General features: G+C 43.6%; 44 protein-coding genes, 1 pseudogene and 1 riboswitch (1 of these 46 cut by a window edge). Of the genes and pseudogenes, 13 read left to right on the top strand and 32 right to left on the bottom strand.

Features of this window, described 5'->3' with window-relative positions:
* Window positions 1–240: 240 nt before the first annotated feature.
* From CST_RS01450 to CST_RS01430, 5 genes are all read right to left on the bottom strand, one after another.
* Window positions 241–2,601 (bottom strand): glycoside hydrolase family 3 C-terminal domain-containing protein, encoded by a 2,361-nt coding sequence (locus CST_RS01450; protein ID WP_479694035.1) that lies wholly within the window; start codon window positions 2,599–2,601, stop codon window positions 241–243.
* Between the two features lie 493 nt (window positions 2,602–3,094).
* Window positions 3,095–3,604, bottom strand: a complete 510-nt coding sequence (locus CST_RS01445) for an AAA family ATPase (protein WP_015358032.1) — start codon at window positions 3,602–3,604, stop codon at window positions 3,095–3,097.
* 233 nt (window positions 3,605–3,837) lie between these two features.
* A complete protein-coding gene (recR, locus tag CST_RS01440) occupies window positions 3,838–4,437 on the bottom strand; it encodes a recombination mediator RecR (protein WP_015358031.1) in 600 nt (199 codons plus the stop codon).
* 11 nt (window positions 4,438–4,448) lie between these two features.
* Window positions 4,449–4,799 (bottom strand): YbaB/EbfC family nucleoid-associated protein, encoded by a 351-nt coding sequence (locus tag CST_RS01435; RefSeq protein ID WP_015358030.1) that lies wholly within the window; start codon window positions 4,797–4,799, stop codon window positions 4,449–4,451.
* Window positions 4,800–4,873: 74 nt separating this feature from the next.
* Window positions 4,874–5,764: an AraC family transcriptional regulator gene (locus CST_RS01430; RefSeq protein WP_015358029.1), complete on the bottom strand. Its 891-nt coding sequence runs from the start codon at window positions 5,762–5,764 to the stop codon at window positions 4,874–4,876.
* A gap of 279 nt (window positions 5,765–6,043) precedes the next feature.
* Between CST_RS01430 and CST_RS01425 the strand changes: the two genes are divergently transcribed.
* Both CST_RS01425 and CST_RS01420 read left to right on the top strand, forming a co-directional pair.
* On the top strand, window positions 6,044–7,798 hold the full coding sequence (locus CST_RS01425) for an ABC transporter ATP-binding protein (protein WP_015358028.1): 1,755 nt from the start codon (window positions 6,044–6,046) through the stop codon (window positions 7,796–7,798).
* Complete coding sequence (locus CST_RS01420) at window positions 7,799–9,595, top strand: ABC transporter ATP-binding protein (protein ID WP_015358027.1); 1,797 nt, start codon at window positions 7,799–7,801, stop codon at window positions 9,593–9,595.
* 10 nt (window positions 9,596–9,605) lie between these two features.
* Here the strand turns inward: CST_RS01420 and CST_RS01415 are convergent, their stop codons facing one another.
* A complete protein-coding gene (locus CST_RS01415) occupies window positions 9,606–10,877 on the bottom strand; it encodes a homoserine dehydrogenase (protein ID WP_015358026.1) in 1,272 nt (423 codons plus the stop codon).
* A 323-nt stretch (window positions 10,878–11,200) separates the two neighbouring features.
* Between CST_RS01415 and CST_RS01410 the strand changes: the two genes are divergently transcribed.
* From CST_RS01410 to CST_RS01400, 3 genes are all read left to right on the top strand, one after another.
* Entirely contained in the window at window positions 11,201–12,493 is a 1,293-nt protein-coding gene (locus CST_RS01410; RefSeq protein WP_015358025.1) for a hypothetical protein, read from the top strand.
* 17 nt (window positions 12,494–12,510) lie between these two features.
* Window positions 12,511–13,389 (top strand): DUF6320 domain-containing protein, encoded by an 879-nt coding sequence (locus CST_RS01405; protein WP_015358024.1) that lies wholly within the window; start codon window positions 12,511–12,513, stop codon window positions 13,387–13,389.
* 83 nt (window positions 13,390–13,472) lie between these two features.
* Window positions 13,473–14,060, top strand: coding sequence for a metallophosphoesterase family protein (locus tag CST_RS01400; RefSeq protein ID WP_015358023.1), 588 nt, complete (start codon window positions 13,473–13,475; stop codon window positions 14,058–14,060).
* Here the strand turns inward: CST_RS01400 and CST_RS01395 are convergent.
* Together CST_RS01395 and CST_RS01390 are read right to left on the bottom strand one after the other, a co-directional pair.
* Complete coding sequence (locus tag CST_RS01395) at window positions 14,057–16,018, bottom strand: BMP family ABC transporter substrate-binding protein (RefSeq protein ID WP_015358022.1); 1,962 nt, start codon at window positions 16,016–16,018, stop codon at window positions 14,057–14,059. The genes CST_RS01400 and CST_RS01395 overlap by 4 nt on opposite strands.
* A 140-nt stretch (window positions 16,019–16,158) precedes the next feature.
* Entirely contained in the window at window positions 16,159–16,881 is a 723-nt protein-coding gene (locus tag CST_RS01390) for a TraX family protein (RefSeq protein WP_015358021.1), read from the bottom strand.
* A gap of 226 nt (window positions 16,882–17,107) precedes the next feature.
* On the opposite strand from CST_RS01390, the gene CST_RS01385 reads away from it, so the two are divergent.
* A complete protein-coding gene (locus CST_RS01385; protein WP_034840716.1) occupies window positions 17,108–17,428 on the top strand; it encodes a hypothetical protein in 321 nt (106 codons plus the stop codon).
* Between the two features lie 35 nt (window positions 17,429–17,463).
* Here the strand turns inward: CST_RS01385 and rpoC are convergent, their stop codons facing one another.
* From rpoC to CST_RS01360, 5 genes and pseudogenes are all read right to left on the bottom strand, one after another.
* The gene (rpoC, locus tag CST_RS01380; RefSeq protein WP_015358019.1) at window positions 17,464–21,003 is read right to left on the bottom strand and encodes a DNA-directed RNA polymerase subunit beta'; all 3,540 of its coding nucleotides are present in this window, start codon (window positions 21,001–21,003) and stop codon (window positions 17,464–17,466) included.
* 241 nt (window positions 21,004–21,244) lie between these two features.
* Window positions 21,245–24,800 (bottom strand): annotated as a pseudogene (gene rpoB, locus CST_RS01375) (DNA-directed RNA polymerase subunit beta); the annotation flags it as partial.
* A gap of 818 nt (window positions 24,801–25,618) precedes the next feature.
* Window positions 25,619–25,879, bottom strand: coding sequence for a hypothetical protein (locus tag CST_RS01370; RefSeq protein WP_015358017.1), 261 nt, complete (start codon window positions 25,877–25,879; stop codon window positions 25,619–25,621).
* Entirely contained in the window at window positions 25,876–26,676 is an 801-nt protein-coding gene (gene truA, locus CST_RS01365) for a tRNA pseudouridine(38-40) synthase TruA (RefSeq protein WP_015358016.1), read from the bottom strand. The genes CST_RS01370 and truA overlap by 4 nt, the downstream gene beginning before the upstream one ends.
* 13 nt (window positions 26,677–26,689) lie before the next feature.
* Entirely contained in the window at window positions 26,690–27,652 is a 963-nt protein-coding gene (locus tag CST_RS01360; RefSeq protein WP_015358015.1) for an ROK family protein, read from the bottom strand.
* A gap of 245 nt (window positions 27,653–27,897) precedes the next feature.
* Here CST_RS01360 and CST_RS01355 point away from each other — a divergent pair, with 245 nt between their 5' ends.
* Together CST_RS01355 and CST_RS01350 are read left to right on the top strand one after the other, a co-directional pair.
* A complete protein-coding gene (locus tag CST_RS01355; RefSeq protein ID WP_015358014.1) occupies window positions 27,898–28,446 on the top strand; it encodes a GNAT family N-acetyltransferase in 549 nt (182 codons plus the stop codon).
* An 83-nt stretch (window positions 28,447–28,529) separates the two neighbouring features.
* Window positions 28,530–29,237, top strand: a complete 708-nt coding sequence (locus CST_RS01350; protein ID WP_015358013.1) for a DUF421 domain-containing protein — start codon at window positions 28,530–28,532, stop codon at window positions 29,235–29,237.
* A 14-nt stretch (window positions 29,238–29,251) separates the two neighbouring features.
* Here CST_RS01350 and CST_RS01345 read toward each other — a convergent pair whose 3' ends face one another.
* The 13 genes from CST_RS01345 to fusA all read right to left on the bottom strand — a co-directional run bounded on the left by CST_RS01345 (window position 29,252) and on the right by fusA (window position 44,215).
* Window positions 29,252–29,524, bottom strand: coding sequence for a hypothetical protein (locus CST_RS01345; RefSeq protein ID WP_015358012.1), 273 nt, complete (start codon window positions 29,522–29,524; stop codon window positions 29,252–29,254).
* 100 nt (window positions 29,525–29,624) lie between these two features.
* The gene (locus tag CST_RS01340) at window positions 29,625–30,122 is read right to left on the bottom strand and encodes an acyl-CoA thioesterase (RefSeq protein WP_015358011.1); all 498 of its coding nucleotides are present in this window, start codon (window positions 30,120–30,122) and stop codon (window positions 29,625–29,627) included.
* Window positions 30,123–30,154: 32 nt separating this feature from the next.
* Window positions 30,155–30,787 (bottom strand): ECF transporter S component, encoded by a 633-nt coding sequence (locus CST_RS01335; protein ID WP_015358010.1) that lies wholly within the window; start codon window positions 30,785–30,787, stop codon window positions 30,155–30,157.
* A 91-nt stretch (window positions 30,788–30,878) separates the two neighbouring features.
* A riboswitch (FMN riboswitch) is annotated at window positions 30,879–30,997 on the bottom strand.
* 134 nt (window positions 30,998–31,131) lie between these two features.
* On the bottom strand, window positions 31,132–31,548 hold the full coding sequence (locus CST_RS01330) for a secondary thiamine-phosphate synthase enzyme YjbQ (protein WP_015358009.1): 417 nt from the start codon (window positions 31,546–31,548) through the stop codon (window positions 31,132–31,134).
* 14 nt (window positions 31,549–31,562) lie between these two features.
* Window positions 31,563–34,409 carry an excinuclease ABC subunit UvrA gene (gene uvrA, locus CST_RS01325; protein ID WP_015358008.1) on the bottom strand — a complete coding sequence of 949 codons (2,847 nt, stop codon included), beginning with the start codon at window positions 34,407–34,409 and terminating at the stop codon, window positions 31,563–31,565.
* Between the two features lie 271 nt (window positions 34,410–34,680).
* Entirely contained in the window at window positions 34,681–35,817 is a 1,137-nt protein-coding gene (locus tag CST_RS01320) for a glycerate kinase family protein (RefSeq protein WP_015358007.1), read from the bottom strand.
* Between the two features lie 438 nt (window positions 35,818–36,255).
* Window positions 36,256–36,648, bottom strand: coding sequence for a 30S ribosomal protein S9 (gene rpsI, locus CST_RS01315; RefSeq protein ID WP_015358004.1), 393 nt, complete (start codon window positions 36,646–36,648; stop codon window positions 36,256–36,258).
* A 21-nt stretch (window positions 36,649–36,669) separates the two neighbouring features.
* Window positions 36,670–37,104 carry a 50S ribosomal protein L13 gene (rplM, locus tag CST_RS01310; RefSeq protein WP_015358003.1) on the bottom strand — a complete coding sequence of 145 codons (435 nt, stop codon included), beginning with the start codon at window positions 37,102–37,104 and terminating at the stop codon, window positions 36,670–36,672.
* A 223-nt stretch (window positions 37,105–37,327) separates the two neighbouring features.
* Window positions 37,328–39,760 carry an ATP-dependent Clp protease ATP-binding subunit gene (locus CST_RS01305; RefSeq protein ID WP_015358002.1) on the bottom strand — a complete coding sequence of 811 codons (2,433 nt, stop codon included), beginning with the start codon at window positions 39,758–39,760 and terminating at the stop codon, window positions 37,328–37,330.
* Window positions 39,761–39,769: 9 nt separating this feature from the next.
* The gene (locus CST_RS01300) at window positions 39,770–40,810 is read right to left on the bottom strand and encodes a protein arginine kinase (protein WP_015358001.1); all 1,041 of its coding nucleotides are present in this window, start codon (window positions 40,808–40,810) and stop codon (window positions 39,770–39,772) included.
* 4 nt (window positions 40,811–40,814) lie between these two features.
* On the bottom strand, window positions 40,815–41,369 hold the full coding sequence (locus CST_RS01295; RefSeq protein WP_242823570.1) for a UvrB/UvrC motif-containing protein: 555 nt from the start codon (window positions 41,367–41,369) through the stop codon (window positions 40,815–40,817).
* Window positions 41,370–41,400: 31 nt separating this feature from the next.
* The gene (locus CST_RS01290; protein WP_015357999.1) at window positions 41,401–41,859 is read right to left on the bottom strand and encodes a CtsR family transcriptional regulator; all 459 of its coding nucleotides are present in this window, start codon (window positions 41,857–41,859) and stop codon (window positions 41,401–41,403) included.
* A 274-nt stretch (window positions 41,860–42,133) separates the two neighbouring features.
* A complete protein-coding gene (gene fusA, locus CST_RS01285) occupies window positions 42,134–44,215 on the bottom strand; it encodes an elongation factor G (protein ID WP_015357998.1) in 2,082 nt (693 codons plus the stop codon).
* A 421-nt stretch (window positions 44,216–44,636) separates the two neighbouring features.
* Here fusA and hisC point away from each other — a divergent pair, with 421 nt between their 5' ends.
* On the top strand, window positions 44,637–45,710 hold the full coding sequence (gene hisC, locus CST_RS01280; protein ID WP_015357997.1) for a histidinol-phosphate transaminase: 1,074 nt from the start codon (window positions 44,637–44,639) through the stop codon (window positions 45,708–45,710).
* Here the strand turns inward: hisC and ispD are convergent.
* On the bottom strand, window positions 45,681–46,394 hold the full coding sequence (gene ispD / locus CST_RS01275) for a 2-C-methyl-D-erythritol 4-phosphate cytidylyltransferase (protein WP_015357996.1): 714 nt from the start codon (window positions 46,392–46,394) through the stop codon (window positions 45,681–45,683). The genes hisC and ispD overlap by 30 nt on opposite strands.
* 18 nt (window positions 46,395–46,412) lie before the next feature.
* Complete coding sequence (locus CST_RS01270; RefSeq protein ID WP_242823569.1) at window positions 46,413–47,498, bottom strand: PIN/TRAM domain-containing protein; 1,086 nt, start codon at window positions 47,496–47,498, stop codon at window positions 46,413–46,415.
* 513 nt (window positions 47,499–48,011) lie between these two features.
* On the opposite strand from CST_RS01270, the gene CST_RS01265 reads away from it, so the two are divergent.
* Together CST_RS01265 and CST_RS01260 are read left to right on the top strand one after the other, a co-directional pair.
* Window positions 48,012–48,419 carry a hypothetical protein gene (locus CST_RS01265; protein WP_015357993.1) on the top strand — a complete coding sequence of 136 codons (408 nt, stop codon included), beginning with the start codon at window positions 48,012–48,014 and terminating at the stop codon, window positions 48,417–48,419.
* Window positions 48,420–48,431: 12 nt separating this feature from the next.
* Entirely contained in the window at window positions 48,432–49,208 is a 777-nt protein-coding gene (locus tag CST_RS01260; protein WP_015357992.1) for a hypothetical protein, read from the top strand.
* A 107-nt stretch (window positions 49,209–49,315) separates the two neighbouring features.
* Here CST_RS01260 and radA read toward each other — a convergent pair whose 3' ends face one another.
* The 3 genes from radA to CST_RS01245 form a co-directional block, all read right to left on the bottom strand.
* Window positions 49,316–50,671, bottom strand: a complete 1,356-nt coding sequence (gene radA / locus CST_RS01255; protein WP_015357991.1) for a DNA repair protein RadA — start codon at window positions 50,669–50,671, stop codon at window positions 49,316–49,318.
* 39 nt (window positions 50,672–50,710) lie between these two features.
* Window positions 50,711–52,663: a glycoside hydrolase family 15 protein gene (locus CST_RS01250; protein WP_015357990.1), complete on the bottom strand. Its 1,953-nt coding sequence runs from the start codon at window positions 52,661–52,663 to the stop codon at window positions 50,711–50,713.
* Between the two features lie 84 nt (window positions 52,664–52,747).
* Complete coding sequence (locus CST_RS01245; protein ID WP_015357989.1) at window positions 52,748–54,706, bottom strand: glycoside hydrolase family 127 protein; 1,959 nt, start codon at window positions 54,704–54,706, stop codon at window positions 52,748–52,750.
* A gap of 202 nt (window positions 54,707–54,908) precedes the next feature.
* On the opposite strand from CST_RS01245, the gene CST_RS01240 reads away from it, so the two are divergent.
* Window positions 54,909–56,171, top strand: coding sequence for a glycosyltransferase family 2 protein (locus tag CST_RS01240; RefSeq protein WP_015357988.1), 1,263 nt, complete (start codon window positions 54,909–54,911; stop codon window positions 56,169–56,171).
* Window positions 56,172–56,264: 93 nt separating this feature from the next.
* A complete protein-coding gene (locus tag CST_RS01235) occupies window positions 56,265–57,521 on the top strand; it encodes a methyl-accepting chemotaxis protein (protein WP_015357987.1) in 1,257 nt (418 codons plus the stop codon).
* Window positions 57,522–57,577: 56 nt separating this feature from the next.
* Here the strand turns inward: CST_RS01235 and cysS are convergent, their stop codons facing one another.
* Window positions 57,578–57,671 carry the final stretch of a cysteine--tRNA ligase gene (gene cysS / locus CST_RS01230; protein WP_015357986.1) on the bottom strand. Its footprint extends 1,295 nt past the window's final position, so 94 of the gene's 1,389 nt are visible here — the last part of the coding sequence; its start codon lies beyond the right edge, outside the window — the gene reads right to left on this strand; its stop codon occupies window positions 57,578–57,580.

Genomic DNA, 57,671 nt, shown 5'->3' with positions numbered 1-57,671 from the left:
GGCTGTTTAGTATTAATTTGGTAACAAAAATAATACATAAGGAGAACTTCTGATTATGACCAAAAACAGAATAGTTAAAATAGCAGTCGGTTTTGTCTACCAAACCTGATTATGAGCCAGAACAGATACTGGATTATTTCAAAGAATTCATAGAAGAAGAATGGTTATTTTGAGTTGCACTTTTGTTTTATATAAATTTTGGCTGTCTCAGATTTTGAGACAGCCCCATAATTCGTAACATTATTTAATATTTGCATTCAGTGTATCAATCAGCCTGTTCAGCTTTTCCTCGTTCAGTTCCCCACCCGTACTGTTCGCCAATGAACGCAGAGGAGTATACCTCATCCACACACTCAGGAGGGATTTATCCTCGTTCTCCAGTAAATCCAACAAGTACCTGTTTTTTATCTCGTTAATAATAAACTCTCTGAATACAGGCTCAAGAACCCGATCAGAAAGCAAATCCCCCACCAGCGTGTTTCTGTCCACCGGTTTTTTTATGGTAACGGTTGATTTGACGAATATCTTGTCTTTAAGCACTATGTCCCTTGAGGATCTGCCTATTAAAATCTCAAATTCACCGGTTTCAACATGCCAGTCCCTTATACCGGTGTTGTAATAAGCAAACGCCCTCTTGTCAAGTTCAAACACCACCGTTTTTTCCTCGCCGGGCTTAAGTTCAACTTTTTCAAAACCCTTCAGTTCCTTCTCCGGTCTTATTACCGAGCTTTCAATATCCCTTACGTAAAGCTGCACAATCTCCTTACCCGCCATATCTCCGGTATTCTTAACCTTTACGCTCACAGTCACCGTTTCGTTATCAGATATTTCTTTCCTGCTTATTTTCAGATCGCCGTACTCAAACGTAGTGTAGCTGAGCCCGTATCCGAACGGGAACAGCGGTTCCATATTCTTTTTGTCATAATACCTGTAGCCCACGAATATGCCTTCCCTGTATTCAACCCTGTCCCCTTCCCCGGGAAAATTCAAATATGAAGGGTTATCGCTTAACTGTTTCGGGAAAGTCTCGGCGAGCTTCCCGCTGGGATTGGCGTCTCCGAACAGAAGATCGGCAATGGCTCCGCCCATGGCTTGTCCGCCCAGGTAAGCCTCCAGCAATCCCTTCACTTTGTCAATCCACGGCATCTCCACCGGTGAACCGTTGCATAATACCACCACCACATTGGGTTGTACTTTCGCCACTTCTTCGATAAGCGTGCAGTGGCTTTCGGGCATTCTCATATGCTGACGGTCATAGCCCTCGCATTCATAATGCTCGGGAAGCCCTGCAAATATCACGGCGACATCTGCCTTCAGCGCCGCCTGCTTTGCTTCCTCCAGGAGTTTTTCATCTGGCTCGTCCTTTTCAATAAAATAACCTTGCGCATATATAACATCTGCATTGTTTCCCGCTGATTTTTTGATTTCTTCATATGGACTATCCATGATTGTGGGATTTACATGGGAGCTTCCTCCGCCCTGATACCGTGGTCTTTTAGCAAATTCGCCTATTACGGCTATGGTTCCCTGCTTCCTAAGCGGAAGTATTTTGTCCTCGTTCTTAAGCAGCACCATGCACTCCCTTGCCGCTTCTCTGGCCAGTTTGTGATGAGCTTCCCGGTCATATCCGGCATTTTCTTTCCTGTTATCCACCGCTTTAAAAATTAAATTAAGTATCCTTTCAACGGTTCTGTCCAATACCTCTTCGGGCAGCTCACCCTTCTTTACGGCTTCAACTATTTTTTGGTCTCCAATACCGAAGCTTGACGGCATTTCAAGATCAAGTCCGGCTTCCAGTCCCTTTACCCTCTCATTCACCGCTCCCCAGTCGGATACCACAATGCCTTCAAAACCCCATTCATTTCTCAGTACATCTGTTAACAGAAATTTATTTTCAGATGCATACTCGCCGTTTACCCTGTTGTATGAACACATGATCGTCCACGGCTTCGCCTTTTTAACCGCCCCTTCGAAACTGGCGAGGTAAATTTCACGCAGCGTTCTTTCGTCAATTACCGCATCCACGCTCATTCTGCGGTGTTCCTGGTTATTTGCCGCAAAATGCTTCAGGGACGTCCCCACTCCCCGGCTCTGCACTCCTTTTATATGGCTTGCTGCCATCTCCGAAGAAAGGTACGGGTCTTCCGAAAAATATTCAAAGTTTCTTCCGCAAAGAGGGGAACGTTTTATATTGGTTCCCGGCCCAAGAAGCACTGCTATTCCTTCAGCCTGGCATTCTTCCCCCAATGCGGCGCCTACTTTCTCCACCAGTTCACGGTTCCATGAGCTTGCAAGGCCAACCGCAGTGGGGAAACATGTGGCCGGGACAGTGGTTTTCTTACCGGGATCAGTGGGATCCGTTGTCTCTTTTCTGAGACCATGGGGGCCGTCAGATACCATAATGGACGGAATGCCCAAACGTTCTACGCTTTTAAGGTTCCAGGCGTCAAGGCCCGAGCATAAGCTCGCCTTTTCTTCCAGCGTCATTTGTGAAATAATTTTTTTGATGTCCCTTTGCATTTTTATCACTCCTGTTATGCCTTTATCGTTCAAATTTTCGTAAACCGTTCCGGCATAATAAATTATAACTTTCTCAGACACTCTTGCAACAATTGGTATTACCACAAAAAGTCTTTATAAGTAAATTTTGATAAATAATTATCAAAATTTACCGTTAAACATTAAATTTCAAACAGACACGCCAATCCCCCTGCTTATTATTCAATAACAAAGGAAAAAACATGGATTAAGCGGTTTGTGTCCGACGGCATCTTAATTTTATCCTGTCCAATCCATTTCAATATAAATTTTATAATATCTCTAAAATAATGCAAATAACTTTTTCTTTATTTTATTTGAGACATTTTAGAAGGTAAAGTTTATATCAGTATATTACTTAAAATTTCCAAATCCAAACGTTTTAGTTACCCTGAAGCGTGAAATATAACTATCCTAAATTTCAGTATTACACCCACGTAATTTTATTTTTTCTTCTTGTCAAATTTTCCCTTCTTACGCGGATTCTGCTAATTTCACTTTATTTTATTAAATTCTTCTGTTAAATCGTTACTGGAAGAATACAACTTAAAGTGATTTATGGTCTTTGCTTAATGTACCTAAATATTATTTTTGCTGCCTCTTTAGCAGAAACCTTGCTTACGTCAATTTTCTCGGTATCCATTTCAAAATAATTTTTTAATCTTGATATACTTCTGTTAATAACGTCTTCAGTCCTTATTCCCTGTTCTATATCCTTTGTAATCCGTGAAATTAACGCTTGCTCTGTACATACCAAAGAAAATTTATATAATACGCAATTATGTCTGTTTATCCTGGACAATATATCATCAAGGATGCTTTGTTCATGCATTACCCAGCAAAAAATAATATTTTCATACACTGAACATGAAATGAAATTATTTAAGAGATAACTGATATTATCAATCACCATTCTTTTAGTCTCATCATTTACGATAAAAGGTGACATGTCCCAACACCAATCACCATCAAGAAAAACACAATTTGGCAATAGTTTTTGTAATTCTCTGCTTGTTGCAGTCTTTCCCACTCCCATGGTTCCATTTATAAAAATTAGATTTTTCATTTTTCATCCTCCAGCGTTTAATTAATTCGTACCGCCCTTGTTTTCAACTTTCTTCGGGACCTGCACTATTGGATTTTAAGGCAAACAGTGGTTAAGAAAATAAAAAACATGGCCGGCTGGGCTTACCTTAACCCTGACAAGCCATGTCTTTCTGAAAGAAAATTATTTGCTTTTTTTAAAACACTTGAAAAATGAAAGGAGTTTATTCGGTGTATACAAATCAATCAGCAAGTTTATATCTCCCTTCTGCCTTCCAGGGATTTTGCCAGTGTCACTTCGTCGGCATACTCAAGGTCGCCGCCCACGGGAAGGCCGTGCGCAATACGGGTTGTTCTTATCCCCATCGGTTTAAGAAGCCTTGCAATGTACATAGCCGTCGCTTCTCCTTCCACATCCGGGTTTGTGGCAAGGATTACCTCCTTCACTTCCCCGTTTCCGACACGTTTTATCAGAGACTTCATATTAATATCATCGGGCCCGATCCCGTCAAGGGGAGAGATAACCCCATGCAGTACGTGGTACAGGCCTTTATATTCCCTTATTCGTTCCATCGCCACAACGTCTCTTGGGCTTTCCACAACGCAAATTACCGAACGGTCCCTGTTCTGATTGCTGCAAATCCTGCAGGGATCAGTATCGGTCAGATCCCCACAGACCGAGCAATAATGGATTGTTTTTTTGGCGTCTATTATTGCGTTGGCAAATGCAATTGCCTTATCCATAGGCATATTCAGTATATGAAAAGCCAAACGCTGCGCCGTTTTATGCCCGATACCCGGAAGCTTTTCAAATTCATCTATAAGTCTGGCGACTGGTGCTGCATACATGCTCATGTCTCACTCCGTCAGAATAATCCCGGTATGTTTCCCAGTCCGCCTGTAAATTTGCTCATTACCGCCTCTGTTTCCTCATCTGCTTTGCGGAGCGCCTCATTTACCGCCGCCAGAATAAGATCCTGCAGCATTTCCACATCATCCGGATCAACTACGTCCTGGGATATTTCAATCTGTTTGATTTCCTTTCCACAGGTGGCTACAACCTTTACCGCACCACCGCCGCTTGTGGCTTCAACAGTCTTTTCAGCAAGTTCTTCCCTTGCCTTTTCCATTTCCTTCTGCAGTTTCATTGCCTGTTTCATAATATTGTTCATAGCGCCTCCGCCCATTCCCATGGGGAAGCCTCCTCTTTTGGCCATACGCTTACTCTCCTTTTTTACTAATTAATACTAAAATTATAAACTTAAAAGATAACATTTACAATCTTAAAAAATTACATCTGTTCATCTTCATTCTGCAAATGTGCTCTGAAAGCAGCTTTTCCGCCTGCCTTCCGGTAATGCATCGGCGAAATTCCGTAGTATTTCTTGAAAAGTTTACTGAAATAATATGCGTCGGTATACCCTACCTGTCTGGCTATTTCCTTGACTGAGGCATCGCTGCTTTCCAAAAGTTCGCATGCCTTTGAGAGTCTCAGGTGAATCAGGTAATTTATAGGCGATTCGCCTGTAGCATCCTTAAAAACCTTCGAAACATAAACGGGACTCAGGTACGTATTTGCTGAAATCTGAGCCAGTGAAATAGGCTTCATATAGTTTTCGTTTAAAAAGGCTATAATATTATCCACCATGGCGGTTTTTCCGTAACGTTCTATCGGAATTACATCCTTTTCGGGCCTGCAGACCGAAAAATAACGCTCTTTAATAATATATACCAGCAATTTCATTACAATGCATTTAAGCATTAAAACACTTGTCTCGTCGTTTCTCTGCTGTTCGGAAATAATTTCATTGATACAGCTGATAACTTCCTGACGATAACGGTTAAGCCCAAACAGCGGCTCTTCGCCTTTAGGTATCAGATAATTTTCTGGAAGTCCCTTTAAATGGAGATCGGAAATTCCAACATGGAACTCCTCAATCCGCTGTTTTCCCGTCAGAATTCGGTGGTGCGTCACTTCAGGATTGCATATGAAAAACGTCCCTGCGCCAACGTCATATATCTTTCCGCCGACCTCATACTTTCCTTCTCCGCCAAGAATATATATCAGAGACAAAAAATCATGGGAATGGCTTTCAGTTTTATTCGCCTGATCAAAGAACCTGCGCATTATAAATAAAACTCTTGGATTAAAATGATGCGGGTTTATAATTTTAAAGTCCACGGCTAAATCTCCGCCTTTTAAAAACCGGGTAAATTATTTTATGCTTTTTCGTCTCAATAAATATTACCATAATACGGCCATACCGCTCAAGTATGACGAAAATACGACATGAAGTTAATATAATACATTTTCATGATAAGATTATACATTCCAATTAATCTTGCAAATATTTATAATTATACAGCAGAGGATAAAATATTTCATAATTATTTTATGTTTTTATGTTGTGGTTTTGCGGGGAAGAGAAAACTGCAACTCTTTTTGTGGGGGTATTTTTTTATGCCAAATATTAAATGGCTGTGGGGCTATCTTAAAAAATACGGCTGGATGTACGGAACCGGCCTTTTATTATTGACCTTTTTTTCGGTATTGAGCCTGTATGTACCGCAGATAATGGGAAGAATTGTAGACGAAGTTATAGAAGGCGGCAGAACGGAACTGTTAAAACCCCTTCTTCTTGCACTAATCGGTGCTACGGTTTTCAGAACAACTCTTGCGTATATTCACACCCTTCTTCAGGAAAAAACATCGCAAAACGTAATTCATGACATAAGAACCGAAGCCTACAGAAGGCTGAACGACCAGGATTTTACTTTCTTTGACAGGAACAGAACCGGCGATATCATGGCGAGGATGACCGGAGACATGGACGCTGTAAGGCATTTTCTCGCTCATGTAATTCCCCAGTTTGTCAAGGGAACAGTAACCTTTGTTTTCGCAATATGGATGATGCTTCGGATAAACGTAACGTTTGCGCTGTGTATTTTCGCGCTGATGCCGGTTACCTGTTTAATTACCACAAGGTTCGGTAAAGAAATCCTGCCTGTATTGCAGGAAGTAAGACAACAATTTTCAAGGCTTAATACCGTTGTTCAGGAAAATGTCAGCGGGCACAGGGTTGTTAAGGCGTTTGCCCGGGAAGATTTTGAGATAAATAAATTTGACAAGGTAAATGAAGACTACAGAAAAGCAAATATAAAAACCGCGAGGATGTGGGAAAAATTTCTCCCTCCACTCGACTTTATGTGTAATATGAATTTGTTCATTATACTAATTGTCGGAGGTCTCTTCGTTTCAAAAGGCTCCATCACCGTGGGAGAACTCGTGATATTCCACGGCCTTGCCCAGAGGTTCAATATTCCGCTGCGGATGATAGGGTGGCTTACGAGCGACTTCCAGCGCTTTAACGCAAGCAGCAGTAAAATACGGGAATTAATGTATCAGGAACCGAAAATCAAAAATGTCGGTATTAGAATTAAAAATCTGGACATTAAAGGAAAGATTGAATTCAGGGATGTAAATTTCGGTTATGGAGACAGCCATGTGCTTCATGATATAAATTTTGTCATTGAACCCGGTCAGACGGCCGCCTTTATAGGCGCGACAGGTTCGGGCAAAAGTACCATTATGAATCTTATCCTGAGATTTTATGAGACAGACGAAGGCCTTATACTCGTTGACGGCATAAATGTCAAGAATATCGATCTTAAAACGCTGAGGAACAAAATATCCATCGCAATGCAGGATGTTTTCCTTTTCACGGACACGATAGAAGGAAATATCTCTTACGGAGTTCCAAATGCCACTTTTGAGGACGTTAAACGAGTGGCCGAAATTGCCGAGGCCGATGAGTTCATAAGGGAACTTCCCGATGGTTACGACACCATTGTAGGCGAAAGGGGTGTAGGCCTTTCGGGCGGGCAGAAACAGAGAATCGCCCTTGCCAGAACTTTATTAAAAAATCCCGATGTTCTGATACTGGACGACACAACTTCAAGCCTCGATCTTGAAACAGAATTCAAGATACAGAAGGCGCTTGAAAAACTGAACAAAAAGAGAACTACGCTGATAATTACCCACAGAATTTCCTCAATAATGAACGCCGACCAGATTTTTGTCATGGACAAGGGAAGGATTGTAGAAAGAGGAACCCATGAAGAACTGCTGAAAAAAAGAGGCTTATATTACGATGTATACGTCAATCAGATGGGCGATTTTGACTTAAATCTGACTGAAAACAGGGAGGTTTGCTGAATGGCACGGAATAAATTCGATGTGGATGAAACCCTTGAAACCGAGTTTAATATAGAACATATAAAAAGGCTATGGACATATATAAGGCCCTACAAAAAAGAACTTTTTACAACCCTGTTAATGATGATTCTTTCAAACCTCGCAGTACTGCTTGGTCCATACCTTTTAAGGTATGCCATAAACAGCATTATACCGGCACATGATACATTAAGCCTTATTCTGGTTTCACTTTTGTTTCTTTTTTCAATTTACATAAGTATGATCTGCTTGAAATACAGGATCAGAATGATGTCGCAGATTGCCCAGAACGTAATACTGAACCTGAGGCGTGACCTGTTTGTCCATCTGCAGAAACTGTCTTTTAATTACTATGACAACAGACCTCACGGCAAAATAATCATAAGGGTTGTGAACTATGTCAATTCTTTGAATGATCTTCTTCAAAACGGCATCATCAACATGATGACCGATTTGTTCAGCCTGGTTCTGATAATTGGTTTTATGCTGTCAATCAATGTCCGGCTGACCCTTGTAAGCCTTACAGGCGTTCCGGTGCTTGTGGCCGTGCTGTTCATTCTCAAGAAAATGCAGAGGGAACGCTGGCAAAAAGTCAGCCGCAAACAATCCAACATGAACGCATACCTGCATGAGACAATTAACGGCATGAAAGTAACTCAGTCCTTTGTGAGGGAGGAAGAAAACGAGAAAATATATGAGCGAACCAGTAACGAGTGCCGTACTTCCTGGATTTCGGCAGTCAGGGCAAATGCATTGTTATGGCCAATAACAGAAAATATCTCTGTTCTGACTATATCTTTAATGTACATTGCCGGCGTTGTATGGATCGCAAATGAGGATATTGCCGTAGGTGATTTCATCGCCTTTGCGTCCTATATAAGCAATTTCTGGGCTCCGATAACAAACCTCGGGAATTTTTATAACCAGATTATTCAGGCAACGGCGTATCTGGAACGAATATTTGAAACCCTTGATGAGCCCATATTGATTAAAAATGCGGAGGACAGTTATCCGCTTCCTCCGATAAAAGGTGAAGTGGAATTTAAAAATGTGGTATTCTGCTATGAAAAGGACATACCCGTATTAAAAAACGTAAGTTTTAAAGTTAATCCCGGTGAAACAATCGCGCTGGTCGGTGCCACCGGTTCGGGTAAAACCACAATTATAAACCTGCTCAGCCGTTTTTATGATATACAGAGCGGACAAATACTGATAGACGGCCATGATATTAAAAAAGTAACCCTTGAATCTCTCAGAAGTCAGGTGGGCGTAATGTTACAGGATACTTTTATTTTCTCCGGGACGGTAATGGACAACATCCGGTACGGAAAACCCGACGCCACCGACGAAGAAGTAATTCAGGCAGCGAAAGAAGTTATGGCCCACGATTTTATAATGGAAATGGAAAACGGCTATTATACCGAAGTCAATGAACGGGGATCCAGGCTTTCGGTCGGGCAGCGTCAGTTGATTTCCTTTGCGAGGACGTTGCTTTCCGATCCCAAAATTCTTATCCTTGACGAAGCCACTTCCTCCATTGATACAAAAACCGAAAAAGCCATCCAGATCGCTCTTGAAAGGTTGCTTAAAGGCCGCACGGCGTTTATTATCGCCCATAGACTTTCGACCATTAAAAATGCCGACCGTATATTACATATATCCCATGGAAGAATTACCGAGGCGGGAACCCATGAGGAACTGATGAAGCTGAAGGGAGATTATTACAAACTCTACATGAGCCAGTATAAACTGCTTCACGGAGGAAGGGAAGCGGTTTAGCTTCCCTTTTTTATTCTTCAACCCTGATTAGATTATCAACGCTTATAACGTATTTACTTTCACGGATTTCAGCGATGGCTTTCTGTATCGACTTTTCAGAGGCTTCATGTGTAACAAATATCAGTGGCGCTGTTGTGTCGCCATATCCTTTTTGAATAACCGACGCTATACTTACTTGGTATTTTCCAAAATAGCCTGCTATTTCGGCCAGAACTCCCGGCTGGTCCTTTACGGTCAACCTTACATAATACTTTGTCTTCCAGTCATCATTGTAAACCGCATCAGCCGTTTTCTTGCCAAAATCCATATACCGGTGCTCTTTTCTGCCGCAGGCGGTGAGTATATCGGACACAACCGCGCTGCCCGTTGGAAGATCACCCGCTCCGCGCCCGAAAAACATCATATCGCCGAAACAGTCGCCTTTAAGGTATACGGCATTGAAAGAGCTTCTTACCGAAGAAAGCGGATGATTCAGCGGAATAAACGTGGGATGAACCCGCGCTTCCACCTTTCCGTCATTATCCTTTGCAATTGCCAGCAATTTCAGTGCGTAACCCAGCTCCCGGCCGTAGGATATGTCTTCAAGGGTAATGTTTGTTATTCCTTCCCTCAGAATGTTGTCCAGATGCACCCTTTTGTGAAAACAAAGAGTTGAAAGAATTGAAAGTTTGAACGCAGCATCGTATCCCTCTATGTCAGCTGTCGGATCGGGTTCAGCATATCCCAGTTCCTGGGCTTTTCGCAATGCTTCTTCAAACCTTTCATTGTTTTCGGACATTTTTGTTAAAATATAATTCGTCGTTCCGTTTATAATTCCCATTATTCTTTCAATCCGGTTTGCCTGAAGGGATTCCTGTATTGCTTTTATTACGGGGATTCCGCCGCATACACTGGCTTCATAGTAGAGCCCGGCACCGCTTGCCTTTGCCGCTTCGTCAAGTTTTTCCCAATGTCTTGCTATTACTTCCTTGTTTGCGGTTACAACGGTCTTGCCGCTGTTCAGTGCTTTAAGAAGATATTCCAACGCCGGTTTCTCGCCGCCGATGAACTCGGCTACTATGGAAATTTCCGGATCATTCAGTATATCATCGGGATTATCGGTAAGTATATTTCTGTCCACCTCAACTGCCCTTTTTTTGTTAATATTTCTGACCAGTATTCTTTTTATATTAATACGCAGATCCTCTTTCTCCTCGAATTCTTTTTTGCGCATTTGAAGGATTTTATAAACACCGCTACCCACATTTCCAAGCCCAAGGAAAGCTATCTGGACCTCACGCATACGAATTCCTCCTATTTCTTACAGTCCATACGGTTTGCATTATTATACCACACCACTGTTTAATTTCAATATTAATAATTAACTGAGAAGATGTGTTCAGCTTATGATAATGTCATCTGTTAATTATTTCGGTAAAATGTCATTATGAAGTGTAAGGGGCAATAAAGGAATTATTGCGGAGCCTGGTTATCAATGCGCCATGGAATAACGGAAGGAATCCTCAGACTTATCCATAAATAAGGTAATCAAAGAGGTTGTTACGTTATGCCGGTTATGTTATATTGAAAGTACAAATTTAAACTCATCTGTACAGGAGATTCAAAATGCCGGTGAACAAACAGGGAAAAAAGAACAGAACATGGTATCGGCTTGACAATGCCGCAATACTGTATCCGTCAATACAGACTGACAGAATCTCAACGGTATTCAGGCTGTCGGCCACATTGACCGAAGCAGTCGATCCGTTTCTTCTTCAGACCGCTCTCACCAAAGTAATAGACAGGTTCCCCTACTACAGGGTTAAACTGAGCAAGGGACTGTTCTGGTACTATCTTGAACACAACCCGAAAACACCCCGCGTGGAAAAAGACGTGCAATATCCCTGCGGAAAACTTTCTCCTGTTTTTAACCGCAACTACCTGTTCAGAGTAAGGTATTACAACCGGCGTATTGCCGTTGAATTTTGCCACGTACTTACCGACGGGACGGGAGCGTTAACTTTTTTGAAATCCCTTGTATTTCAGTACCTGAAGGAAACAGGAAAAAAACTTACCGACAAAACCGGCATACTGACAATTGATGAAGAGCCTGACGAAGAAGAATTTGAAGACGCATATAACCGTTTTTACAAGCCGTCACTTCCGCTGCCTGAAACCGGAGAGCCCGCTTTTCACCTGAAGTCAAAACTTGTGAAAAAAGGCATTTATTATGTGATTACCGGCATTGTTCCATTGAAAGACATACTGGCGAAAGCAAAAGAATACAACGTATCCCTTACCGTGTTCCTGACCGCCGTTTATATGGACGCAATGCAGGAAATACAAAACAAATACGTGAAAAATCCGAGGAAAAAGAAGCCCATTTCCATATCGGTGCCTGTAAATATGAGGAATATTTATCCTTCCAGAACCATGAGGAATTTCTCACTGTTTGTAGTACCGAGAATAGATCCCCGCCTTGGCGACTATACTTTTGAGGAAATACTTAAAATTGTCCATTATACGATGATGACCGAGATAAACGAAAAGTCCATCAGCAGGCAATTAAGCAGAAACGTGGGAGGACAAAGGAATCCTTTTGTCCGGATTGTTCCGCTGTTTATAAAACGTATGTTTTTCCCGTTATTGTACAGAAAACTCGGCGAGAACCTGTTTTCAGGCACAATTTCAAACCTTGGCCTGGTCAAAGTGCCCGATGAGATGGCTCAATACATAGAAAGAATTGATTTCACTCCAGGTCCCGGCCCTGTGAACAAAACAGGCTGCTCGGTCACAGGCTTTAAAGACAAACTGTATATAACTTTCGGAAGGCTTACTGAAGAAGCCGAGCTTGAAAGAATCTTTTTTACCAAGCTGGTTAAAATGGGTATACATGTTACGATAGAGAGTAATGAATAGTTTTTGAGGTGGTTTTTATGCCATACTGTGTTAAATGCGGCGTAGAGCTTGACACTAAGCTTAAAGCCTGTCCTTTGTGCAAAACCCCTGTTTATATGCCAGACGAAACTGATGAAAATGCAAACAAACCATATCCTGAAAGAATACAAAAGGAACATCCCAGGTACGTGAATTTAGTGCCTAGTAAAGCTTTTGTATATCTTATGACGTTTATTCTCATAATACCGCTTATTGTATGCCTGATGATTGATTTACGCAAAAACGGCACGATAACTTGGTCTTTTTACCCTGTCACATCAATAATTCTTGTATGGATACTCATGGCATATCCCGCCCTTATGAAACGATACAGCTTTCTGAAGGTGCTGACTATAGATATTTATTCGCTCGTACTGTTTTTGATTTCCCTTGACGCATATTCGGGGAATTTCCTGAGCTGGTCGGTGTACCCTGTCGCATCCCTTCTGCTTGTATGGGTTTATTTTCTGCTGGGCTTCCTTTTCGGAAAAAGACATCCCTTTTTTCTTGCCTTCATTGCATACATCAGCACCGGATTGTACTTATATTTAATCGAGCAGGCGACCGGAAGCTTGTGGTTCTTTGACCTTGCCCTGCCATTACTTACACTGCTTCTTGCATTAACGCTGCTGACCTTTATTCTTTCCCGCTTTAAGTTTTTCGGAGGCATTGCTCTGGTAGGGCTTATTTTCTGTGCCATAAGTGCTTTTTGTTTCGGGGCGGAATTTATTATAAACCGTTTTGTCTTTGGGAACGGCCTGTCACTGTTCTGGTCACTGATTGTTGCAGGCGTACTGCTTCCGATAGCGGCTTTTCTGTTTTTTGTGCAGAGAAATGAGGAACTGCGTTTATATCTGGAAAAGAAATTTCATATATAACAGGTTTGAATACGAAGTATTATTTTGGTACAATGATTTCAATATAAGCTGGAAGTATAAGCTTACAGGTTTCGGAGGTACAAATGAAAATTTTACTTGTGGCCGATAAGGAAAACGACTTTATATGGGACCATTTCGACGCCGAACGGTTTAAAGGCATTGAGCTGATAATATCCTGTGGCGATCTTCAGCCCAGTTACCTGTCATTTCTGGTTACAATGATTAACGTACCGCTTTTCTATGTCCATGGCAACCACGACACAATTTACACCCATCATCCGCCCGAGGGATGCGATTCAATTGAAGACAGGATAGTAACATTCAAGGGATACAGATTTCTTGGACTTGGCGGAACCATGAAATACAGCGGCCGCCCGCATCAGTATACAGAAAGGGAAATGGAAAAAAGAATACGCAAACTAAAACGGCAGATCAGAAAACATAACGGATTTGACATCCTTGTCACCCATGCGCCTGCCTTTGGCATCGGGGACGGAAAAGACCTGTGCCATACCGGTTTTAAAAGTTTTCTGACCCTTATGGATGAATACAGCCCCAAATACATGTTTCATGGCCACATGCATCTTAATTACGGCAGAATAGAAAGAATACAGCAATACAAAAACACTACAATCATAAATTGTTATGATCATTATATCATTGATATTTAGGTCATTTTTCCGGTGGACAGATCGGAAAAATCGTAAAATGTATCAATTTCCGGTATTTCGCCGTTTATAAAATCCAGCAGCCAGTCCATTGAGAAAATTTCTTCCCTTGATGCCGATTTGCCCGCAGGAATTCTCAGTCTTCCCTGTTGATCATACAGTGGCCCGGAAAATACATTGAACCTTCCTTCTATGATTGAATCCTTCAAAAAGTTGATTAATTTTTGGGTTTCAGGCGGTATAAGCCTTCTTGAATAGAAAAAGTCCAAAATCCCAGAGTCCATTCCCCACCAGTAGTTTCTTATAACGCCTTTTCCCGTCCCGTCTGCGGAAGAGCGGATACCGCCTTCCATAATACTGCGGACCATTTTTTCGTAAAAAATTCCCCAGTTCCAGACAGGCACCGAAATATAGTTCTCTACCGTATAATTTTCTTCCTTTTCGTCATACCGTATGGAGTAAACGCCGTATTCCTTTGAAAATTTCCGGTTGGCCAGTGTATTATGGTGGGAGATTATATCAACGCCCCTTCGGGCAAGTTTCAGGCCGGCGGAATTCGTACTCGCCTCATTATCCCAGTCACAGGTCCACTCCACGAAAATTTCCGCGTCTGCATTCACCATTTTCGCACCAAGGGCGAAAGCGTTAATGCTGCTTATCACTTCAGCAGTCGGGCATGTTGCAATGTATCCGATTTTATCGGTCTTTGTAAGAGCCCCCGCAGTTATTCCGGCCAGAAAACGCGGTTCGTGGATCCTTCCGAAATAGGTTCTTACATGCTTAAAAGAATACATATTCGAGCAGTTTAGGAATATTATATTCGGATATTCCAGCGCCAGTTTCAGCGTGGCATTAATCATTTCGGGGCTTGTTGAGAAAATAACCTCACACCCCTGATCCACAAGACTTTTTAAATAATGATAAGCTTCCAGCGTTTCAGGGACATGATCTATACAAACCGTCTCAACCTGATCCTTCATAACCTTTTCCAGATGCATTCTGCCCAGTTCATGGGCGTAGGACCAGCTTGACGTTTTTATATCCTTCGCGATGGCGAAACCCACCTTAATCTTTTCTTCATGCCGCCTGATTGTCGTAAGCCTGCTTAAAAAACTTCTCTCATCCTTCAGAACAGGCTGGGTTTCTATATGGATATCCGAGTTGTGCTTGTAATAGTCCAGTTCAAGAATAAACCTTTCAAGAGAAGGTCTCAGCTCATCTTCAAAAAACTGTTCGGGGACACCGTTTAACCTTATGTAATCCAAAAACGCGTCGCCTGTGGTTATCGGCAAATTCTGCCCCCCGAGCTCATGGTAAACCTTCCTGAAAACGCGGTATACCGCATTCAGGAAGAATCTGAACCTTTCCTTGCCTTTCAGCATTAAATTAGGCGGCTCATAATTCCGGATCAATTTCCACAGCGCATCAAAGCTTCTTTCATCGGAAAACCATATTTCATTTATGCCTGTATTCCTGTAAAATTTCAGAAAAGCATAATACAGCCGTATATCCTTATTCTGTTCATCGTACTTTGGAATAAGCCTTATGACATGGGCGTTATAGCTGTACACATTTAAATATTTTAATACGCTGACGCGTTTGTTGCCCTCCACGACATAAAACCAGTTAAGATATTCATACACCTTAATGGGATCTCTTAATCCCTCATTTATCTGCGCATCATAAACCGCCATCCACTTGGATGCAAACTCGCTGTCTTCATCCATCAACGGCATGAAATTTCTCGCGAAAGATGTGCTGCGCATATATGTATAGGTGCCTTTTATTTTCTTCACCGGTATTTCAACTATACCCAGATCCACTTCTGAGACTATTTCCATGTTCTTCAATATACCGTCCAGAAAAGGAAGATATCCGTTTCTGCCCTGGGAAATATAACTGGAATACTCTCGAATTGCCATCCGTCTTGCTGCTCTGTATACATCCGGTAACTGCCGCATAAAAGACACCTGCCTGATTTCAGTTTATCACTTTTTCAGGAATGGATTAAGTTAACATCCTGAAAGGGTTCATACTATAATTATAACTTTCCAAATCATTTATTCAAGCAATGCATCAAACAAGGAAATAATAAAAATCCTCATATAATCAGGTCTATTACGTACAGCACAATCAGATGCACGGGATAGAATACATAAAAAACATATTTTGCCTTTCTTCCCCTTTCGTTATTGTAAAGCGCAATAAGAGGAATGGCCATTAGAGAGTAAAGCTGGATTGAATCTGTAACAATAACGGTACCCGAAGTCACCAAACTCATTACAATGTCGTAAGCTGCATACGCCATATGCAGCGATATCACGCCAAACAGCATATAAAGTATATTTTCCCGTGTAAGATAAAAAACCAGTATGTACAATACACCGTATGCACCATAGTCCGCGCCTGCCGTTTCCGCCAGAATTGCAACGGCCAAGGCCGCCGTCCACGAAAGCCACTGCTTTTTAGACTTCAGCCTGTCATAAAGAGTAACTGCCAAAAGCCCGAAAAACAGCGTCGCAAATATATTGAACTTATAACGCACCCCAAAATCGGGATTGCCGGATATTTCAGCATAAACCCGCGAAAACCAGTCGGGAATCTGAAACAATACCGCACATATTCCCAACCTTGCCAAGTATTTTCTTACCGAACGGGTGTGAAAAAAGCCTTCGGCTATGAAAAAAGCAAAAATCGGGAAAGCAACCCGGCCTATTATCCGAAAAATTAATTTATCGGGAAAAAACAGAGCGCCTGCGTGATCTATAACCATTATAATGCATGCAATAATTTTCAGCTGAAAACCGTTCAAACCTTTTTTCATATAACCCCGCTTTTGCATTTGACACAAACATCTGCTTACAGTCTAATTTTACCGGAAATAAATTCAAAAATCCATAACAAATAAACCGGCATTTACGCGGTTTTCCTGTAAAACCGATGCACGCATCAGCAACCGAAATGGGCCTGTCTATTTCCCATTTTTTGTCTCTGAATCTTATATATGATATAATAAGCCTGTCCAAAAAATATTACAGGTAATGATTCAAATGAAAAAAGACAGTTCAAACATCAAATGCTGTAAAAACTGTATAAAAGGAATTCCGGTCGGGATAAGAAATGAAATACTGTGCCGTGAAAAGGGAATTGTTTCGCCCGACTTCTGCTGCTCAAAATTCATGCCCTTCGAGCTGGACATTCTGCAAAAACATCTGGGGTACAGGTGCTGCGACTGCGTTCACTTTACCTTTACCCCGAATCCGAAAAACAGCAACTACGGGGTATGCAGCATGTTCTCCGTACGCCCGTTTGACGGAAGTGAGAAAAAAGCATGTTCAAAATTCAGAAAAAGAAGCAAAAGAACAGCATAGCAGCGGCAAAAGCCGCTGCTTTTTTATAGAAATTTTTACAGTTTTTCAAGCTGGGTTTCTTCGCTGTTTTCCGCCGTATCAGATGCTCCGGCTTCAATTTCTATGTCGCGGTACCTGTTCATACCTGTTCCGGCGGGTATCAGTTTTCCGATGATAACGTTCTCTTTAAGACCCAGCAGAGGATCGGTCTTACCTTTAATGGCAGCCTCGGTCAGAACTCTTGTAGTTTCCTGGAAAGACGCTGCCGACAGGAATGAATCGGTAGCCAGTGCAGCCTTTGTAATACCAAGGAGAGCTCTCTTTCCTTCGGCTGGTCTCTTGCCTTCGGCTATTGCCTTGGCGTTTTCATCCTCAAACTCGAACATGTCAACAAGGCTTCCGGGCAACAGTCTCGTATCTCCTGATTCTTCAACCTTAACCTTCTTCATCATCTGCCTGATAATAATTTCAATATGCTTGTCATTAATATCAACACCCTGCAGTCTGTAAACCTTCTGCACTTCACTAAGCAGGTACGACTGAACTGCCTCAATACCCTTTATCTTCAGAATATCGTGCGGGTTGACCGAACCTTCGGTGAGCTCATCACCGGCTTCCACCCTCTGCCCGTCGCTTACCTTCAGCCTTGAACCGTACGGGATAAGGTAGGTCTGCGCTTCACCCGATTCGTTCGTCACAATTACTTCGCGTTTCTTCTTTGTGTCCTTTATCGTCACAACGCCTGATATTTCGGTTATTATGGCAAGTCCTTTCGGTTTTCTTGCCTCAAACAACTCTTCCACGCGCGGCAGACCCTGGGTGATGTCTTCTCCGGCAACACCGCCGGTGTGGAACGTACGCATCGTTAACTGCGTTCCGGGTTCTCCTATGGACTGAGCGGCTATTATACCTACAGCTTCGCCCACATTGACCGGTTCTCCGGTTGCAAGGTTCAGTCCATAGCATTTAGCGCATACGCCGTTTCTTGTACGGCAGGTCAGTACCGAACGGATCTTCACTTTATTGATTCCCTTTGATACTATTAACTGCGCCATATCGCTGTCAATCATTTCATGATGCCTTACAAGAACCTCTTTGGTTTCGGGATCGATTATGTCTTCGGCGGCATATCTTCCCGTAATTCTTTCCTCAAGGCTTTCAATCTTTTCACCGCTGCTTACGATATCGGTTACAGTAATACCATCCTCGGTATGACAATCTTCTTCACGCACTATAACATCCTGGCTTACGTCAACAAGGCGTCGGGTCAGATAACCTGAGTCCGCGGTTCTAAGAGCCGTATCCGCAAGTCCCTTTCTTGCACCGTGGGTGGATATGAAATATTCCAGAACGTTCAAACCTTCACGGAAGTTGGAGCGGATAGGAATCTCAATGGTCTTACCCGCGGTATCCGCCATAAGTCCGCGCATACCGGCAAGCTGACGAATCTGGTTGATATTACCGCGGGCACCCGAGTTCGACATCATGAACACCGGATTGAATTTGTCCATGCTGGCGATAAGCGCATTCTTAACATCTTCAGTGGTCTTATTCCATGCGTTTATGACCGCATTTCTTCTTTCCTCGTCGGTTATAAGTCCGCGGCGGTATTGTTTTGTTATCAATTCAATCTTTTTGTCCGTTTCTTCAAGGTATCTCTGCTTGATTTCGGGAATAATCATATCCGAAATACCTATTGTAATCGCACCCTTGGTCGAATACTTAAACCCAAGTCTCTTTATTTCATCCAGCACAAGCGCTGTCTTATGTGTACCGTTAACTTTGATGCATCGTTCAATTATTCTGCTCAGTTCTTTCTTACCTACGAGGAAATCCACTTCAAGGTTAAACATTGTTTCGGGATTGGTTCTGTCAACAAAGCCGAGGTTTTGCGGTATGGCCTCGTTGAAAATAAGCTTACCGACCGTGGTTTCAATTACCTTCGACTTTTTCACTCCGTCGACCATTCTGGTCATTTTAACCTTTATCTTCGCATGCAGTGACACGTAGCCGTTTTCATACGCCATTATGGCTTCTTCAGGTGATGAGAAAGCCTTGCCTTCTCCTTTGTCATTTTCCTTTTCAACGGTCAGGTAGTAACTTCCCAGTACCATATCCTGCGTGGGAACGGTTACCGGCTTGCCGTCCTGCGGCTTCAGCAGGTTATTGGCCGAAAGCATCAGAAATCTTGCCTCCGCCTGTGCCTCCGCAGACAGCGGTACGTGAACGGCCATCTGGTCACCGTCAAAGTCAGCGTTGTACGCCGTACATACCAGCGGATGCAACTGAATGGCACGACCTTCGACAAGAACGGGTTCGAACGCCTGAATACCAAGACGGTGCAACGTAGGTGCACGGTTCAGAAGCACAGGGTGCTCCTTGATAACCTCTTCGAGCACGTCCCAAACTTCTGTACGCACACGTTCAACCATTCTCTTTGCGCTTTTGATATTATGGGCAAGCCCTTTTTCCACCAGCCGTTTCATTACAAAGGGCTTAAACAGTTCCAGAGCCATCTCTTTCGGCAAACCGCACTGCCACAGCTTAAGCTCAGGACCGACAACAATAACCGATCTTCCTGAGTAGTCAACACGCTTACCCAGAAGGTTCTGACGGAAACGTCCCTGCTTACCTTTAAGCATGTCGGAAAGCGATTTTAAGGGTCTGTTCCCGGGACCGGTTACAGGACGGCCGCGGCGTCCGTTGTCTATTAAAGCGTCAACCGCTTCCTGGAGCATTCTTTTTTCATTGCGTACGATTATTTCAGGAGCGCCGAGATCCAGTAATTTCTTTAACCTGTTGTTCCTGTTGATTACACGGCGGTATAAATCGTTTAAATCACTTGTTGCGAAGCGTCCGCCGTCAAGCTGAACCATCGGGCGCAATTCGGGAGGTATAACGGGTATAACGTCGAGGATCATCCATTCGGGCTTATTACCCGACTGACGGAATGCCTCCACAACTTCAAGGCGTTTAATCGCCCTTATCCTCTTCTGGCCCGTGCTTTCCTCAATCTCTGCCCTTAATTCTTCCGCAAGGGCATCCAAATCTATTTCCTGCAACAGTTCCTTTATTGCTTCCGCGCCCATGCCGGCCCTGAAATTGTTTCCGAATTTTTCAAGGCTGTCTCTGTATTCCTTTTCACTGAGAATCTGCTTTTTGGACAACGGAGTCGTTCCCGGATCAATAACAACATATGCGGCAAAATACAATACCTTCTCCAAAGCCCTTGGAGACATGTCGAGCAATAACCCCATACGGCTGGGGATACCTTTGAAATACCATATATGTGAAACTGGTGCAGCCAGTTCTATATGCCCCATTCTTTCGCGTCTTACCTTGGATCTCGTTACTTCAACACCGCATCTGTCACAGACAATCCCCTTATAGCGTATGCGTTTGTATTTTCCGCAGTGACATTCCCAGTCCTTTGTAGGCCCGAAGATTCTTTCGCAGAACAAACCATCCCTCTCGGGTTTTAGGGTCCTGTAATTTATAGTTTCAGGCTTCTTCACTTCCCCGCGGGACCATTCACGGATTTTTTCAGGAGAAGCCAGACCAATTCGTATGGCTTCAAAATCTTTTAATTCAAACACGCTCGGTCACCCTCCTATATGTCATCATCGTCAAGCAGATCATCGTCATCGTCTATTCCGAACAACCTGTCAACAGCGTCCTCGTCCAGTTCTTCAGCATCCTCTAGACTGTCAAGGTCGGTGTCCACACTGAAGTCATCGTCGATGAAATCATCAGCGTCGGTATCGGAATCAATATCGGCATCGGTTTCGGAGCCGGAATCGGTGCCGTAATCCTCTTCAATCCTTGGGATTTCCTCACCTTCGCGTCCTTCAAGATTTACTTCCAGTTCATCATAATCGTCGTCCACCGATTCCTTAATCTCAATTTCATTATGTTCTTCGGAGAATACCTTAACGTCCAGGCAGAGGCTCTGAAGCTCCTTGATCAAAACTTTAAAGGATTCGGGTATACCCGGCTCCGGTACGTTCTCACCCTTGACAATAGCCTCATAGGTCTTTACACGCCCAACCACGTCGTCGGACTTGACGGTCAGCAGTTCCTGCAGGCTGTACGCCGCACCGTATGCTTCCAATGCCCAAACTTCCATTTCACCGAAACGCTGTCCGCCGAACTGTGCCTTTCCGCCCAAAGGCTGCTGTGTAACAAGGGAGTAAGGACCTGTTGAACGGGCATGGATCTTGTCATCTACCAGGTGGGCAAGTTTCAGGTAATACATATAACCCACGGTTACCCTGCTGTCAAAGGGCTCTCCGGTACGCCCGTCGTACAGAACAGTTTTCCCGTCCTCAGGCAGTCCGGCAAGTTTCAGGGTTTCAATAACGTCATTTTCGGTGGCACCGTCAAATACCGGTGTGGCAACCTTCCATCCAAGGGCTTTTGCCGCATATCCCAGGTGAACTTCCAGTACCTGACCGATATTCATACGCGACGGAACGCCAAGGGGATTCAACACAACCTGCAGCGGAGTTCCGTCGGGAAGGAACGGCATATCTTCCACAGGCAGAATCCTGGAAATAACACCCTTGTTACCGTGTCGCCCTGCCATTTTGTCACCGACAGATATCTTTCTCTTCTGGGCAACATAAACACGCACAAGCTGGTTTACTCCGGGCGGAAGCTCGTCGCCCATGTCACGGGAGAATACCTTTACGTCAACAACAATACCCGATTCACCGTGCGGAACCCTTAACGATGTATCACGCACTTCTCTTGCCTTTTCACCGAATATCGCACGTAAAAGTCTTTCTTCGGCGGTAAGCTCGGTTTCTCCCTTAGGCGTTACCTTTCCGACCAGTATGTCGCCGGCGCGCACTTCAGCACCGATACGTATGATTCCGCGTTCATCGAGATCTTTCAGCGAATCCTCGCCCACGTTCGGAATATCTCTGGTGATCTCCTCAGGTCCCAGCTTTGTATCACGGGCCTCTGCTTCATATTCTTCTATGTGAATTGACGTATAAACATCGTCCCTGACCAGTTCTTCGCTTATAAGAACGGCGTCCTCGTAGTTATATCCTTCCCACGTCATGAAACCAATCAGAACGTTTCTTCCCAGCGCCAGTTCGCCCTGATCGGTGGACGGTCCGTCGGCTATCACGTCGCCTTTCTTGACAATATCCCCTCTTCTGACAATGGGACGTTGATTAATACATGTTCCCTGGTTAGATCTCTTATATTTCAATAATTTATATACATCCTTTTTGCCGTCCTCACGGCGGATCACAATCTCGGTCGCGGACACGCTTTCCACAACACCGTCGGCCTTTGCCAGAACACAAACGCCGGAATCTATGGCTGCTTTATACTCAATACCCGTGGCAACAATAGGCGCTTCGGTACGGATAAGAGGAACAGCCTGGCGCTGCATGTTGGATCCCATCAGGGCGCGGTTTGCGTCGTCGTTTTCGAGGAACGGAATCATCGATGTAGCAACCGAAACAAGCTGTTTAGGCGAAACATCCATGAAGTCAACCTGATCGGGACTAACCTCTATGATCTGATCCTGGTAACGGCATCCTATTTTTTTATTAATAAAGCGCCCTTCCTCATCCAGCGGCTCGTTGGCCTCGGCAATTACATATCCGTCTTCCTCGTCCGCCGTCATGTAATACACTTCATTCGTAACCCGTCCGGTTGCTTTGTCCACTTTTCTGTACGGCGCTTCAATGAAACCATATTCGTTAACCCTTGCATATGTGCTCAACGAGCTGATAAGACCTATATTCGGGCCTTCAGGGGTTTCTATCGGGCACATCCTTCCATAGTGGGAATGGTGAACGTCGCGGACTTCAAAACCTGCCCGTTCACGGGACAATCCACCGGGGCCAAGAGCACTCAGACGGCGTTTATGAGTAAGCTCTGACAGCGGGTTAGTCTGATCCATGAACTGTGAAAGCTGCGAACTTCCGAAGAACTCCTTGATTGCAGCTGCAACAGGACGTATATTGATCAGCGCCTGAGGTGTCACAGCGTCAAGATCCTGGATTGTCATTCTTTCACGGATTACCCGTTCCATTCTTGCCAGACCTATACGGAACTGGTTCTGAAGCAGTTCACCGACCGAACGCAATCTTCTGTTCCCCAAATGGTCTATATCGTCAAGGGAACCAATTCCGTAATCCAGACCGAATATATAGTTTACCGTGGCAACAATGTCTTCTATGGTAATGGTCTTCGGTATGAGAAGGTCCTTGTTTTCAATAACTGCCCGCTTGATATCCTCATCATTGTCGTATTCATTAAGGATTTCCTTAAGAACGTCGTATCTTACCTTTTCGTTAATCCCTACCGATGCGGCGTCGAAATTAATATACGGCTGAATGTCTACGGTGTTATTGCCTATAACCTTTACCGTCTTTCCGTTAATATCCAGGTTAACGACATTTACTCCCGAATTCTGAATTTGCCATGCCACTTCGCTGGTAATAACCTGGCCCTTTTCAACAAGTATTTCGCCGGTCTGCCCGTCAACTATGTCTTCCGCTGCTATGTGATTGCGAATTCTCGCAGCCAGTGCGAGTTTCTTATTGAATTTATAACGACCCACTTTGGACAGATCATACCTCTTCGGGTCAAAGAACAGACCTGTCAGCAGAGCGCTTGCACTTTCAACCGTCGGTGGTTCGCCAGGGCGCAGGCGCTTGTATACTTCCAGAAGGCCTTCTTCTTCGCTTTTCGTATTATCTTTCTGAATTGTGGCCAAAAGTTTTTCTTCTTCGCCGAAAAGCTGCATAAGCTGGGCATCGGTTCCATACCCCAGTGCTCTCAGCAAAACGGTTATCGGTAGTTTCCTTGTTCTGTCGATTCTGACATATACCACGTTATTGGAATCGGTCTCGTATTCAAGCCATGCTCCCCTGTTGGGTATAACGGTAGTGGAATAAAGTTTTTTACCCAACTTGTCGCGATCCATAGAATAGTAAACACCGGGCGAACGGACCAGCTGGCTTACTATAACACGTTCGGCTCCGTTTATCACAAAAGTCCCGGTTTCGGTCATTAGCGGGAAATCTCCCATGAATATATCCTGTTCCTTAACCTCTCCGGTCTCCTTGTTGATAAGGCGTACTTTAACCTTCAGCGGAGCGGAGTAGGTGGCATCCCTTTCCTTGCATTCTTCAATCGAATATTTTATGTTATCGAGATCTAACGAATAGTCAATGAATTCCATAATCAGGTTGCCGGTATAGTCGGTTATCGGGGAAACATCTCTTAAGACTTCTCTCAAACCTTCATCCAGGAACCACTGATAGGAATTTTTCTGAACTTCAATCAGATTTGGCATTTCAAGAACTTCTTCAATCTTAGAATAGCTCATGCGGGTTGTTCGACCCAGTTTCACAGGATGTACCATCCAATATCACCTCATAATGTTATCTATTCATTTTTCATTAGACACTTCCGCATAATTTAATAGGCATCAGAAAACACTAAATACAAAACATAAGCAGCAAATATATGTATATATAATTAAAAAAGCAGTATATATTCTCCTAAAAACAACAAAAATAGATTAGGAAAACCGCGTTATCCACATCACATGATCCAATCTAAACCATCTGTTAAGGATTACATTCTCGCAGTTCAAACGCTATCAGTCTCCCAATCTATTATAATTTTTACTTTTTATTTGCCATAAACTATATTGTACCCTACGCATATATATGTTATAATAATAACGTCTCATATTTCCCGGATAAAGATATGCATGGACACAATACGATAATGCAGTATACGATTTTATCATATCTGCATCCAGTTGTCAATGCTTTATTATTTTTTTTGAACAGGATTTTGCCACAATCACGCCTTTCCGTCAAAGAATGTTTCCAACGCCCGGAATCGCGGTACTGCTGTTGTTTTCACGGAAATATGCCTATTGTTTGCCCTCATTAAATTTTTTCAAACCGTATTATACCACATATTTATAATTTGAACATAAAAAAGAACAAATTAATCAGATTCGATTACATTTGGCCCGGGTCATAAAGGGCAAATCTCTCCAAATCGCTGTAATACTTGTCTATTGTTTCATTCAACTGCTTCAGGTAAAGGGATGAATAACGATTATAAGGGACACTGACTTCATAAACATAAAAAAACCGCTTAAACGCGGTTTTGTCCGAAATTTAACATTTCATTATCCATGAGAGAGCATGGAAAGAAAAAAATTCAAACATCCTCAAGGCGTATTTCAAACCTGTCGAAATTTACGGGTTCGAGAAACTGATCATTCTGAAAGGACGTCCATCTGTATCTGGCAAACTCCCTTGTATTTTTTCCAAGCCACATCGGAACCGATATTCCCATTTTTCTGCACAATTCCACAAGAGACTGCTCCAGCTGTTTCTGGAACTTTCCTTCCCCGCTTAAGGCATACTCATCCTCCATCAATAATACTCTTCCCCTGTATATTCTGCCGGTTAATTTCATTCATCATCACCCCCGAAGCACTCCTCCCGACCGGGCCTCCCGTTGGGATTTTCCTCATCATAGAATACCTCCCACAGGTAAAGCCCGTAAGGGGGTGCGGTAATTCCGGCCAGCCGCCTGTTCTTTTTTTCCAAAAGCTCAGGTATGTTTTCAGCAGACCTTTTATTTAAACCCACTTCAACCATTGTCCCTGTCATTATCCGAACCATGTTGTAAAGAAAACCGTTTCCTGTTACGGTGTAAACAAAGCATCCTTCTTCCTCTGTCCATTCCGAAACATAGATCTCCCGCACGAAATTCTTCACGTTATGTCCGCTTGCACAGAATGCGGTAAAATCGTGCCGGCCGATAAAATAAGCCGCTGCCCTGTTCATGCTTTCAATATCGAGAGGCCATGGCACATGCCATGCACGTTTGTCCATAATTGGAGAACGCATCGGCCGGTTCAGGACTTTGTATTTATATGTCTTTTTTATTGCGGAGAACCTGGCATGGAAATCTGGGGAAACTTCCTTTGAAGAAATCACCGCAATACTGGGAGGAAGTACGGTATTAAGCACCACGGCGAATTTCTCAGCAGGTATTCGCGATTGGGTGTCGAAATGGGCTACCTGGCCGAAGGCATGAACACCGGCGTCTGTGCGGCCCGAACCCGTTACGCTTACTTTTTCCCCGGTTATTTTAAAAATTGCTTTTTCAATCTCTCCCTGGACCGAAAGCTGGTTGTTCTGGACCTGCCACCCATGGAAGAAGGAGCCGTCATATTCTATAACAAGCTTTATCCTTTTAAAGCCCACCTTTATCAACCTTTCATATTCGTCCCTGCAGCCCCAGCATTGCAGCTCCTATTATGCCTGCGTCATTTCCCAGTTCGGCTTTAACAATCTGTGCCTGAGGAACATCATCCCCTTTATAATAAAGATTTTCCTTTACCACTTTTCTGAGCGGAGCCAGGAGAGTTTCGCCCTCTTTGCTGATACCTCCGCCGATAACCACCTTCTCGGGCTGCAGAATTACAATAATGTTTGCAATTCCTTCGCCAAGGTATCTTATATAATTTTCAACAACTTTTTTCCCTGTTTCATCCCCTAACCTCATTGCGTCAAAAGCCGTTTTGGCATTTATCAGATCAAGGTTCCCGTCAACAAGACGGTTAATTTCAGAGTCCGGATTCTTCTCGGCGGCGATCCGGGTTTGCCTTATCAGTGCGGTTGCGGAGGCGTATGCTTCCCAGCATCCCTTTCTTCCGCAGGTACAGGGTTCACCGTCAAATGCGAAAAGGGTATGGCCTATTTCTCCCGCCATTCCGTTAAACCCGGTAAAAATGCGTTTATTTATTACAATGCCTCCTCCTATGCCCGTACCAAGAGTTATTGTAACCGAATCGGAAACGTCCCTTGCCGCACCTGCAAGGCTTTCTCCCAACGCTGCGCAGTTGGCGTCATTTTCTATGTAAACCGGCAACGATATATGTTTTTGCATTTCCTTTACCATTGGCACATTATAGAAATTTAAGTTATTCGCATACAGCAAAATTCCGTTTTCCTTGTCACATACACCCGGGCTTCCGATACCAATATATTCAATATCATTCACTGTCAATCCCGCATCAAGAATGAGTTTTTGCGAAAGTTGGGCCATGTCGCGGATTATTTCTGTGTATTCAGCGCCTCTTTTCGTCGGAACGCTTCCTTTTGCAACAAATTCAAAGTTATCGTTTACTATTCCTGCGGCAATATTGGTTCCTCCCAAATCGATTCCCAGATAATACATCCGAATCCCCTCCATAGGTTCATTTTTAATCATGTGCCAAACCGGCCTGATATTATTCCCAATGTAATAATATTACAGCATGGCGGCAAATAACGCAAGCTGCGCTTTGCCTCATTAGCCAAAATCACTGCCTTACTCGTTTGGACAAAACATTTTAGACTTTTTGCTTATAAAGGGGTAATAATAATGTATAATATTTCTGATAACAACAGGCAATAACATTAAAAAAAAGAAGGGAAAACAACATGATAAAAGGGAAAAAGGTTTTACTCAGAACCATTCGTGAAAAAGAACTGGATATTGTTTACGATCTTATTTGCAATATAAATAACAAAGGACCGTACTGGCATCTTGTAATACCTTCGGAGAAGGACTTCAAAAGCGAGTTTGAAAAAACAGGCTTATGGGGGCCGAGCGAAGGCCGAATGCTTATAATGGACCTCAATAATGAGGTTTATCTCGGTGAATTGCTGTACTTCAAAGGCCTTGACTATCAGGCCGGTTTTGAAGTGGGATATGAACTGTTTCATCCTTCATATTACGGCAAGGGTTACATGTCCGAAGCATTGAGGCTTTTCTGCGCTTATCTTTTCGCCTGCTATCCGATAAACCGCATTCAGGTAAACTGTATGAAAGGCAATATCGGAAGCCGGAAGGTTGCCGAGCACTGTGGATTTACTTATGAAGGAACTATGCGCCGGGCCACGTTTCATAACGGGAAATATCACGATTTGGAGCTGTTTTCGCTGTTAAGGGAAGAGTGTCCCTCACTTGAGGAGCTTCTTAAGGGATAGCATGACACAAAACATGTCTCTCCTGAATATAATCAGCTGCGAATTGGAAAGATAATAAAACAAACAGTTTCAGGAGGGACCCCATGTTTTTCGATATTGTCTGGAAAACAGCCCTGATGTATCTTGTGGTTATTGTTTCCATGCGCCTGATGGGCAAAAGGATGATCGGCGAACTTCAGCCGTTTGAATTTGCAATAGCCATAATGATTTCAGAACTGGCAGTTTTTCCGCTGACAGAAGGCAACACAAACATTTTGCATGGACTACTGGCCATCGGCGTTCTTGTGCTGTGCCAGTTTCTGTTATCTTTGCTGTCGATTAAAAGTCTTACTGTCAGAACCATAATATGCGGACGTCCGAGAATAGTAATTAAAAACGGGAAAATTCTGGAGAAAAACCTGAAAAAGGAATTATACACGATAAACGATCTTCTGGAACAGCTGAGAATGCTAAACATACAGAACATATCCGACGTCGAATATGGAATCCTCGAAACCAACGGTCAGTTAAGCGTAGTACTTAAGTCCCAGAAAAGACCGGTTACGCCTGAAGATCTCGGAATAGAAACCAAATACGAAGGGCTGTCACTTGACCTCATAATTGACGGCATCGTAATTACCCATAATCTGAAACTGGCCAAACTTGACATGGATTGGCTTGTCGGGAAACTTAAGGAAAACGGCTGGGACAACCCGCGGGATATTTTTTACGCTTACATTGATACCGCGGGTAATTTTCAGTTCCAGCCCAAACTGAAGGCTTCAAAAAGCAGGGTTATGAACACGCCCTGATGCTTCAGTACCCATTACTTCGAAGGCGCACGTATTATGCTGTCCTTGGAAGTTTCAATCAGGTATTCCACAATTTTGTTCAGCATTTCCAGTTCAAGCTTTTTCTGATCTGTGGGTGCCAATACGTCTTTTAATTCATCAGGATAATTAAAGGTTACCTTCGGGGCACGTCTTATTACTTCGACTTTTGCATCCTTGACCTTGATATTATGGCCATAAACCGAAACATTCAGCCAGAAAACGGGATCCATACACTTTTCCTTAATTACTTCTATCGAAAACGTCATAGATGCACCCTCTTCTTCTGTAATACTGTAATTTCCTGTACATATTATAATTCGTTATATATATTATATCGTATAATTACTGAAAATCCATTATTTTCTTTTAACTTTCACCTTCAGGATTATTTTTTCTTTTCAGCCGCATTTCACGCCTCCGAACCGCCTTTTCAAATTCTTTCCTTTCTTCATCCGTGTTAAGGTAAAGCATTGGAACCTGAGTGGGGTTACCGTTTCGGTCAAGGGCTACATAAGTCAGATATGCTTCATTGGTCTTTCTCACTTCCCCGGTCAGCAAATTTTCTCCGTATACCTCCACCTTCACTTCCATTGAAGTGTTCCCCACCCATGTAATCCTCGATTTCAGGCGTACCATTTCCCCGACTTTTATAGGGTGCTTGAAATCAAGGCTGTCCAATGCCGCAGTTACAACAACACAATTGGAATGTTTTGATGCGGTTAATGCTCCTGCTATGTCAATCCAGTGCATTAGCCTGCCGCCGAGCAGGTTGCCCAGTATATTTGCATCGTTCGGAAGTACCAGCTCGGTCATTTCCACAATGGAATCCTGTACCGATTTACATGGTCTTTCATTGTCTTTCATTGGTATCCTCCGTGTATTGAAAATTTACATTTTCAGCGGTGTAAAACAGGCGATAATTTTTTATAAATCAGAACGGTTATCAGCGACGACAAAAATCCTTTCAGTATGTTAAAAGGTACCGTTGCAAACAATACAAGCGTATATATGTCCTTTATGGCGGAATTTACCTTTGTTCCCATTTGTACTATCGCATCAATCGGCATTTTAAACGCCGCGGCATATACGGGAAGAAGAACATACAGATTCATAAACGCACTGAAAATAACCATTACCACTGTTCCGGCCGTTAAACCCATTATTGCGCCTTTTCTTGTTTTGTTTCTTTTATATATGACTGCAGCGGGCACCACAAACGAACATCCCATAAGAAAATTGGCAAGTTCCCCGATCCCTGCGGTCATCGAACCGTCAATGACAAAATTCAGAAGTATTTTAACCGCTTCAATTACAATACCCGCCACGGGTCCCATTGAAAAGGCCCCCAGCAGGACCGCAACTTCACTGAAGTCAAGCTTATAGAAACCCGGGGTGAAAAAGACAGGTATCTCAAAAAGCATCAGTAATGCGGCAGTTGCTGCCAGAATTGAGATTTTGACAATGGTAAAGGTCTCAATTCTGTCCTTTGCATCGCTTCCGGTATCATTATGTTTAACCAGGTTATTCATAAACATCATCCCTCACATATACATTTTTTTAATTTATGAGCAAAAAAAACCCTGAAATATCAAACTTCAGGGCTTTTTTTTCGCAATAAAAAACATTCTTCTCCCATCCAGACTTTAACTGTCGGCCCCGGACTTTCACCGGATCAACCCTTTTAAGGCTCGCGGGCTTTCACCGCCGGTACGGAATTTCACCGATCCCTGAAGAATGGCTCTATTTAATTGATATAATCTCAAAAAGCTTCTTACGAACTTAAACCATGGTCATAAGTCCATCTGAATTCAATAATACCATAATTTTGATTCAAGTCAATAGTTTGAAAGAAATAACAGGAAAAAGTTTTTATCTATTCCCCTATTATCTTTATCAGTACCCTTTTGTCCCTTTTCCCGTCAAACTCGCCGTAAAATATCTGCTCCCACGTTCCAAAATCAAGCTTTCCGTCGGTCACGGCCACAACCACCTCCCGGCCCATAATCGTTCTTTTCAAATGGGCATCGGCGTTGTCCTCATAGCCGTTATGCGCATACTGGTTGTAAGGCTTTTCGGGAGCAAGCTTTTCCAGCCATCTTTCAAAATCCATGTGAAGGCCCGGTTCGTCATCATTAATAAAAACGCTTGAAGTTATATTCATTGCATTTACAAGGCAAAGCCCTTCCTTAATTCCGCTTTCCCTTACACATTTTTCAACTTCCGGGGTAATATTGACAAACGCCCTTCTAGTAGGAGTATGGATTACCAGCTCTTTTCTGAAGGATTTCATAATTACCACCCTGCCTAATTATTATTCAGACGGCAACTGATTTCTTTAAGCCGCCTTAAATATTGTCCGGTATATGAATTGGGATTCTGTGCCACCATCTCAGGTGTACCCGTGGCTACAACGTTTCCGCCTCCGTCACCGCCCTCGGGCCCCAGATCAATAATATAATCCGCAGTTTTAATTACATCAAGGTTGTGTTCTATTACAATTACGGTATTACCCGCATTAACAAGCTCATGAAGCACATTTACCAGTTTGTGCACATCAGCTATGTGCAAACCGGTTGTCGGCTCATCCAGTATATAAAGAGTCCTGCCGGTACTTTTTTTCGCAAGTTCGGTTGCCAGTTTTACTCTCTGCGCTTCTCCGCCCGATAACGTCGTTGACGACTGCCCCAGTTTTATATATCCAAGCCCTACGTTCCTAAGGGTTTCCAGTTTTCGGCTGATACCCGGTATATTCTTAAAAAATTCCACTGCTTCCTCCACGGTCATATCGAGAACATCTGCAATGTTCTTTCCTTTATATTTAACTTCAAGGGTTTCACGGTTATACCTTTTACCCTTGCATACATCGCACGGAATATAAACATCGGGCAGAAAGTGCATTTCAATTCTTATAAGCCCGTCACCCCTGCAGGCTTCACACCGGCCTCCCTTGACATTGAAACTGAACCTTCCGGGGCCATAACCACGCATTTTCGCGTCATTCGTTGACGCAAAAAGGCTTCTTATCTGATCAAACACACCAGTATAGGTAGCGGGATTTGAACGCGGGGTTCTTCCTATCGGGCTTTGATCTATCTCGATAACCTTGTCAATGTTATCTATACCTCTTATCTCCTTATGAGCGCCCGCCTTGGTTTTTGCACCGTTCAGCTTTGCGGCAAGCGCCTTGTACAAAATCTCATTCACCAAAGTGCTTTTTCCCGAACCCGAGACACCGGTTACACAGATAAACAGCCCCAACGGAAAACTGACATTTATGTTTTTAAGGTTATTTTCACACGCACCTATGATTTCCAGTGTTTTTCCATTTGGTGTCCTTCGTTTTTCAGGTACTTCTATCGTTTTTCTGCCGCTTAAATACTGCCCTGTTATTGAGTTCGGATGGTTTATTATGTCTTCCAGTGTTCCCTGGGCAACTATATTCCCTCCGTGCACGCCGGCGGCAGGCCCCATGTCAATGATATAATCGGCGTTCCGCATAGTGTCTTCATCATGTTCCACAACTATCAACGTATTACCTGCATCCCTGAGCTTTTTCAGCGCGGCCAGAAGTTTGTCATTGTCTCTCTGATGAAGGCCTATGCTTGGCTCGTCCAGCACATACAGCACGCCCGTCAACCCTGAGCCTATCTGTGTAGCCAGGCGGATGCGCTGGGCCTCTCCTCCCGACAACGTCCCCGCGGACCGGGCCAGCGTAAGATAGTCCAAGCCCACATTAACAAGAAAACTCAGCCTTGCTTTAATTTCTTTCAATATCGGAGCGGCAATAAGTTTTTCTTTCTCGGTGAGATCTAAGGATGAGAAAAAATCAATGCATTCTTTTACCGACATTTTGGTTATTTCTGCAATGTTTTTTCCTCCAACGGTAACCGCCAGGCTTTCCTTTTTCAGCCTGTCCCCGTTACATACATGACATGGGATCTCCGCCATGTATTCTTCATAATACTCCTTTGCCGCGTCGGAATCGGTTTCCATGTAGCGTCTTTCCATGCTCGTTATCACGCCTTCAAACGGCGCATAAAAGGTTTGGCTCCCGTTTTCGCTTTCCCTGGTAACTTCTATCTTTTCATTTCCGGTACCATATAATATGATATCCAGTATCTTTTTAGGCAGTCTTCCTACAGGTGTGTTAATATCAAAACCGTAATGTTTGGCCAGCGCTACAAGATATGCATAAGCGTAACTTTCCCTGTTGCTGAAATTCCATCCTCCGGCGTCTATCGCGCCTTCTGCCAGTGATTTTGAGTAGTCGGAAATCACACGGTCAGGATCAATTTTTTTAAAAACCCCCAGCCCGCTGCATGCCGGGCATGCCCCGAAAGGACTGTTGAATGAAAACATTTGCGGCGTAAGTTCTTCAACACTGATCCCACAATCGGGACATGCAAAATTCTGACTGTATAATATCTCTTCTCCGCCTATTACATCCACCAAAAGCAAACCGTCAGACAACCGCAGAACCGTTTCAATTGAATCGGTAAGCCTTTTTTGGATTCCAGGCTTTACTACCAGTCTGTCCACAACAATTTCAATGGAATGCTTTTTATTTTTGTCAAGTTTTATGTCTTCATGTACATCCACTATTTCCCCGTCGATGCGCAGCCGCACGAAACCGTTTCGCTTTGTATCGGCAATCAATTTGCCGTATTCGCCCTTTCTTCCCCTTACCACCGGCGCAAGAAGCTGTATTCTTGTTCCTTCCTCCATGGCCATTATACTGTCCACCATCTGATCCACCGTTTGCTGGGTTATTTCTCTTCCGCATTCTGGGCAGTGGGGAACACCGATCCTGGCATAAAGAAGCCTTAAATAATCATATATTTCGGTTACCGTTCCCACCGTTGAACGTGGATTGCGGCTTGTGGTCTTCTGATCTATTGAAATTGCAGGAGACAACCCGGTTATATATTCTACATCCGGTTTTTCCATAAGCCCTAAAAACTGGCGGGCATATGAGGACAGTGATTCCACATACCTTCTCTGCCCTTCGGCGTAGATAGTGTCAAAAGCCAGCGAAGATTTACCCGACCCGCTCAGGCCGGTAATTACAACCATCTTGTTACGGGGTATCTCCACGTCAATGTTTTTTAAATTATTTTCCCGTGCGCCCTTTACATAAATACAGTTCTTCATTTCCCTTCGCTCCATATTAACAAAAAAAGATTTGAGTCTTCATTACTGCTAAATTGCGTTCACAAACCTAAAAAACTCGTAACCCCTTTTTTAATATATTTTACCAATTTTCAAACGCAATAACCTTCTTGAAATCCTTCATAATTATATCAAACTATATATAAACATGCAAACATTTGTTCGGAAATATAAGACAAAGATGAAAAGAAGCTGAAGGGAAGGCGGGCGCAATAAACATCGCATGACGGGCATTTAACAAATCCAGATTACATCAAGTTGCCGCATTCAGACTTATAAGTCTCATTATTGTTTCCATTGTCAGAGCAAGATCTTTTTCACTTCTATGCCTTGCCATTTCAAACGGTATCGCCATTCTGTTAATGCTGACAATCGCAGATACCCCAAGTTTATAAATTTCTTCAATATCATCACCGATATCCCCGGCAACCGCCACAACCGGAACACCGTGTTTCTTCGCTCTCGCGGCGACTCCGTATACTACCTTTCCCCTGAGGCTTTGTCCGTCGATTTTCCCTTCGCCGGTAAAAACCAAATCTGCCCGGTCAAGAAGCCGGTCAAACTCCACTGTATCAAGGACCACATCTATACCTTGTTTAAGCCCGGCATTAAGAAATACCGCAACTCCCGCACCCATACCACCGGCAGCACCTGCGCCGGGGATATCCGCTATGTCCTTTCCGAACTGTGATCTTATAACATCGGCAAAATGCCTCAGATTTCTGTCGAGCAACTCCGCCGTCTCCTCATCGGCCCCTTTTTGAGGGCCGAAAACTTTCGCCGCTCCGTTTTCGCCGCACAAAGGATTATTCACATCACACATCGCCGTTACCGTTAAACCCGAAAGATTCTGCATTTCAGAAATATCAATTCTTTCAATCCTTGAAAGCGTTCCGCCTACAGGGACAAATTCTTTTCCAACATCATCATAGAACTTTACACCCAGTGCCGCGGCCAATCCCGCACCTCCGTCGTTCGTACAGCTTCCGCCAAGGCCTATTATTATATTCCTGCACCCGTTCAGAACAGCATGCCTGATAAGCTCACCAACACCATATGTGGTGGTGGCCAGAGGATTTTTTCTGTTTTCCACAAGGGGCAGTCCCGCAGCGGCAGCCATTTCTATAACCGCCGTTTTCCCGTCTGGCAAAATCCCGTAAAATGAATCAATCGTTTCAAAATACGGGCCGCTGACTTTTACACGGACCTTTGTACCGCCAACCGCCTTTAAAAATGAATCCACCGTTCCTTCCCCGCCGTCTGCCACCGGAATTTTTATCACTTCGGCTAAGGGGAAAAATTTTTTTATCTTTTCCTCCATAATATCGCATACCTTTATCGAGCTCATTGTGCCTTTAAATGAGTCAGGGGCAAGAATAACCTTTTTCATCTCGGTATACCTCAAACTTCAATTTTAATTTATAACCATAAATATTTTATCATACCGCGGTAAGTCCGGTAACATTGCCGAATTTTCGTGTATATTGCTTCGGGAATTCAGCGTCACGGCCATTTGGGCGATTTTCATGATTCATTATACAAAAGCGCTTCCATTCCCTGTCAATGTAAAGATCAATTATACCAAAATGTGGCTGCTTTTCATGTTCAGTACAAATTCGCACCGGAATTCACATTATGCCGGCGGTTATTTCTGGTTTCCCACCGAAAATTAAAACCGCCGGCGATAAACAGCCGGCGGTTTAACCATAATAAAAACGAGTAATTAAAAAAGCACATACAAAAACCGCCAAAGGCCACTCTCCTTTGGCGGTTAACAAAATACATCCTGCAAACCCTACAAACTCCGTTGTAATAAAAACATGCAAAATTATCTCTTTGAGAATTGAGGCGCTTTTCTCGCCTTTTTGAGACCGTATTTCTTTCTCTCTTTCATTCTCGGGTCACGGGTCAGGTATCCGGCTTTCTTAAGAGCAGGGCGCAGTTCCTCATCGACCTGCAATAAAGCCCTGGCAATTCCGTGGCGAATCGCTCCTGCCTGACCTGTAAAGCCACCACCCTTAACATTTACTATAACATCAAATCTATTTTCCATCCCTGTAAGTACCAGGGGTTGTCTTGCTATAACCTTCAGGGTTTCAAGCCCGAAATAATCGTCAATGGAACGACCGTTTATTGTGAAGTTGCCTTCACCCGGTACAAGTCTTACACGTGCTACCGCGCTTTTTCTTCTTCCTGTTCCATAATACTGTACTTTAGTCATCTAAATCCGCCTCCCCCTCAATTAAATATCCAGTTCCAGAACTTCAGGTTTCTGTGCTTGGTGGTTATGTTCCGGACCTGCATAAACTTTAAGCTTCTTAAACATTTTTCTTCCAAGCCTGTTTTTAGGAAGCATTCTTTTTACTGCAAGTTCAAAAGCTTTTTCGGGTTTTTCGGTCAGGAATTTGCGGGCCTGGATTTCCTTAAGGCCTCCTATCCATCCGCTGTGGTGCCTGTAAATCTTCTTGTCAAGTTTATTTCCCGTCAGAACAACCTTTGATGCGTTAACAACAATAACATAGTCACCGGTATCAACATGGGGAGTATATTCGGGTTTATGCTTTCCACGCAGTATTTTTGCAACTTCACTGGCTACGCGACCCAATACCTTGCCCTCAACGTCAATGACATACCATTTTCGTTCAATATTCGATTCATTTGCCATGAATGTTTTCATGTGAATCCTCCTTTACCTGCTTAATGTGTATCAACTCCCTGCACGGGTTGTCTTCCTCAGAATAAAATAAACCGCTGGATACGCAGCGGTTTTTATTTTAATACACTAACCATTTCATGTCAAGAAAAAATTTCGGTGAATTTAATATACCTCTTCTTTTCTCTCTTTTTTTCGCTTATTTTCTTGTTATCTCTCATTTTTTCAGTTTTCATTCCAATTTCAATTAAACCTTTACAAATTCCAGCCTGTCGTTGTTTAAGACTATTTTAACCGTATCTCCTTCGCGTATTTTGCCGTCCAGCATTTCTTCAGCAATTCTGTCTTCCACGAGGTTTTGGATTGTCCTCCTTAAAGGCCTTGCACCGTAAACCTTGTCATAACCTTTTTCTGCAAGGAATTCCTTAACCTGGTCATCCGCTATAAGCGTAATATTTACATTTTTCAGCCTCTTTGCGACCTCGTTCAGCATGAGCCCGGCAATATCGTTGATATTTTCCCTCGTAAGCGGATGGAACACAATCAGCTCATCCACCCTGTTCAGGAATTCAGGCCTGAAAGTCTTTTTCAGTTCGTTCATAACGTTCTTCTTCATTTCTTCGTAATCTTTTGCTTCGTTTTCCAAAGCCGCACTGAATCCCAGTTTTCTGGGTTCAACTATGTCCCGTGCGCCAATGTTTGACGTCATGATAATAACGGTGTTCCTGAAATCCACAAGCCTTCCCGAGGCATCGGTAAGCCTGCCGTCGTCAAGAATTTGCAGGAGAATGTTGAATACATCCGGGTGGGCTTTCTCAATCTCATCGAACAATACAACGGAATACGGCTTTCTCCGTACCTTCTCGGTTAACTGTCCGCCTTCTTCATATCCGACATAGCCCGGCGGCGAACCTACAAGCCTTGAGACGGTGTGCTTTTCCATATATTCCGACATATCCAGTCGAATCATATGGGATTCGTCACCGAACAGAGCTTCGGCAAGGGCTTTCGACAGCTCTGTTTTTCCCACGCCGGTAGGTCCGAGGAAAATAAACGAACCCACAGGCCTTTTCGGATCTTTCAGTCCCACGCGCCCTCTGCGTATTGCCTTTGCCACCGCCTTCACTGCCTCGTCCTGACCGATTACCCGTTTGTGCAGAACATTTTCAAGGTTCTTAAGCTTTTCTGTTTCTTCCTGGGCAAGGCGGCTGACAGGTATTCCGGTCCAGCTGCTTACCACCTCGGCTATTTCTTCTTCGGTTACCGACTGGGTTTCTGTCTGGTTTTTCATTCTCCATTTTTCTTTCAGTGAATTCATCTGTTCCTTAAGGGCATTTTCCTGATCCCTCAATGACGCGGCCTTTTCAAATTCCTGGTTTATTATTGCGTCTTCCTTCATTTTGTGTACCTGCTCAATCTTCTGCTCCAGCTCTTTTAAATCGGGAGGCGCTATAAAACTCTTCAGCCTGACTTTTGACGCCGCCTCGTCTATCAGGTCAATCGCCTTGTCGGGCAGGAATCTGTCGGTAATATACCGTACCGAAAGCCTTACGGCAGCTTCTATTGCCTTGTCAGTTATTTTTACATTGTGATGGGCTTCATATTTGTCCCGAATACCTTTCAGAATTTCAATGGCCTCTTCCTGAGTGGGCTCGCCTATCTGTATCGGCTGGAAACGGCGTTCAAGCGCCGCATCCTTTTCAATGTACTTACGGTACTCGTCAATGGTTGTTGCACCTATGACCTGGATTTCCCCCCTCGCAAGCAGGGGTTTCAGAATGTTCGACGCATCAATTGCGCCTTCCGCGGCACCCGCACCTACAATGGTATGAAGTTCGTCTATAAACAGGATTACGTTTCCTGCGTTCCTCACTTCTTCTATCGATTTCTTCAGGCGTTCCTCAAACTCGCCGCGGTACTTTGCACCCGCCACCATCGATGACAAATCCAAAGCGACAACTCTTTTGCCTTTAAGTATTTCGGGGATGTTGCCTTCTATGATTTTCTGAGCCAGGCCTTCGCATATGGCCGTTTTACCTACGCCGGGCTCGCCAATCAGGCACGGATTGTTTTTTGTACGCCTGCTAAGAATCTGGATTATACGTTCTATTTCCTTATCCCTTCCTATAACGGGATCTATCTTACCCTCTCTTGCCATTGCTGTAAGATCCCGCCCAAACTGATCAAGAGTGGGGGTCTGAATTTCCTCGGCCCTCGGCTTATTGGCCACAACCGCCGCCGGAGTGTCTTCCTGAAGCATCGTAATAAGGCTGTCGTAAAGTTTGTTTATGTCAACCCCCAGTTCCATAAGTATGCGAACGGCTACGCTTTCACCTTCACGGAGAATGGCCAGCATTATATGCTCGGTACCTATGAAATTCTGCCCCATCCTTCTGGTTTCAGCATATGCCAGCTCCATAACCCTTTTTGTTCTTGGGGTATATCCGGTTATCGGAAGGCTTCCGTCACCTCTGCCGACAATGGACAAAATCTTTTCCAGCACCCTGTCGGCGGTTACGCCGTTGGAAATCAGCACGTTCGCCGCTATTCCTCCGCCTTCCTTGACAAGTCCCCAAAGTATATGCTCGGTTCCTATATAATTATGCCCAAGGCTGTTGGAGCATTCCCTTGCCAGATTTAATGCCTGTGCGGCTCTCTGGGTAAATCTTCCGTAAATCATACCATCACCTCAGTAATTTTTCTGTTTGTTCAACATGTCTCTTACAAGCTTTGCACGAACTATGTCCCGCTCATTCGCATCCAGAATTCTGCCTTCCCTCTTCTGAAGGTTACCCGGCTGTACCATAAGCATCAGTTCGTTAATGTTTTCAATGCTGATACCGTCAATAATACCCATATCAACACCCAGCCTGAGATCCGAAAGTCGCCTTAAACATTCGTCGGTGCTGATAATCCTGGAATTTTTAAGAATTCCGTAAGAGCGGAAAATTTTGTCCTCCAGCTGGTATTTATTCTGAGTAAGAAGATGCTGTCTTAAAGATCTCTCCTGTTCTATGATTTGCGAAGTAATGTTTTTAATACTTAGTAATATATCTTCCTCACTTTTTCCAAGCGTTATTTGGTTCGAAAGCTGGAACATGTTGCCTGAAGCCTCGGTGTTTTCACCGTACATGCCTCTTACTGCCATTCCCAGTTTTCCCAAAGCCTCAAGGACAGGCTTTATATACCCTGTCATTGTGAGCGCCGGCAGATGCATCATTACCGATGCTCTTATAGCCGTTCCGATATTGGTCGGGCAGCTGGTTAAATAACCTATATTCTCGTCCCACGAAAAGTCTATTGATTCAGAAAGTAAATCGTCAATGTTGGTACAGGTCTCCCACGCTTCCGAAAGCTGCAGACCTGTGGCAAGGCACTGAATTCGCAGATGATCCTCCTCGTTAATCATTATTGAAATACGTTCGTCCTTGCTCAGAAGAACACCGCAGATACGGTTGGTCTCCAGAAGTTCCTTGCTTACAATATGTTTTTCAACAAGAACAGCTTTTTCAACGGAATCAAGATTTGTAAAGTCAATATAGCTGAAATTCTCGCTCATTGTCCGGTTTCCGCTGAAAAGGGCGTTTTTGGTTTCCTCTATAATCTGCCTCTGCTGTTCGGGCGTGGTTTTGTGCGGGAAGGGATACTTTTTGAAATTCCTGGCCAGCCTTACCCTGCTGCTTATAATCACGTCCGAATCAGGGCCCTTGTCTATATACCATTTATCCATGCTATCACCCCTCTTTTTTCTGCAGGTTGTTCTCCAGAGCCTTTATCTTGTCACGGATCTGAGCGGCTTTCTCATATTCTTCCCTCTCTATGCATCTCTGAAGCTCTTCTTTCAGGCTGCGCAGATTATATTCATCCCTGACTCTTCCGGATATTTTCTTCGGTATTTTTCCATGATGCTTCACGTTGCCGTGAATTCTCTTAAGCATGATCTGGATACTGTCGCGGAATACATCATAGCATTTTGCGCATCCAAGCAGTCCGGTCCTGTTAAACTCCTCAATTGTCATTCCGCAAAAGCCGCATCTGAGCGTGGTAAACGGTGCGTCTTCAATCTCAGGTTCATCTAATCCCAGCATTGCCGAAAACAGTTTATTGATGTTTATCTTAAGATCGCTGTTTTCTCTTGCGCATTGTTCGCACAGGTACATTTCCACTTTTTGCTGGTTTACTATTCTGGTAAAGTGTACCGTCGCTTCTCTCATTTTGCAAAGCTGGCACAACATCACCCGAACCCTCCCTTCGCATTCAATCCACTCACTATATTTTACCCATTCCATGGTCAATGTACCATAAAACCGTTTCCTTACATTATATTACCAAAGCCATTAGCATATTTTTCAGAATATTTGTTCTCACCTCGTCCCTTAATTCAGGAGAAACACCGGCCAATGCCTTGTCGGACGTGGCGGCCTTCATCAGTTTTGCCTCCTGCTCGTTTATTATCTCATAATCCACAAAATTCTTAATAAATATTTCACAGGTATGCTGGGTGAGTTTATCACCTATCGAAGGTATGATATGCATAAGGTAGTCCCTTGCAGAGTCGGTATTCAGCCTTCTTATCGTGATATACCCTCCACCGCCCCTCCTGCTTTCGACATAATATCCTTTATCGGCAGTAAAACGGGTGGATATGACATAATTTATCTGTGAAGGAACGCAATTAAAACGGCTTGCAAGCTCATTTCTCTGAATCTCCACAACACCGTCCATCGCATCCATCATTTCTTTTATAAAATCTTCTATTAAATCACTTAATCGCGCCATAACATCACCCACTTTATAATCTTTGACTTTCTCTGACTATTATTATACTTTATCAGATCTATTATTTCAAGGGTTTGTGTAGCGTACATGACTCCGTCACCACCGGATCCGTTCTTTCAGGCACCCTGGCACAACCATTACTTAACCGCTGATCCGGAATAAGCGGTATTCCGCATTCTTCATTATTGTCAGACTGCAAAAAGAGCCGCGGCATACAAACTGCCACAGCTCTTTTTTGCAACTTTTTGTATCCTTTCTCTGTATAAAGTTATATTTATCCCTCGGCTTCCCTTTCCTTTTTGGCCTCTTCAATAATCTTTTCGGCCACATTGGCGGGAACTTCCTCATACCTTTCAAACCTCATTGTAAACGTACCTCTGTCCTGAGTTATGGATCTCAAATCTGTAGCATATCCAAACATTTCGGCCTCGGGTACTTCAGCTATAACAAGTTGCATGCCCCCATGATACGGGTTCATACCGAGGATACGCCCTCTGCGCTTGTTTAAATCCCCTATTACATCACCCATATAAGCGTCGGGGACTATAACCTCAACATGGGAAATGGGTTCCAGAAGTACAGGATCTGCCTGGGGGAGTCCTTCCTTATACGCAAGGTTTGCTGCAATTTTAAAAGCCATTTCAGATGAATCCACAGGGTGGTACTTGCCGTCAACCAGCGTTGCTTTTAAGTTTACAACGGGGTAACCTGCAAGCACGCCTTTCTGCATGCTTTCTCTCAGCCCTTTTTCCACAGCGGGGAAGAATTGTTTCGGCACGGCACCTCCGAATATTTTTTCTTCAAACACCAAATCTTCGGTCGGACCGGGTTCAAATTCAATCCACACGTCTGCATACTGGCCGTGGCCTCCGGTCTGTTTCTTGTGCTTGCCTTCAACTTTGACTTTCTTTCGGATGGTTTCGCGATATGCTATCTTGGGTTTGACAAGATCAACCTCAACTTTGAATTTGGTTTTCAGCTTGCTTAAGATTAAATCGAGATGCTGATCGCCTATACCTGAAATGATAGTTTGTTTTGTTTCCTGATTTTGCTCAACCCTGAACGTAGGATCCTCTTCCATAAGACGTGTAAGACCGGCACTGATTTTTTCTTCGTCGCCCTTCGTTTTCGGCTTCACCGCCATCGAAAGCATCGGGGTCGGGAATACGATTTCGGGCAATATCACGGGCTTTTCCTTCGTACACAAAGTGTCATTGGTTCCTGTGACCGTCAGTTTTGCGACCGCTCCTATATCTCCCGTAATCAGACGATTGGTATTAATCTGCTGTTTGCCTTTGAGTATAAACAACTGACCAATTTTTTCCATTTTGTCTTTTTTTACGTTGTAAACCGTGGAATCTGAATTCAGAACACCTGACATGACTTTGACATATGAAATCTTTCCTACGAAGGGGTCAACTATTGTTTTGAAAACTAATGCTGACAGGGTTTCATTTGGCTCTGGAGAAAGCTCTATAATTTCATCACTGTTGGGTTTTTTACCCGTTATTTTTCCTTTTTCACAGAAAGCCGGTATATAATTAACTACTGCATCCAGTAGTGATTTTATTCCGGTTTGATTAACGGCCGAGCCGCAAAATACGGGAGAAATATCCCCTGATTTAATGCCGGCTTGCAAACCTCTCATTATTTCCTCCTCGGTAAAGGTTTCTCCGGCAAAGTATTTTTCAAGAAGTTCCTCATCGCTTTCGGCTACGGCTTCTAAAACATCCTCACGGTATTTCTCAATAATATCCGACATTGAAGAAGGTATTTCTGATTCAACCATGTCGTTGCCTTTAAAGCGATATGCTTTCATTGTCGGGATATTTACAATCCCTGCAAAAACTCCGTTTTCCATAATGGGAATTTCATAGGCGATAACGTTTTTTCCGAATTTCTCCTGCAACTGGTCAAAGACTTTGAAATAGTCTGCATGCTCTTCGTCTATCTTGCTGATAAAAAACATTTTTGAGAGTTTCAGTGATGTGGCTTCATCCCATGCTTTTTCGGTTCCAACCTGAACGCCGTCCTTTGCTGCTACAAGAATGATAACACCGTCCGCTACGCGTATTCCCTGTTTCATTTCACCGACAAAATCAAAATAACCCGGTGTGTCAATAATATTAATTTTATGTCCCTGCCATTCCAAAGGTGCCAGCGCCGTATTGGTGCTTATCTTCCGCTTGATTTCCTCAGGATCATAATCCATAACGGTATTTCCGCTGACAACACTTCCGAACCTGTCGCTTGCCTTTGCTGTGAAAAGCATTGATTCGGCAAGTGTTGTCTTGCCCACCCCTCCATGGCCAAGCAGGCAAACATTGCGTATTTTGTCTACGCTGTACTCCTTCATACCAATTCCCCCTTTATTTTAGCCTGTACCAACAGGCTGGATTTCTATTTCATACAACGGGGAACAAAATACACCCCATTATAATTCCAGGTATGACCGAGGTAAAAAAACAAATCGCTTAAAACTGGCAAACCCTACAAATGTATTATATCAAACTTCACAGTTTATTTATATATAAAACCAAATTTTTTAATAATATTGCAACAAACAGTTTCAAATAAATTCCAGCATTTACTGATAATATATTAAATCAATTTAATTAATTATTCCGGAATTGCCCCATAGTTTTTTGTCGGTAAAATTGTGGTTTGTTTCGTCTTTCACTTGTCTGGCCCTGTTTTTTCAAATAAAATATAATATAATTTTAAATATCATATTTTGCCAGCCGGTCAAAAAACAATTTTTAGAGAGGATGATATATATGTCTTTGCCTTTCAGGGATGTTTTAAAGGATATTGCCCCGTACGTTCCGGGGAAACCCATAAGCGATGTACAGAGAGAATTGGGGCTTACTGAGGTTGTTAAGCTTGCTTCCAATGAAAATCCGTATGGGTTTTCGCCGAAGGTTGACAAAGCACTGAAAGAAGCTTTTTCAGACATTCCTTTGTACCCTGATGGGAATGCAACCGTTCTGAGAGAAAAGCTTGCTGAAAAATACGGTCTGAAGCCCGAACAGTTTGTTTTCGGTGCTGGTTCCAATGAAATCATAACGCTCATAGCACAGATTTTCTTAAATCCTGGCGATGAATCAATATTTGCCTCCCCTTCATTCGTATGGTACGACACCGCCGTAAAGGTTTCGGGCGGGAAATCGGTAATAATTCCGTTAAAGGATTATACCCATGATCTTGAAGCAATGAAAAATGCCATTACCGATAAAACAAGAATTATATGGATATGTAATCCTAACAATCCTACCGGTACGATAGTTACAGCACAGCAACTGAATGACTTTCTGGAAGCGGTGCCCGAAAACGTAGTGGTAGTGCTTGACGAAGCCTATTATGAATATGCAAGGGGGGAGGATTATCCCGAAACGGTGCCTTTGCTTGAAAAATATCCGAATTTAATAATCCTGCGCACCTTCTCAAAAGCATATGGTCTTGCATCGTTAAGAGTTGGTTACGGAATTGCTTCTGCCGAAATTGTTTCTTTCCTTAACCGTATCCGCCCACCGTTCAATGTAAACACTCTTGCCCAGGTGGCAGCCGTTGCCGCGCTCGATGATGAAGATTTTGTCCGGAATACCGTAAATGAAACAAAAAAAGGACTTGAGTTCCTGTACAATGCTTTTGACAGGCTAAACCTCCGTTATGTCAAATCCCGCGCCAATTTCGTATGGGTGGAAACCAAACTGCCCTCGCAGGAATTATTTAAAAAACTTCTTAACAAAGGAGTAATAATCCGTCCGTTTATGGACAACTGGGTCAGAATAACCGTCGGTACACATGAGCAAAACAGAAAATTAATCTCCGCGATGGAGGAAGTTCTTTAACAGGGTTTCGGCAAAGGCCAGATCTTCAATCGTGGTAATTTTTATATTTGTGTAACTGCCCATGACCATACGCACCCGATACCCCAGCCTTTCGGCAAGAACCGAATCGTCGGTACCGCGAAAACCGTCACGGTTTGCCTTTTCATGGGCATCGAAAAGAATCCTCCTGCGGAAGGTCTGAGGTGTCTGTATGGCCCATAATTCCGAACGGTCAGGAGTATATTCCACATTAAGCTCTTTATCAACCTTTTTTATCGTATCCTTAACAGGTACACCCACACAGGCCGCACCGGTTTCAAGCGCAGCCTCCACCGATCGTTGTATGATATCGGTTGTAACCAGAGGTCTCGCACCGTCATGCACCACGACAATATCCGCTGACGGGCATACCAGACGAAGGCCGTTAAAAACCGATGCCTGCCTGTCTTCACCGCCTTCAGCCACGGCGGTTATTTTTTTGAAATCATACGGTTTAAGAACGGAGTTGATAAAAATCTCGTTGTCATTCTTATTAATAACAACGATTATTTCAGAGATGCATTCAGCCCTATCGAAAACTTCTATTGTATGCGCCAGAACGGGTTTTCCGCCAAGCGAAAGGTACTGCTTGTTTATACCGGTCTTCATCCGGCTTCCTTTCCCCGCAGCCAAAATTATTGCCGAAACCTTATATACATTGCTCATAAATATTGCGTTACTCCCTCATTTAGCCATTGACAGATTAGCCGACTTAAATTTTGCAAATATCATTCTTCCTGCCGATGTCTGAAGCACGCTTGTAACTATTACGTCAACTTCACAGCCCTTATATTTGCACGCGCCTTCCACCACAACCATTGTACCGTCTTCCAGGTACCCAACTCCCTGTCCGTTTTCCTTTCCTTCCTTTACAATTTTTACTCTCATTTCTTCACCGGATACCGCAAGCGGCTTCAAAGCACTGGAAAGATCATTGATATTCAGTATTGAAATGCCTGATATTGACGCTACTTTGTTTAAATTATAGTCATTGGTAATAATGCACGCCTTTTCGTCTTTTGCAAACTGCATCAGCCGTCCATCCACGCCTATGGACACATCATACTTTGTTTTAAATATTTTCACAGGAACACGGTTTTCATTTTTCATTAGATTCAGAACATCCAGCCCCCGTCGGCCTTTCGTCCTTATTAGATCATCATGGGAATCAGCCAAGCGTTTCAGTTCTTCAAGCACAAAATCAGGTATAATAAGCTCTCCTTCAATAAACCCTGTACGGCATACATCCAGGATCCTTCCGTCTATAATAACGCTTGTATCGAGAATTTTACGCCTGAAACCCTGCAATTTTTTGTTCTCCAGTATGTTTTCGTTTCTTTTTGACAAGGCAAGAAAAACCCCGAGACTTCCAAACAGAATGTTTGTAATTATTGTAAGCGGAATTCCTATAACCTGAATTTTCATAAATGCAACCGACAAAAGATTTGCAACAATAAGGCCGGCAATCAGCCCACCTGCACAAATCATAAGTTCATACAGTGTAAGGGACATTAAAACTTTTTCTGCCTTTTCCACCGCTATGACCGCAAAACTTACCGTTTTCGCCCCGATTACAAGCATCAGGATACCAAATGCAACAGCAACAATTACAATGACACATATCCCTGAAAACGAGTACGGATTCAATCCCATACTTAAAAAAGCAAAGCGTGTAACTGTATAACCGGTTATTCCCCCAACTATAGCAAATGCATACTTAAGAGATTTCTCCATCATTACAAGACCGACTCCTGACACCCAATTCTCCATTTTTCATGTTTTCTAAATATTTAGTCTCCATGTTTACTGCGTCTGTGTATTCCAAGCTGCCCGTTTGGTTGTTTTGACAGTGTCAGCTGTTCTCGTTCCGGTCACACCTGGCATGTTACTTCAGCACATCCAATCACATACGCTGTTCCTTTTTTACCTCGCAAACGCAAAGTTAACTAAAAAGGGGGACATACAAAACAGGCCAAGCATATAACACAGTCAGGAGAACCATATAAAAGCTTTCCATGCCATTTTAAGATTTAAAGGGCTAATTTTTAGTATACTACAAGGAAGCTCAGTTGTCAAAACACGAAACAGGAAAGATTTTACCGTAAAAACTTCCGATATTGCAATTCATATCCAAGACATCAAATAAAAAAATTATGGCATTTTCTGTTTCATTTTGCGATGAAAATACCAATTAGCCTGGTTTATTTTGTTTGACAAATGAACTGGAAAAAATTTATAATAATTTTGAAGTTCTATGTTGCGGGGAAAAGAGGTGCGCGAGATATGACCAGGCTTGAAAACACCTTGCTTGACGAATTCCAGTATACCTCACAGGATCTTCTTATCCGAAACAAAAGCATTCTCGATTCAATGACAAAAATGATCGAGTCATCTGCAAAAATTTCCAGAACCCTGGTAAAAGCGGTAACACAATGCGGCTGCATAAAGATAAACGGTGAAAAACAGGAAATACCCGAGCATGCCGACTCTCTCGAAGAAATACAGGCTCATATGAAAACCCATCTGACAGGTTCTCTGTGTGAGAATTGCCGCGATCTTCTGGAAAAAGACATCGGCAGAAACCTCTTTTACCTTGCCGCTATGTGTAATATACTTGATTTGAATTTATATGATATAATTTTAAAGGAATTAAAGAGATTAAAACTTTTGGGAAAATACAGTCTGCGATGATGTGAGGATGATATGATGACTGAAAATTCGGTTACAAAATTGTTTTTGCTTACCCCCGCGGCGGGAAAAAGGCTTATTGCGAAAGCCTTTGTTCAAATTCCTGAAATAAAAAAGGCTTTAAAGGAACATACGGTTGTAATTATCGCAGGGACAACAAACGGCTATATAGCCCGGGAACTTCTGGAGCATACCGGTATTGCCGGTGACTTTTCGGCAAAAGGTTTTTACCGCGGTATTACTTTACCTCCGGGATATAAAAATGAGGGGCAGAAGCCTGAATTTCCCGGCGACGTGATAATTGAAAAAGGAGTTTATGTCAGGGGTAAGACTATTTTCGATGTCGCTGATAACCTTGATAAGGGCGACATAATTGTCAAAGGCGCAAATGCGGTTGATCTTGCCAAAAGAAAAGCAGGAGTGCTTATAGGTCACCCGAAAGGCGGAACGATACAGGCGGCATTATCCGCAGTTATAGGTAAAAGAGCAGTCCTGTATATACCCGTGGGTCTTGAAAAGAGAGTATGCGGTGATATTGACGAACTGGCGGAAATCATGAATTCACCCAACGCCGAGGGACCAAGGCTCATGCCCGTATCCGGAAACATCGTTACCGAGCTGGATGCAATTGAGATATTGACAGGCGCCCGCGCCAGACTGGCAGCGGCGGGTGGAATATGCGGAGCCGAGGGAAGCTGTTATATCGCCGTCTCAGGTACCGAAGAGCAGGTGTCCAAGGCTTCGGAAATAATTGAATCTGTCAAATATGAGCCAATGTTTTCGATAAATTAAAATACTGTCCAAAAGGTCCGTGCTATGGCCTTATAGCCGGAATTACCGGTCAGTAACGGGGACTAAAAAGCCGCCGGAGAGGTATGAACCTTGTCCGGCGGCTTTTTTCAGAACAGGTACGCCAGCGCTTCCTCCACCGTACCAGCAAAAATAATTTCTATTCCGTCTATATTCTCCAATGCGCTGCTTTTATTTCCCGACGGAACAAGGCATTTTCTGAACCCGAGCCGTTTTGCCTCCATTATTCTTTTGTCCGCCTGGTTCACAGGCCTTACTTCCCCTGTCAGCCCGACTTCTCCAACCACGACAATATCGGGATCCACAGGCTGATTTTTAAAGCTTCCCGCGATGCTTGCAACAACACCCAGATCACATGCCGGTTCGTCAATATGTATCCCCCCCACCACATTGACATAGGCATCATGATTATACAGCGGCATTCCTATTCTCTTTTCCAGAACGGCCATCAGCATTGTCATTCTGTTATAGTCTATTCCGGTGGCCATACGCCTGGCGATCCCGAAAACGGTCGGGGTTACCAGCGCCTGTATTTCAAGCAGCATAGGCCTTGTCCCTTCAAGGCTCGCGACAATAACCGAACCGGGCTGATCCTTCGCACGGCTGTCGAGAAACAACCCCGAAGGATTATTCACTTCTTTCAGGCCATATTGCGTCATTTCAAACAAACCTATTTCATTCGTGGAGCCGAAACGGTTTTTCACGGCCCTGAGAATCCTGTAGTTCTGATGCCTTTCCCCTTCAAAGTATAAAACGGTGTCAACCATGTGTTCCAGTACCCTTGGTCCTGCTATTGCACCTTCCTTTGTAACATGCCCGACAATAAAAACGGTTACGCCCCTGCCCTTGGCAATCCGCATCAGTTGTCCGGTTACTTCCCTCACCTGGCTTACACTTCCCGGCGCCGAAGAAAGCAGCTCACTGTAAACGGTCTGGATTGAATCAAGAATAACCACGTGCGGATTTATTTCTTCAATTAATTTGCTTATATTCTCGAAACACGTTTCGGTAACCATGAGGATATTTTCGCTGTTGACCGAAAGCCTCTCCGCCCTGATTTTTATCTGTTTCACCGATTCCTCACCCGAAACGTACAGTATTTTCATACCCGAATTCCGGGAGAGTACTCCGCATACCTGCAGCAGCAGTGTGGACTTTCCTATGCCCGGATCCCCGCCTACAAGCACAAGGGAACCGTCAACAATTCCGCCGCCCAGTACCCTGTCCAGTTCCTGCATTCCTGTGGTAATTCTCCGTTCGGTTTCCCACGATATTTCGGTAAGGGGTATTGCTTTCGGCAAAGCTCTTTCAACCGAATTTCCCTTAGTTTCGGATTCGGGCTCCTCCAAAAAAGTGTTCCACTGCAGACACGAAGGGCATCTGCCCAGCCATTTCCGCGTTTCATAGCCGCATTCCGAACAGACAAATTTCGTTTTTGATTTCACAAATACAAAACCACCTTTTCGTTATTATTCTTTATTTATTTAACCCCTCTGCATGTCCCCTATTCCGCCTTTTTCCGCAAGTTCCTTCAGCACAAGCACAAACATGGCATGGGACCATGTAAGGGGTATAACCCAGCACGGTTTTCCGTCGTTTTTCCCGGCCTGTTCGGGAAGAAATCCCAGCGGAGTTGCGCATTCCACACTCCAGTGAAAATACTCTCTCGCCTTTTCGATATTTCCCGCTCTTATGTGGTACATTGCCAGCCACAGAGTTGCAACAACCCACGGGTTTCCCCCGGCATAACCGTCTTCCTGATACCGGTAGATTCCTCCGGCCTTTTCGCAGTAAAGAAGTTTTTCCACCTTTTCGGCGGTATTGCGCATCACCGGGTGCCTCGGTTCATAAATTCCGAACGGAACCGCCGCTCCCAAAAGGCTTATGTCCATTTTGCCGTCAAATGCTGACACTTCCCTCGTGTATCCTTTCGGATTTACGGTGATAATCACCGTATCGGCACACGGCTCGCTTCCCCATGGATTCAGCTTTGTGCGTATACTTCTCAGAAAAATGCCCTTTGCGTTATCCACCAAATTTCTTTCAAGGGCTTTTTTTATATTATCAGCAATACTTCGCCATTGATCAATTGTTTTTTTGGATACACCGAGGGTTTCGGCGATATTTGCCGCCGCCCGGAATCCTGCAATAACCGCCGCAGTGGAATAGGTATGTTCTCCCATCCGTTCTTCCCATATGTCAAAGCTGGGCAAAGGCAATCCGGTATCACCGTCGATGAAGTTTTCAAGAAATTCGCAGGCCTTTAAAACCGCCGGCCATACCTTTTCGAGAAAACTCACGTTTTTTACATGCAGGAAATGATTCCACATGCCGAAAAGTATTGAACCGGTTTCGTCTATCTGCAGTCCCCAGGACGGGGCCACATTTCCGTTTATATGATACCTCTGATGCCAGAAACCCTCTTTGTCCTGAACCCTTACCGACCATTCATAAAATTTTTCTGAAAGGCTGCAGAGCCCTGCCTCGTTCAGCGCGCTTGTAATGAATGCCCCGTCCCTCACCCAGCAATAGGCGTACCTTCCGCATCGGGTAAAATTTTCATCTATTTCGGGTGATGCGAGGATTGCACCGGTATTCCTGTCGGTCATCAATCTGAACAGAAGAAGGGATCTTAAGTAAATACGATCCACAGTCCCATTGCCGGTTTTCAAAACTCTGCATTTACTCAAATAATCTGTCCAGTATTCCTTTGTGGTATTGAAAAGACTGGTATACCCGACCGATTTAATCTTCCGTGTCAACTCCTTCAACGAATTCATGTTACGGGAAAAGATCATATACAGTGTAATATTTCTCTCACAACCCGGTTCAACATAACCCAAATCCCATAACAATGCACCGTCAGGAGACATGCCTATGCTGTCCGTACCGTCAAGTCTTCCTTCCCATACCGCACGGAACGGATCATTTCCTATCTGAAACTCTTTTACACCGGCATCCGAAACAATGGCCCAATAGTTGTCATGTCTGTAATGGACAAGGGCATCCAGTCCAAAATCAAACAGTGTACAGCCCATGTCGAGTGTATGGGACGTAACACGGGACGCAACACCGACACCCAGGTGAATTCCGTTTCGACCGATATTTTTAATGCTATACCTTCGCACAAGCACATCATCACACGGAACACAAAAATCGGTCTGTACCACTTCGAGGGAAAGGCTTTTTATTCTGGCGACGGTCTTAAGAATGTTCGTACCTTCGATATAAGCCTGGGAATATTCATAATCCCCTTCACTGAACCAAACCGTGCTGTTCGGAACATTTCTGTCGAAAAAGCCCGTAAGTAATTTTTCAATATGCTGCGGGAAATCTATCTCAGGCCAGTACAGCCTTATCAGCTCGCCTGTTTCTGAAACGCATCCGAGCATACTGCCGTTCCCTATTACCGCATTGTTTATATACGGTTTACCCATATTACCCTCCGAAAAAATTATACCGGCTGAATTTATAATTCCAATGAATTAAATTAAAATGCTCTTCAGTCCGTTTATCTTCGGTCAGCAGAAAGCAACAGGCAACCATATTTTCATCTCGCCAAATCCCCTGTTATCCCATGCAAAATACGGAACAAGGCGGATATGTATCCGTTTCAGGCCTTTGAATTTCAGCGTCCGGTATAATTTACCGGAATCATCCCCGTCTCTTTTTATCTTTAATGCCTCTCCTTCCAGAGCAATAATCTTCCTGCCCGTAATTTCATATTCAACAGGCGTAAAATCACTGTTAATCCCTATCATCAAATCATCAAGGGTTTCAAGCTCGGTGTCATGCGACTCGATACAATACACAACAGGCCCTCTTTCAACCGCAACCTGGTTTATGTCGGTTTCTACAAGAGGATGGGCAATGGTTAACCGTACAGGCATGTCGAACCGGACAGTAACATTTGTTTCCGAAGGCTTTTCAACATTCAAAGTGTAATACGTTGAAGAATCCTGTACCGAAATTTCCTTAATAACACGGCCGTTGACCGATATATGCCCACTTTCAGCCCAATCGGGTATGCGTATGTTGAGTTTGAATCCTTTACCATTTGTATCCCTAAAGGAAAAACAAATATTTCCGTCGAAAGGATACTGAGTTTTCTGGGCCACGGTAAATGAGGCGCCGTTTCTGAGCCTGATCCTTGCTTCATTTTCCCCGTACATTCCAAGCCACACCGTGTCGTCTGACAAGCAATACGCGTATTCCGAAGTTTCCGCCAGAAGCCTGGCCAGATTCGGAGGGCAGCAGAAACTGGATATATATTCTTTTCTCTCCAGAGGCCAGCACAGTTCAAAAGGGAGTTTTCGGGCCCTTCTCAGCATATTCTCATAGAAAAACTTCCGGCCGTCAAGGCTTATCGCAGCAAGGTTCACATTAAGCATTGTTTTTTCAATTACGTCGAAATAATGGGCTTTTGGTTCAACTGTAAACATTCTGTACGCCCACAATACACTGCCAACCGACGCACAGGTTTCATTATAGGCCGTGAGATTCGGCAGCTGATATTCATGCCCGTATGCCTGATGCACCTTTTGGTCAATCCAGAAGTTTCCGTACGGGGACACTCCGTTATAAAGCGCGCCGCAGCCACCGGTGATATATATTTTATGTTCAACAAGGTCTTTCCACACCCTGTGCAGCACGTCAAGGTATTCGCTGTCTCCGGTTTCGGCATATAAATCCGACACTCCTGCATACAGGTAATTTGAACGCACAGCGTGCCCCACTATTTTTTCATGTTTCTTAAGGGGTATTCTGTCCTGATTGTCATCAGTGCCGTTCTTCACTGAATCCCTTAAATTTATTGCCAGCCGGGCAAGATCAAGAAAGCGTTTATTGCCTGTTGTGCGGTACATTTCAACCAGACCCATATAATGAGAAGGGCAAACTGCGGTTTTGACCTCTCCCGTTCCGGCTGCTTCCTGATACGTTTTTTCCAGATACTCGGCGGCTTTAACGGCAACATTCAGTAAATTGTCCAGTCCGGTTAGGCGTTTATGAATACACGCGGTGGTAAACAAATGTCCGAAATTATACACTTCAAAATTGTTAATGTCCCCGAGACGGGTTATATTTTCGCCTTTTATCTCCCCTATTATCTGTTTTGTAGAAATATACCCGTCATCAAGCTGGGCACGGCTTATCAGATCGATATATTCATCGATTTCCCTCAGCAGTTTTCCGTCATTGTTTTTACATGCCACATAAATCGCCGCTTCCATCCATTTGTAAAAATCACCGTCACCAAAAGGTGTTCCGTGGAAACTTCCGTCAATTTCCCGGGCTGCAATCCTGAAGTTCTCCACAACATGACTGATATCCCTGTCTTCAAACATTTGCCTTATATGCGGTACTGTATTTTCAGCACATGTTTTAAATACCTCCGCCCATATGCCGCCGGTCCAGTTAACCGCATCCCACGGCAACGAATAGGTTTTTGCATAGGGTGATTTTTCCGTGTTGGTTAACATGTTACACCTCTCGCACGCTTTTATCAGAAATTTTATCGGGCAATTTCTCCCTCATATTGACCCGGTTCGGCCCTTTCCGTCGGTCGGGCTAATATTTTTGCTTTATTCCATTTACGATTTTTACCTTTGTTTTACCAATCATAATTTTGATGCTTATGTAGAAAATATGTCTGTAGACATATAAAAAACTTACGGAGGAAATATGGGTATCTACATCCATTTATTTTTGTTTTCCTTTTCATTTGTTATTCAGCTTATTGTGTTTTTATTAAGCACATATTACCTGGTTATAACAATTGCCGGATGGCTGCCTTTCCCTGAAGAGAACACGGGGAAAAACGGGGACTTCCGCTATCACCGGTTTGCTTTGGTTATTCCGGCCCATAACGAGGAAAAAGTTATAGGAAGCATTGTGAAAAGCCTTAACAGGCAGCAGTACCCAAAAGAATTATTTGACATTTTCGTAATTTGCGACAATTGCACGGATAATACCGAACATGAGGCAAAAAAAGCCGGGGCAATGGTACTTGTGCGCACAAACCATACCGAAAAAGGCAAGGGCTTTGCCCTGGAATGGGCTTTTGCAAGACTGTTTTCGTTAAACAGGCAGTATGACGCCGTCTGCGTTTTTGACGCCGATAACGTGGTATCCCGCAATTACCTGAATGAAATGAACAAAATGCTGAATGCCGGGCACGAAGTAATCCAGGGATATATCGACAGCAAAAATCCGTTTGATTCCTGGATTTCCCTTTCCTATTCCATTGCCTTCTGGCTTTCAAACAGAATATTCCAGCAGACAAGGCATAATCTGGGCCTGTCCTGCGGCTTGTGCGGTACAGGCTTTTGCATCCGTACATCGGTCCTTAAGGAAATAGGTTGGGGCGTCACCTGTCTTACCGAAGACCTGGAATTTACAATGAAACTTATTATGAACAACAAAAAAGTGGCATTCTGCAATAAGGCAGTGGTTTATGATGAAAAACCCCTGACATTTTTTCAGTCATGGAAACAGAGGAAGCGATGGATGCAGGGGCATACCGACTGTGCCAAAAGGTATCTGCTGAAGCTTTTAAAAAAAACCTTTACCGAAGGAAGCCTGGCTGCTCTGGACGGCAGTATATACCTCCTCCAGCCAATCCATTTTATCTGCTTCGGGCTGGCGGTATTAATAACGTGGTCAAAAACGGTGTTCCCGTCCTTACCGTTCTACATAGTAGGTTATTCCTTTCCGGCATGGTTCTGGTCCCTGATTGTTTTAATTCAGATATTATTCGGGCCTCTTGTGGTCATGCATGAAAAAAAATGGGATTACAAAATTCTTATTGGCTTTCTCGCATATCCGTTTTACTGCCTTACATGGCTGCCTGTAACAATCGCGGGAATTAAGGATTCCGGAAAAAAGGAATGGGCCCATACCGTCCATACAAGAAATATAACAATTGAAGACATTGAAAAATCGTAACTCTTTTTTGCCCTTCTGCCACTTTCCCCTGTTATTTTACAGGACTCTTCTGCCGAAAATATTATTAGAAATGATAACTGTGGGAGGATACATATGGAAAACGGCAGGGAGAATAAAATCGGTATGAACCAGGTGGCAATAATAGCTGCCACGGTAATTGGTTTTGGTATCGGAATTTTTTTCAGCATCAAAACCAAAGAAATTCTGATATTTATCGTAGTCGGCCTGTTTGCTTTGGTTGAAGCCATTTTTGTAAGGTTGGCCTTTGAACTTGAATTGAAAAAACTTGCAGACAGGTTTGCCGCGGAAATGGATAAGGTAAAAGACGGGGATTTTTCAGTCATGCTGACCTCCAAAGACTACGGCATTCTCGGTCCTGTCGCGGCAACAGTAAACACGGTACTCAGCGATATCCGGAACCTGATAGACGGATTTTTTCAGCTGGCACTTTCTATCAGAAGTGCATCCTATACTGTTAATACCGTTTCAAAAAACGCCACCGAAGCAGTTCAGCTGATATCCCAGACCAGCAACGAAATAGCCAAAGGAGCGTCAAGCCAGGCTGAAGAAGCTCAGAACGGAGTTCTTGCAGTGGAAAAACTGGCAGATCAGATAAATTCAGTTTATAACAGTTCCAATGAAATAATAGTTGAAACCGATAAAATCACCCAGGTCAACACCGCCGGCGTAAAAGCCGTTCAGTCACTCAAGGAAAAATCCGAAAAGAATTTTGAAGCCACAGAAAAGATTTTCTCGGTTTTCGAAAAATTCCTCAGGATTGTCCAGCAAATCACTTCATTCACCGAATCCATAGAAAACATAACCGAACAGACCAACCTTCTTGCGTTGAATGCGGCGATCGAAGCGGCGCGGGCCGGAGAAGCAGGGCTCGGGTTTGCGGTCGTTGCCGATGAAGTCAGGAAGCTTGCCGATCAGAGCAGGCAGTCAAACCTTGAAATTGCAAACCTTGTTGAAAGCATCGGTGAAGAAACCAAAGTCGCCATTGAGGTTCTCGAGGATTTAAGAAAAACATCGGAAGAACAAATACTGTCGGTTGAGCAAACAAGGCAGGCTTTCAAAGACATAGCCGACGCCATCTATGCCATAGTGGGCAAGTTTAGAAGCGTTAACGAATCTGTGAACAAAATGCAGGATGACAAGGACGAAGTTATACAGGCCATTGAACATATTTCATCCGTATCCCAGGAGACGGCTGCGGCAAGCGAGGAAATGTCGGCCACTACCGATTCCCAGATGAAAGCCTTTGACGAACTGCTTGAAACCTCGAAGAATCTTGAACGGCTCGTATTTGATCTTGACGAAAGGCTGAAGAGATATAAAATCCGGTGATATGTAAAAGGTGCTGGGCGAATTAAAGCCACAGCACCTTTTTTTTGTTACCAAAGCTACTTTCTTACCACTTTAACTCCCTGCGGAGTATCCTGAAGCTCAATTCCCATTTTTCTGAGCTGATCGCGTATTTCGTCAGCCCGTTTGAAA

Source organism: Thermoclostridium stercorarium subsp. stercorarium DSM 8532 (assembly GCF_000331995.1).
GTDB classification, from domain to species: domain Bacteria; phylum Bacillota; class Clostridia; order DSM-8532; family DSM-8532; genus Thermoclostridium; species Thermoclostridium stercorarium.
Note: the sequence above shows the minus strand (reverse complement) of the source record. Positions and strands in the feature narration are given on the sequence as shown.

Coding starts and splice junctions, on each gene's coding strand:
- CST_RS01445 (WP_015358032.1), bottom strand. CDS start 3,604: ATGAAAAATCTAATTTTTATAAATGGAACCATGGGAGTGGGAAAGACT.
- recR (WP_015358031.1), bottom strand. CDS start 4,437: ATGAGCATGTATGCAGCACCAGTCGCCAGACTTATAGATGAATTTGAA.
- CST_RS01435 (WP_015358030.1), bottom strand. CDS start 4,799: ATGGCCAAAAGAGGAGGCTTCCCCATGGGAATGGGCGGAGGCGCTATG.
- CST_RS01425 (WP_015358028.1), top strand. CDS start 6,044: ATGCCAAATATTAAATGGCTGTGGGGCTATCTTAAAAAATACGGCTGG.
- CST_RS01420 (WP_015358027.1), top strand. CDS start 7,799: ATGGCACGGAATAAATTCGATGTGGATGAAACCCTTGAAACCGAGTTT.
- CST_RS01415 (WP_015358026.1), bottom strand. CDS start 10,877: ATGCGTGAGGTCCAGATAGCTTTCCTTGGGCTTGGAAATGTGGGTAGC.
- CST_RS01410 (WP_015358025.1), top strand. CDS start 11,201: ATGCCGGTGAACAAACAGGGAAAAAAGAACAGAACATGGTATCGGCTT.
- CST_RS01405 (WP_015358024.1), top strand. CDS start 12,511: ATGCCATACTGTGTTAAATGCGGCGTAGAGCTTGACACTAAGCTTAAA.
- CST_RS01400 (WP_015358023.1), top strand. CDS start 13,473: ATGAAAATTTTACTTGTGGCCGATAAGGAAAACGACTTTATATGGGAC.
- CST_RS01395 (WP_015358022.1), bottom strand. CDS start 16,018: ATGCGGCAGTTACCGGATGTATACAGAGCAGCAAGACGGATGGCAATT.
- CST_RS01390 (WP_015358021.1), bottom strand. CDS start 16,881: ATGAAAAAAGGTTTGAACGGTTTTCAGCTGAAAATTATTGCATGCATT.
- CST_RS01385 (WP_034840716.1), top strand. CDS start 17,108: ATGAAAAAAGACAGTTCAAACATCAAATGCTGTAAAAACTGTATAAAA.
- CST_RS01370 (WP_015358017.1), bottom strand. CDS start 25,879: ATGAAATTAACCGGCAGAATATACAGGGGAAGAGTATTATTGATGGAG.
- CST_RS01360 (WP_015358015.1), bottom strand. CDS start 27,652: ATGTATTATCTGGGAATCGATTTGGGAGGAACCAATATTGCCGCAGGA.
- CST_RS01355 (WP_015358014.1), top strand. CDS start 27,898: ATGATAAAAGGGAAAAAGGTTTTACTCAGAACCATTCGTGAAAAAGAA.
- CST_RS01350 (WP_015358013.1), top strand. CDS start 28,530: ATGTTTTTCGATATTGTCTGGAAAACAGCCCTGATGTATCTTGTGGTT.
- CST_RS01345 (WP_015358012.1), bottom strand. CDS start 29,524: ATGACGTTTTCGATAGAAGTAATTAAGGAAAAGTGTATGGATCCCGTT.
- CST_RS01340 (WP_015358011.1), bottom strand. CDS start 30,122: ATGAAAGACAATGAAAGACCATGTAAATCGGTACAGGATTCCATTGTG.
- CST_RS01335 (WP_015358010.1), bottom strand. CDS start 30,787: ATGAATAACCTGGTTAAACATAATGATACCGGAAGCGATGCAAAGGAC.
- CST_RS01330 (WP_015358009.1), bottom strand. CDS start 31,548: ATGAAATCCTTCAGAAAAGAGCTGGTAATCCATACTCCTACTAGAAGG.
- uvrA (WP_015358008.1), bottom strand. CDS start 34,409: ATGAAGAACTGTATTTATGTAAAGGGCGCACGGGAAAATAATTTAAAA.
- CST_RS01320 (WP_015358007.1), bottom strand. CDS start 35,817: ATGAAAAAGGTTATTCTTGCCCCTGACTCATTTAAAGGCACAATGAGC.
- rpsI (WP_015358004.1), bottom strand. CDS start 36,648: ATGACTAAAGTACAGTATTATGGAACAGGAAGAAGAAAAAGCGCGGTA.
- rplM (WP_015358003.1), bottom strand. CDS start 37,104: ATGAAAACATTCATGGCAAATGAATCGAATATTGAACGAAAATGGTAT.
- CST_RS01305 (WP_015358002.1), bottom strand. CDS start 39,760: ATGATTTACGGAAGATTTACCCAGAGAGCCGCACAGGCATTAAATCTG.
- CST_RS01300 (WP_015358001.1), bottom strand. CDS start 40,810: ATGGATAAATGGTATATAGACAAGGGCCCTGATTCGGACGTGATTATA.
- CST_RS01295 (WP_242823570.1), bottom strand. CDS start 41,369: ATGGAATGGGTAAAATATAGTGAGTGGATTGAATGCGAAGGGAGGGTT.
- CST_RS01290 (WP_015357999.1), bottom strand. CDS start 41,859: ATGGCGCGATTAAGTGATTTAATAGAAGATTTTATAAAAGAAATGATG.
- fusA (WP_015357998.1), bottom strand. CDS start 44,215: ATGAAGGAGTACAGCGTAGACAAAATACGCAATGTTTGCCTGCTTGGC.
- hisC (WP_015357997.1), top strand. CDS start 44,637: ATGTCTTTGCCTTTCAGGGATGTTTTAAAGGATATTGCCCCGTACGTT.
- ispD (WP_015357996.1), bottom strand. CDS start 46,394: ATGAGCAATGTATATAAGGTTTCGGCAATAATTTTGGCTGCGGGGAAA.
- CST_RS01270 (WP_242823569.1), bottom strand. CDS start 47,498: ATGGAGAATTGGGTGTCAGGAGTCGGTCTTGTAATGATGGAGAAATCT.
- CST_RS01265 (WP_015357993.1), top strand. CDS start 48,012: ATGACCAGGCTTGAAAACACCTTGCTTGACGAATTCCAGTATACCTCA.
- CST_RS01260 (WP_015357992.1), top strand. CDS start 48,432: ATGATGACTGAAAATTCGGTTACAAAATTGTTTTTGCTTACCCCCGCG.
- CST_RS01250 (WP_015357990.1), bottom strand. CDS start 52,663: ATGGGTAAACCGTATATAAACAATGCGGTAATAGGGAACGGCAGTATG.
- CST_RS01245 (WP_015357989.1), bottom strand. CDS start 54,706: ATGTTAACCAACACGGAAAAATCACCCTATGCAAAAACCTATTCGTTG.
- CST_RS01240 (WP_015357988.1), top strand. CDS start 54,909: ATGGGTATCTACATCCATTTATTTTTGTTTTCCTTTTCATTTGTTATT.
- CST_RS01235 (WP_015357987.1), top strand. CDS start 56,265: ATGGAAAACGGCAGGGAGAATAAAATCGGTATGAACCAGGTGGCAATA.